This window comes from Myxococcus sp. AM010 (assembly GCF_013372585.1).
Taxonomy (GTDB): Bacteria; Myxococcota; Myxococcia; order Myxococcales; family Myxococcaceae; genus Myxococcus; species Myxococcus vastator.
The window spans coordinates 1-55,782 of sequence record NZ_JABXEO010000009.1; the positions used below are offsets into that span (position 1 = coordinate 1).

At 69.3% G+C, this 55,782-nt stretch carries 52 protein-coding genes (1 of these 52 only partly in view); 33 read left to right on the forward strand and 19 right to left on the reverse strand.

The window, feature by feature from the left end; genetic code table 11:
• Window positions 1-628 precede the first annotated feature (628 nt).
• From HV826_RS07140 to HV826_RS07160, 5 genes are all read left to right on the forward strand, one after another.
• Window positions 629-808 carry a Xan family putative trans-acting RiPP leader peptide gene (locus HV826_RS07140; protein ID WP_176416258.1) on the forward strand — a complete coding sequence of 60 codons (180 nt, stop codon included), beginning with the start codon at window positions 629-631 and terminating at the stop codon, window positions 806-808.
• Window positions 805-1,830, forward strand: a complete 1,026-nt coding sequence (locus HV826_RS38000) for a Rieske 2Fe-2S domain-containing protein (RefSeq protein WP_368670856.1) — start codon at window positions 805-807, stop codon at window positions 1,828-1,830. The genes HV826_RS07140 and HV826_RS38000 overlap by 4 nt, the downstream gene beginning before the upstream one ends.
• A 36-nt stretch (window positions 1,831-1,866) precedes the next feature.
• A complete protein-coding gene (locus HV826_RS07150; protein ID WP_176416259.1) occupies window positions 1,867-2,832 on the forward strand; it encodes a cytochrome c in 966 nt (321 codons plus the stop codon).
• Window positions 2,833-2,907: 75 nt separating this feature from the next.
• A complete protein-coding gene (locus HV826_RS07155; RefSeq protein WP_176416260.1) occupies window positions 2,908-4,806 on the forward strand; it encodes a hypothetical protein in 1,899 nt (632 codons plus the stop codon).
• 11 nt (window positions 4,807-4,817) lie between these two features.
• Window positions 4,818-5,906 (forward strand): hypothetical protein, encoded by a 1,089-nt coding sequence (locus tag HV826_RS07160; protein WP_176416261.1) that lies wholly within the window; start codon window positions 4,818-4,820, stop codon window positions 5,904-5,906.
• A gap of 4 nt (window positions 5,907-5,910) precedes the next feature.
• Here HV826_RS07160 and HV826_RS07165 read toward each other — a convergent pair whose 3' ends face one another.
• Window positions 5,911-7,188, reverse strand: a complete 1,278-nt coding sequence (locus tag HV826_RS07165) for a TldD/PmbA family protein (protein WP_176416262.1) — start codon at window positions 7,186-7,188, stop codon at window positions 5,911-5,913.
• A gap of 280 nt (window positions 7,189-7,468) precedes the next feature.
• Between HV826_RS07165 and HV826_RS07170 the strand changes: the two genes are divergently transcribed.
• From HV826_RS07170 to HV826_RS07185, 4 genes are all read left to right on the forward strand, one after another.
• Window positions 7,469-8,851 carry a metallopeptidase TldD-related protein gene (locus HV826_RS07170; RefSeq protein WP_217917017.1) on the forward strand — a complete coding sequence of 461 codons (1,383 nt, stop codon included), beginning with the start codon at window positions 7,469-7,471 and terminating at the stop codon, window positions 8,849-8,851.
• 168 nt (window positions 8,852-9,019) lie between these two features.
• Entirely contained in the window at window positions 9,020-9,664 is a 645-nt protein-coding gene (locus HV826_RS07175; RefSeq protein WP_176416264.1) for a hypothetical protein, read from the forward strand.
• Between the two features lie 351 nt (window positions 9,665-10,015).
• Window positions 10,016-10,222: a cold-shock protein gene (locus HV826_RS07180; protein WP_011551728.1), complete on the forward strand. Its 207-nt coding sequence runs from the start codon at window positions 10,016-10,018 to the stop codon at window positions 10,220-10,222.
• A gap of 75 nt (window positions 10,223-10,297) precedes the next feature.
• Complete coding sequence (locus HV826_RS07185; protein ID WP_140788765.1) at window positions 10,298-10,480, forward strand: hypothetical protein; 183 nt, start codon at window positions 10,298-10,300, stop codon at window positions 10,478-10,480.
• Between the two features lie 136 nt (window positions 10,481-10,616).
• Here the strand turns inward: HV826_RS07185 and HV826_RS07190 are convergent, their stop codons facing one another.
• Window positions 10,617-11,261, reverse strand: coding sequence for a YafY family protein (locus HV826_RS07190; RefSeq protein ID WP_176416265.1), 645 nt, complete (start codon window positions 11,259-11,261; stop codon window positions 10,617-10,619).
• 138 nt (window positions 11,262-11,399) lie between these two features.
• Here HV826_RS07190 and HV826_RS07195 point away from each other — a divergent pair, with 138 nt between their 5' ends.
• Window positions 11,400-13,811 carry a DNA polymerase domain-containing protein gene (locus HV826_RS07195; protein WP_176416266.1) on the forward strand — a complete coding sequence of 804 codons (2,412 nt, stop codon included), beginning with the start codon at window positions 11,400-11,402 and terminating at the stop codon, window positions 13,809-13,811.
• A gap of 18 nt (window positions 13,812-13,829) precedes the next feature.
• On the opposite strand, the gene HV826_RS07200 is transcribed toward HV826_RS07195, so the two are convergent.
• Both HV826_RS07200 and HV826_RS07205 read right to left on the reverse strand, forming a co-directional pair.
• A complete protein-coding gene (locus tag HV826_RS07200; RefSeq protein ID WP_176416267.1) occupies window positions 13,830-14,723 on the reverse strand; it encodes a hypothetical protein in 894 nt (297 codons plus the stop codon).
• Complete coding sequence (locus HV826_RS07205) at window positions 14,723-14,938, reverse strand: hypothetical protein (protein ID WP_163783191.1); 216 nt, start codon at window positions 14,936-14,938, stop codon at window positions 14,723-14,725. Before HV826_RS07205 ends, HV826_RS07200 begins: the two co-directional genes overlap by 1 nt.
• 288 nt (window positions 14,939-15,226) lie before the next feature.
• Between HV826_RS07205 and HV826_RS07210 the strand changes: the two genes are divergently transcribed.
• Both HV826_RS07210 and HV826_RS07215 read left to right on the forward strand, forming a co-directional pair.
• Window positions 15,227-16,663 carry a pitrilysin family protein gene (locus HV826_RS07210; protein ID WP_176416268.1) on the forward strand — a complete coding sequence of 479 codons (1,437 nt, stop codon included), beginning with the start codon at window positions 15,227-15,229 and terminating at the stop codon, window positions 16,661-16,663.
• A 12-nt stretch (window positions 16,664-16,675) separates the two neighbouring features.
• Window positions 16,676-18,097 (forward strand): pitrilysin family protein, encoded by a 1,422-nt coding sequence (locus HV826_RS07215; RefSeq protein WP_176416269.1) that lies wholly within the window; start codon window positions 16,676-16,678, stop codon window positions 18,095-18,097.
• Between the two features lie 55 nt (window positions 18,098-18,152).
• Here HV826_RS07215 and HV826_RS07220 read toward each other — a convergent pair whose 3' ends face one another.
• Window positions 18,153-18,806, reverse strand: a complete 654-nt coding sequence (locus tag HV826_RS07220) for a hypothetical protein (RefSeq protein WP_176416270.1) — start codon at window positions 18,804-18,806, stop codon at window positions 18,153-18,155.
• 98 nt (window positions 18,807-18,904) lie between these two features.
• On the opposite strand from HV826_RS07220, the gene HV826_RS07225 reads away from it, so the two are divergent.
• Entirely contained in the window at window positions 18,905-19,453 is a 549-nt protein-coding gene (locus HV826_RS07225) for an SMI1/KNR4 family protein (protein WP_176416271.1), read from the forward strand.
• Between the two features lie 59 nt (window positions 19,454-19,512).
• Here HV826_RS07225 and HV826_RS07230 read toward each other — a convergent pair whose 3' ends face one another.
• From HV826_RS07230 to HV826_RS07245, 4 genes are all read right to left on the reverse strand, one after another.
• Window positions 19,513-20,007 (reverse strand): hypothetical protein, encoded by a 495-nt coding sequence (locus HV826_RS07230; protein WP_176416272.1) that lies wholly within the window; start codon window positions 20,005-20,007, stop codon window positions 19,513-19,515.
• A 154-nt stretch (window positions 20,008-20,161) separates the two neighbouring features.
• Window positions 20,162-22,123: a hypothetical protein gene (locus HV826_RS37015; protein WP_176416255.1), complete on the reverse strand. Its 1,962-nt coding sequence runs from the start codon at window positions 22,121-22,123 to the stop codon at window positions 20,162-20,164.
• Between the two features lie 347 nt (window positions 22,124-22,470).
• On the reverse strand, window positions 22,471-24,390 hold the full coding sequence (locus tag HV826_RS07240) for a glycosyl hydrolase family 18 protein (RefSeq protein ID WP_407938386.1): 1,920 nt from the start codon (window positions 24,388-24,390) through the stop codon (window positions 22,471-22,473).
• A 384-nt stretch (window positions 24,391-24,774) separates the two neighbouring features.
• A complete protein-coding gene (locus HV826_RS07245) occupies window positions 24,775-26,142 on the reverse strand; it encodes a right-handed parallel beta-helix repeat-containing protein (protein ID WP_255217077.1) in 1,368 nt (455 codons plus the stop codon).
• Between the two features lie 524 nt (window positions 26,143-26,666).
• On the opposite strand from HV826_RS07245, the gene HV826_RS07250 reads away from it, so the two are divergent.
• From HV826_RS07250 to HV826_RS07290, 9 genes are all read left to right on the forward strand, one after another.
• Window positions 26,667-29,267 (forward strand): right-handed parallel beta-helix repeat-containing protein, encoded by a 2,601-nt coding sequence (locus HV826_RS07250; protein WP_255217078.1) that lies wholly within the window; start codon window positions 26,667-26,669, stop codon window positions 29,265-29,267.
• Between the two features lie 147 nt (window positions 29,268-29,414).
• Entirely contained in the window at window positions 29,415-30,044 is a 630-nt protein-coding gene (locus tag HV826_RS07255) for a GNAT family N-acetyltransferase (protein WP_176416274.1), read from the forward strand.
• Between the two features lie 220 nt (window positions 30,045-30,264).
• A complete protein-coding gene (locus HV826_RS07260; protein ID WP_176416275.1) occupies window positions 30,265-31,245 on the forward strand; it encodes a hypothetical protein in 981 nt (326 codons plus the stop codon).
• 151 nt (window positions 31,246-31,396) lie between these two features.
• The gene (locus tag HV826_RS07265; protein WP_368670857.1) at window positions 31,397-33,397 is read left to right on the forward strand and encodes an ArnT family glycosyltransferase; all 2,001 of its coding nucleotides are present in this window, start codon (window positions 31,397-31,399) and stop codon (window positions 33,395-33,397) included.
• 333 nt (window positions 33,398-33,730) lie between these two features.
• Window positions 33,731-34,684 carry a hypothetical protein gene (locus HV826_RS07270; protein ID WP_255207679.1) on the forward strand — a complete coding sequence of 318 codons (954 nt, stop codon included), beginning with the start codon at window positions 33,731-33,733 and terminating at the stop codon, window positions 34,682-34,684.
• 53 nt (window positions 34,685-34,737) lie between these two features.
• Window positions 34,738-35,283: a hypothetical protein gene (locus HV826_RS07275; RefSeq protein WP_176416277.1), complete on the forward strand. Its 546-nt coding sequence runs from the start codon at window positions 34,738-34,740 to the stop codon at window positions 35,281-35,283.
• A gap of 76 nt (window positions 35,284-35,359) precedes the next feature.
• The gene (locus HV826_RS07280) at window positions 35,360-35,815 is read left to right on the forward strand and encodes an Rrf2 family transcriptional regulator (RefSeq protein WP_176416278.1); all 456 of its coding nucleotides are present in this window, start codon (window positions 35,360-35,362) and stop codon (window positions 35,813-35,815) included.
• 54 nt (window positions 35,816-35,869) lie between these two features.
• The gene (locus HV826_RS07285) at window positions 35,870-36,826 is read left to right on the forward strand and encodes an alpha/beta fold hydrolase (protein ID WP_176416279.1); all 957 of its coding nucleotides are present in this window, start codon (window positions 35,870-35,872) and stop codon (window positions 36,824-36,826) included.
• A 95-nt stretch (window positions 36,827-36,921) separates the two neighbouring features.
• Window positions 36,922-37,389 (forward strand): GFA family protein, encoded by a 468-nt coding sequence (locus tag HV826_RS07290; RefSeq protein ID WP_368670859.1) that lies wholly within the window; start codon window positions 36,922-36,924, stop codon window positions 37,387-37,389.
• A gap of 15 nt (window positions 37,390-37,404) precedes the next feature.
• Here the strand turns inward: HV826_RS07290 and HV826_RS07295 are convergent, their stop codons facing one another.
• Window positions 37,405-38,130, reverse strand: coding sequence for a DUF2652 domain-containing protein (locus tag HV826_RS07295; RefSeq protein ID WP_176416280.1), 726 nt, complete (start codon window positions 38,128-38,130; stop codon window positions 37,405-37,407).
• A 264-nt stretch (window positions 38,131-38,394) separates the two neighbouring features.
• Between HV826_RS07295 and HV826_RS07300 the strand changes: the two genes are divergently transcribed.
• Both HV826_RS07300 and HV826_RS07305 read left to right on the forward strand, forming a co-directional pair.
• Window positions 38,395-39,975: a carboxylesterase/lipase family protein gene (locus tag HV826_RS07300; RefSeq protein ID WP_176416281.1), complete on the forward strand. Its 1,581-nt coding sequence runs from the start codon at window positions 38,395-38,397 to the stop codon at window positions 39,973-39,975.
• Window positions 39,976-40,262: 287 nt separating this feature from the next.
• Window positions 40,263-41,408 carry a trypsin-like serine protease gene (locus HV826_RS07305; RefSeq protein WP_176416282.1) on the forward strand — a complete coding sequence of 382 codons (1,146 nt, stop codon included), beginning with the start codon at window positions 40,263-40,265 and terminating at the stop codon, window positions 41,406-41,408.
• A 72-nt stretch (window positions 41,409-41,480) separates the two neighbouring features.
• Here the strand turns inward: HV826_RS07305 and HV826_RS07310 are convergent, their stop codons facing one another.
• A complete protein-coding gene (locus HV826_RS07310) occupies window positions 41,481-42,506 on the reverse strand; it encodes a hypothetical protein (RefSeq protein WP_255217079.1) in 1,026 nt (341 codons plus the stop codon).
• A 137-nt stretch (window positions 42,507-42,643) separates the two neighbouring features.
• Here HV826_RS07310 and HV826_RS07315 point away from each other — a divergent pair, with 137 nt between their 5' ends.
• Complete coding sequence (locus HV826_RS07315; protein ID WP_176416283.1) at window positions 42,644-43,033, forward strand: DUF1801 domain-containing protein; 390 nt, start codon at window positions 42,644-42,646, stop codon at window positions 43,031-43,033.
• A 75-nt stretch (window positions 43,034-43,108) separates the two neighbouring features.
• On the opposite strand, the gene HV826_RS07320 is transcribed toward HV826_RS07315, so the two are convergent.
• Window positions 43,109-44,017, reverse strand: a complete 909-nt coding sequence (locus tag HV826_RS07320; RefSeq protein WP_176416284.1) for an acyl-CoA desaturase — start codon at window positions 44,015-44,017, stop codon at window positions 43,109-43,111.
• A complete protein-coding gene (locus tag HV826_RS07325; protein WP_176416285.1) occupies window positions 44,014-44,763 on the reverse strand; it encodes a TetR/AcrR family transcriptional regulator in 750 nt (249 codons plus the stop codon). Before HV826_RS07325 ends, HV826_RS07320 begins: the two co-directional genes overlap by 4 nt.
• Window positions 44,764-44,999: 236 nt before the next feature.
• On the opposite strand from HV826_RS07325, the gene HV826_RS07330 reads away from it, so the two are divergent.
• Window positions 45,000-45,368: a type II toxin-antitoxin system PemK/MazF family toxin gene (locus tag HV826_RS07330; protein ID WP_176416286.1), complete on the forward strand. Its 369-nt coding sequence runs from the start codon at window positions 45,000-45,002 to the stop codon at window positions 45,366-45,368.
• Window positions 45,369-45,608: 240 nt separating this feature from the next.
• Window positions 45,609-45,815, forward strand: a complete 207-nt coding sequence (locus tag HV826_RS37020) for a carboxypeptidase regulatory-like domain-containing protein (protein WP_255207681.1) — start codon at window positions 45,609-45,611, stop codon at window positions 45,813-45,815.
• Window positions 45,816-45,851: 36 nt separating this feature from the next.
• Here HV826_RS37020 and HV826_RS07340 read toward each other — a convergent pair whose 3' ends face one another.
• The 3 genes from HV826_RS07340 to HV826_RS07350 are packed head-to-tail and all read right to left on the reverse strand — an operon-like array spanning window position 45,852 to window position 47,982.
• Window positions 45,852-46,502: a polysaccharide deacetylase family protein gene (locus HV826_RS07340; RefSeq protein ID WP_176416288.1), complete on the reverse strand. Its 651-nt coding sequence runs from the start codon at window positions 46,500-46,502 to the stop codon at window positions 45,852-45,854.
• Window positions 46,499-47,041: a VOC family protein gene (locus tag HV826_RS07345; protein ID WP_176416289.1), complete on the reverse strand. Its 543-nt coding sequence runs from the start codon at window positions 47,039-47,041 to the stop codon at window positions 46,499-46,501. Before HV826_RS07345 ends, HV826_RS07340 begins: the two co-directional genes overlap by 4 nt.
• 35 nt (window positions 47,042-47,076) lie before the next feature.
• Window positions 47,077-47,982, reverse strand: a complete 906-nt coding sequence (locus tag HV826_RS07350; protein WP_176416290.1) for a fumarylacetoacetate hydrolase family protein — start codon at window positions 47,980-47,982, stop codon at window positions 47,077-47,079.
• A 151-nt stretch (window positions 47,983-48,133) separates the two neighbouring features.
• On the opposite strand from HV826_RS07350, the gene HV826_RS07355 reads away from it, so the two are divergent.
• From HV826_RS07355 to HV826_RS07370, 4 genes are all read left to right on the forward strand, one after another.
• Window positions 48,134-48,886, forward strand: a complete 753-nt coding sequence (locus tag HV826_RS07355) for a GntR family transcriptional regulator (protein WP_176416291.1) — start codon at window positions 48,134-48,136, stop codon at window positions 48,884-48,886.
• Between the two features lie 119 nt (window positions 48,887-49,005).
• Complete coding sequence (locus HV826_RS07360) at window positions 49,006-49,758, forward strand: alpha/beta fold hydrolase (RefSeq protein WP_368670860.1); 753 nt, start codon at window positions 49,006-49,008, stop codon at window positions 49,756-49,758.
• A 235-nt stretch (window positions 49,759-49,993) separates the two neighbouring features.
• Window positions 49,994-50,827, forward strand: coding sequence for a hypothetical protein (locus HV826_RS07365; protein ID WP_176416293.1), 834 nt, complete (start codon window positions 49,994-49,996; stop codon window positions 50,825-50,827).
• Window positions 50,828-50,958: 131 nt separating this feature from the next.
• Complete coding sequence (locus HV826_RS07370) at window positions 50,959-51,366, forward strand: hypothetical protein (RefSeq protein ID WP_176416294.1); 408 nt, start codon at window positions 50,959-50,961, stop codon at window positions 51,364-51,366.
• 4 nt (window positions 51,367-51,370) lie between these two features.
• Here HV826_RS07370 and HV826_RS07375 read toward each other — a convergent pair whose 3' ends face one another.
• Entirely contained in the window at window positions 51,371-52,267 is an 897-nt protein-coding gene (locus HV826_RS07375) for a LysR family transcriptional regulator (RefSeq protein WP_176416295.1), read from the reverse strand.
• Window positions 52,268-52,482: 215 nt separating this feature from the next.
• On the opposite strand from HV826_RS07375, the gene HV826_RS07380 reads away from it, so the two are divergent.
• Window positions 52,483-53,724 carry an MFS transporter gene (locus tag HV826_RS07380; RefSeq protein ID WP_176416296.1) on the forward strand — a complete coding sequence of 414 codons (1,242 nt, stop codon included), beginning with the start codon at window positions 52,483-52,485 and terminating at the stop codon, window positions 53,722-53,724.
• Window positions 53,725-53,745: 21 nt separating this feature from the next.
• On the opposite strand, the gene HV826_RS07385 is transcribed toward HV826_RS07380, so the two are convergent.
• Window positions 53,746-54,591, reverse strand: a complete 846-nt coding sequence (locus tag HV826_RS07385; protein WP_176416297.1) for a dienelactone hydrolase family protein — start codon at window positions 54,589-54,591, stop codon at window positions 53,746-53,748.
• On the opposite strand from HV826_RS07385, the gene HV826_RS07390 reads away from it, so the two are divergent.
• Window positions 54,582-55,664, forward strand: a complete 1,083-nt coding sequence (locus tag HV826_RS07390) for a GlxA family transcriptional regulator (protein ID WP_217917019.1) — start codon at window positions 54,582-54,584, stop codon at window positions 55,662-55,664. The two genes, HV826_RS07385 and HV826_RS07390, sit on opposite strands and share 10 nt — an antisense overlap.
• Window positions 55,665-55,709: 45 nt before the next feature.
• Here the strand turns inward: HV826_RS07390 and HV826_RS07395 are convergent, their stop codons facing one another.
• On the reverse strand, window positions 55,710-55,782 hold the final stretch of the coding sequence (locus HV826_RS07395; RefSeq protein ID WP_176416298.1) for a hypothetical protein. 131 nt of this gene lie beyond the right edge of the window; the window shows 73 of its 204 coding nt (coding positions 132-204); its start codon lies beyond the right edge, outside the window; its stop codon occupies window positions 55,710-55,712.

Genomic DNA, 55,782 nt, shown 5'->3' on the forward strand with positions numbered 1-55,782 from the left:
GGCGGGGGCTCGGGGAAGGTGTCGTCCTCCGACGCCTCCACCGTCACCGGGCGCACCCTCAACGGATCCCCCGTGTCCGCGGTCTCCTCCACCACGACGGGCTGCACCATCAGCGGGTCGGGTGTGTCGTCCCACGCGGGGAGGTTTGGCTCGGCGGGAGGCGGGGGCGCCTGTGTCATGGGCGCCGCCGGTGCCGGTTCGGCTGTCTTGGCTGAGACGGAGCGCGATGTCTTTGTTTCACTCAGGGCCCGGGCTGGGGCGGCGCGCTTCTTTTTCGTGATGCGGCGTTTGGTGAGGCTGGATGCGCTCGGCTTCTGTGTGCGCCGGACCTTGGCGGGAGGCTCCACGGCGGTGTCCGTGGCTCCTGGCGGCGCCGCCGTGGCGAGTGCTGCCCCGAGGAGAAACAGTGCAGCGGACGGAATGGTGAAGGGCATCGTGAAGCCACGAGGGGGAGGCGGGGGCCTGCCAGGGGAGACCGCGCGACGGACAGTGCGGTGTGTTGCACAGTCGTGTCGCCCGGAGCCTAGCGCACCGTTTGGCCTGACGCACTCATGGGGCTGCCCGCGTTGACATCACATGAGTCATCACGGCAGCATTGCACCCCCCTCACCCCCTGGAGTCCACTTCGATGGCGTCGGAAGACACGTTCCAGCAGGTGCATCACCCCGTGGATGCTTCCTCCGTGAGTGCCGAGCCGTCGGCGCCCTCCGCGGAGCTCGCCGCTCCCGAGAAGCTCGACGAGATTGAGGAGATCGACTTCCTCCTCGAAGAAATCGAAAGCAAGATCGCCCCGCTCGCCCTCGCGTGAGCCGGACCGACGTCCTCGTGCGTCATTACAACGAAGCGTTCTCCGCGTACTGGCACCCGGTCGCGTTCTCGCAGGAGCTGGGCGAACGCCCACTCGCCGCGCGTCTGCTCGAAACAGACCTGGTGGTGTGGCGCACGGACCAGGGCGTCGCGGCGTCACAGCGTTATTGTGCGCACCGCGGCGCGGACCTCCGGGACGGCCAGCCCACGGCGGACGGCATTCGTTGTGCCTTTCACGGCTGGACCTACGGCGCGGACGGACGTTGTGTGCGAGTTCCGTCGCAACCTGACGTGGCGGTCCCGCCCCGCGCGGCGCTTGCGTCATTTCGTGCCACGGAGCGTTACGGTCTGGTGTGGGTATGTCTGGCCTCAGCGCCGGCCGCGCCGCTGCCCGAGTGGCCGGAGCTGGAGGACGGCAGCGCGGCCACGGTCGCGTTGCCCCTGCTCGACTGGGAGGTGTCCGCCGGGCGCATGGTGGAGGTCATCCTGGACGTGGCCCACTTGTCGTGGGTGCACGAGGGCACCTTCGGCAATCCGGCCCAGGAGGAGGTTCCTCCCTATGACGTGGAGGCGCGTCCCGGAGGCGTGCGCGCGCAGATTGTCTATCCCGCGCTGTCGCCGTCCATCGGAGGGGCGCCGCCCCGGGTGGACCGCACCACGCTCACGTATGAGGTGACGTGGCCCTTCGCCGTGAAGCTGGTCTTCAAGCCCACGCTCTTCTACGTCCACACCGTCTACGCCGTCGCCTCGCCCGTGTCTGAAGAGAAGATGCGGTGCTTCTACTTCTGCTCGTACCATCCTCGGCTGCGCGCTCACTTTCCGGACATGTTCCTGAAGAGCGAGCTGGCCATCCTCGAACAGGACCGGCGAGTCCTCGAGGGCGTGCGGCCCCGGGCCCACCCCACGAGCTTCGCGGGTGAAGTCTTCACCAGGGCGGACCGGCTCCCCGCCGAGTACCGCCGGGGCGTGATTGCCATCCGCCAGGGCCGCGCGCCCGCGGATGGCGGCCCTCTTCCGGAATGAACGTGCCGGGCTCCGTGCCCGGGGAGGCAAGACACCGTGAGACTCCTCGTCCTGGCCCTGGCGCTGGGGTTGTGTGCCTGCAAGCCGCGCGCGGAAGCCCCCCAGGAGGCCCAACCTCCCGCCGCGCCGCGGCAAGACGCCGTGCGCACGCAGGGCGCGGCGCCCAGGAGCCCGGAGGCCCAGCGGCTGGAGCGAGGCCGCTACCTGGTGGAGAACGTGCTGGCGTGTGGCGCGTGTCATACTGAGCGGGACTGGACGCGCTACGGGGGGCCCGTCAAGGGCGCCCCGCTGTCGGGCGCGTGCCAGGACGAGCAGTGGGGGCTGCCGGGGCGCGTCTGCTCGCCCAACATCACCTCCGACCCCGAGCACGGCGTTGGCAAGTGGACGGACGCGGAGCTGCTGCGGGCCCTGCGCGAAGGCTTTGGCCGTGACGGCCGCGTGCTGGTGCCGATGATGCCGTACCTCTTCTACCGCGAGCTGTCGGACGAGGACGCGAAGGCGGTCGTCGCGTGGCTCCGTCAGGTGCCCCCGTCGTCGAAGGTCGTGGCGCGCTCGAGCCTGCCCGAGGAGATGATGAGCTCGCTGGATGGGCTCGCCTCGGCCCTGCCGGGGCCCGTGCCGCCTCCCGCGGAGGACCCTGTCTCCCGGGGCCGCTATCTCACGCAGGTGGCGCAGTGCGCCGCCTGTCACGCGGGCATGGATGAGGCGGGCACGCCCTTCGCCGGAGGGCGTCCCATGCCCACGCCCTACGCGCCGGAAGTGGCGTCGAACCTCACACCCCACGCGCAGGGGCTGCACACCCTGAGCGAAGAGGCGTTCATCGCCCGCTTCACGGCCTTCCGCGACCTGGCCCCGACGCCCAGCGCCAAAGGGCAGGTCAACAAGCTCGTCATGCCCTGGGGCTTCTTCTCCGGGCTGTCCCAGGAGGACCTGCGGGCCATGTACCGCTACCTTCGGACGGTGCCGGCCGCGGCGCCTGCCCGTGCCGCCGAATCACCCTGACGCTTTTTGGTTCCAGCTCGGGATGCCCGCTAGACTGCAAGCCCCTGTTCCCCCGTGTCGTCGCTCCGGCCGCTCATGAAAAAGCCTCTCGCACTTCTCTTATGCCTGTCGTCCTGGGCGCTCGGTTCGGGCTGCAACCTGCTCGACATCTCTGACGCGGAGGGAACCCGTGGCCGTGGCGCGAGGGCCTTCGACCCGTACTCGAGCTCGGCCTCCGGTGCCATCTCCCTCAGCCTCCTGGCCTTCAATGGCTGCGCCATCCTCCCCAATGGCGAGCCGGTGGCGCGCGGAGACGTGAGCCTGCCGGAAGGCGCGTATCCGGACGTCTGCACGCGGCTGAATGACGGCGCCCCGCTGGGGCCGCCCATGCCGCCCTTCGCGCGCTTCAACGTCACGCCGGGCACCATCTACTTCCTGCGTGAAATCACGCTGGTGGACACCGTCTTCGGCCAGCACACCGAGTTCAACAACCGGCAGGCTCCCGCGACCTGGGCCCGCCGGCAGTCGCGGTTCAAGTCGCTCGACTGGAGCGGGCTGACCATTGGCCAGGAGACCTGGCGAGACCGGGGCAGCGGCAGCTTCCAGCGCGAGACGTACTTCGAGAACGCCGCGTGGATGATCTCCAACGACGACACCTTCCTGGTGGAGGTGCTGGACTCGGACGGCAACGCGCGCGCGTCGCAGACCTACCTGCGCCGGGACTTCCTCGCGGAGAACGCCACCACCGGCCGCACGCGCGTGAGCTGGACCGTGGATGGGCTGGCGCGGCCCCGCTTCCCGGATGATCCGGAGCCGCAGCCTCCCGGCGCCGACCCCATCTACCAGACGGTGGTGAAGGTCTCGGTGGCCAACGCCACCAACCCGTTCAAGTCCATCACCATGCCCGACCTCTCCGGGGACGGCGCCATTCGCGTCACCTGGAGCCTGATGCCCGAAGCGCCCTTCTACTTCCCGGTGACCTTCGTCCCGGAGCAGGAGCGGCCAGCCTCCTGCTTCCGGATGGGGCCGGACGGGCTCGCGACGGACGAGCAGGTGCCCTGCGGCTTCGGTCTGGAGCAGGCCGTGCGCATCCGCACGCCGCAGAACGGCCGCTACTACATGCCGGGTGAGACGGTGGACTTCATGGTGTCGCTGCGTGACGGCGACGGCAACGGCCTGCACTCGCGGGACCTGCTGCCCACCTACAACGAGTACGTGAATGGCGACTCCAACGGGCTCGCCTACTTCAACGACTTCATGATCTTCACCTACCGGGACACGAGCAGCTCGGAGTCCGGCTTCAAGGTGGTGGGGCCGCTGCAGGACCTCCGCGTGGCCAACGGCACCTACCAGCTGCCGTACTTCTCCTATCCCGGCACGAGCGAGCCGCGCTTCTTCGTGGAGCCCGGCCTGCCGTCCATCCTCCCCGGCTACGCGGACTCGCAGCCGCCCGCTCGCTACGCCGTCACCTTGCCGCAGGACGCGAAGCCCGGCACCTATGCCATCGTCCTCAAGGGCCACCGCAGCTACATGGGCGAGCGGCTCAACCGGCTGGACCCGTTCTTCTTCCAGGTGGGGCAGGAGCAGAAGACGACCTACCCGGAGCGCATCGGCAACTGCCAGGTGTGCCACAACGGGACGAACTCCCTGTCCAACGTCCACCACGGCATGGCCGTGGACCACGTGGAGCTCTGCAAGACGTGCCACTTCGAGCAGGCCGTGGGGCAGGTGTCGGACATCGTCCACCGCATCCATGCCTCCTCCCGCAAGTACTCGCAGAACCGCGCGGACTGCACCCTGTGCCACCTGACGCGTGAGAGCACGCTGCGGCCCAGCCTCATGTCCTGCAACGGCTGCCACGTGCAGTCGCACGGCACGGAGTACTACGACCTGTACTTCGCGGAGATGCACCAGACGCCGAATGCGTATGGCAACTGCGCCAACGCCTGCCACGCAGAGACGCCTCCCATGCAGCACATCCTTCCGCCTCAGTGAGAACGACCGCCATGAAGACCTCCCTGAGGGCTTTCGCAGTCACCTCCAGCCTTGCCTTGGCGTTCTCCGGTGGATGTTCGGGCAGCGACGGTCCGCCCCCGTCCACCACCGACGACGCCTACACGGACCTGCCGGAGGCGAAGACCACCGTGTCGGGCATCGCCTTTGACCCGGAGGCGTTCTTCTTCTCGTTGGCGACGTTCCCGGTGATGGACCCGGAGATGCCGCCTCCGCCGCCCTTCCTGTTCGAGAACATCCCCTACGTGTTCCGCTCCGCGCCGGTGGGCGCGCGGGTGAGCGTGGTGCGGAACGGGGAGTCGCTGGACTCCAGCGGACCGGTGGCGCCCAACGGCCTCTGGCAGGTGCGCGGCGTGCCGTCGGGCAACGAGACGGCGTACAAGCTGCGGGTGGAGCCGCCGCTGGAGGGGCTGGTGATGGGCGCCCCGGAGATGTTCCCCGCGCCCCCCTTCGAGCCCATCCCCGAGGCGACCTACTTTCCCACGTCGACGCTGCGCCCCTTCACGGCGGGACCTTCGTCCTGCCTCGTGCAGGTGGCTGGCGTGGTGGGTGACGCGGGCGCGCTGGCCGCGGTGGCGACGCTGCGCACGGACATGGGCATCCCCACCACGCCCGCGGACCTCGTGGACCCCACGCGGACGGGCGGTGTGGCGCTCATCTGGGTGTACGCGCCGAGCGAGGCGTTCGACCTGTTCAACATCCCCGCGGACAGCATCGCGGCGGAGACGTCGGCGGGCTCGCTCTACGCCATCGAGTGGGCGCCGCCGGGCTTCTTCCCGGGGCAGTCCCCCATGGGCTACTTCGCCACGCCCGCGCCCACGAGCTCGCTGGGCTACTTCGCCGTCGTCCTTCCGCCAGGCACCACCGAGCCGGTGACGGTGAGCTTCGTGGACGAAGGCACCAGCCCCCCGGAGGAGCAGAACCCCTTCCTCATCCGGCCCTGGAACATCTCGCCGCTCACGCTGACGCCCGAAGCCGGCGTGGGCTTCGCCCGGGTGCTCTCTGTTCCGTCCGTGACGCCGCCGTTCGACCCGGACGCGGAGCCGGTGCCCGAGCCGGACCTCGGCTGGATGTGCCGGTGATGGCCTAGCGCCAGGGCTCCACGGAGAGCTGCCGGAAGCGAATGGTGGGCTGCCCGAAGGACACGGGCAGCGGACCATGGTCCAGCTTCCGGCAGCCGCGCGTGGCGAAGAGGTTCTTCGTATCCGCGCCCACCGCGTCGATGGCCGCCAGGGCCGTAAGCCCGTTGCCCCGGAGGATGCCGGGGCCCACGCGGCGCCCGGGCCGTCCGTCCCGAATCTCCCGCGCCTCCACGATGTAGAAGCTGAAGTCGCCCGACAGCAGGTCCATCTGCCGCGGCGTGAGGTGCTGCACCAGCAGCCCGTGCGGGACGTCCGCCATCAGCGCTTCCAGGTGGCCCTGGTGCGCGTCCACGCGCGTGTGGGCCATGCGCGGCAGGGGCGGGTGCCGGTAGCTGACGCGCCGCCCGTGTCCGTTGGGCGCGCGGCCCAGCGCGGTGGCGCTGCGAGCGTCCAAAAGGGGCGCGTCCACCCGGCCCTCGCGGAGGAGCGTCACCGGGAGCGCGGCGTGGCCTTCATCGTCCCAGGCGAAGCCGAGCGCGCCGTGGCCGTCCGTCGGGTCGTCCGAGACGCTGAGGTGCGCGCCGGCCACCTGCTGCCCCAGCCGCCGCGCCAGGTAGGAGCCGCCGCGCGCGACGACGTCTCCCTCCAGGGGATGTCCGCACACCTCGTGGAAGAAGCAGCCGGAGGCGGCGCCCGGTGGAAAGACGATGGGCAGCACGTCGCGGGGGCAGGGCACCATGGGCGTCGTGTCCCGCAGCTCCCGCGCCATGCCCTCCACGAGCGCCTCCAGCGAGGGCAGGGCGGCACGCGCTCCGGTGACCTCCGGCCAGGCGGCGCAGCGCCACAGCTCGGCCAGGCCCGCGCCGGTGTCGTGGAAGGCCTTCACTTCGAGCAGGGCATGGCGCTGGCGGTCTTCTGTCAGGTGGGCGTCGCTGGCGGACAGCGTGCGCCGCTCCACTTCGCGCAGCAGCACGTCCAGGTGCTGGGCGCCCGCGGCCCGCGCGGTCGCCTCCAGTTGGCGGACGAGCGACGACATGGCCTCCGTGTCGCTCGCGAGCCGGGGCTCGGCGTCCAGCATGTCGCGGGCCTGTCGCTCCAGCGCCTCCGGCATGAGGCCGCGCTTCCATCCGCCTTCGGCCACCTGGGCCCATCGCCAAATCACGCTGTCCGCGGTGGCCTGTCCCATGGACCAGCCCCGGTCGAGCGCGGGGGGGACGACGCGGAGCCCGGAGCGCTGGTGGAGGACCTCGGTGACTTCGCGCCGCTCCACGAACCAATCCAAGCGTGTGTCCTCCGGCCGGGCACCACGCGGGATGGGCGTGGCTTGGGTGACGCCCGCCGTGAGGCGGCGGGCACAGGTCCTGGAGCATACGCCAGACGATGAGGCGGACCCATGCATGCGCCTGGATGGCGCGTTGAGACTCGCGGTGTCGCCGTACCCGCACGGACCGGCGGTTGAGCCACCGGCGCGGACTCCGCGCGACAACGCGGAGCGCCCCCACAGGAGGACGCAGACCGGTATCCTCGCCAACAGTCCCAGCGTGTGTCGGCGGAGGCAGTGGATGCGGGGCGGTTCCGGTTCCGAGGAGGACAGCGGGGTGGCGGCATGCGCGGGCCTTCAGCCTCGCGACTTGCTGACGTCCGCCAGCGAAGCGCTGGCGGCCTTCAAGCGGCACCATGCCCCCGCGCAGGCCGAGCTGTTCCTCGCCGCGGAGCGCAGGCTGTCGCTGGAAGACGGCGCGGGGACGGGGCGCTCCATCGTCAACCAGGGGGAGACCCTGGAGGCCATGGCGCGCGTGAGCTGGGACGCGCGACAGGGCCTGCTGACCGCGCCGGTGGGGGATGCGGGCGCGCTGTCGCTGCTCCTGGAGCGCGCCGCACGGCAAGCCACTCCAGGACGCGCGAGTCCTTTGCCGGCGCTGCCAGTCCAGTCCGAACCTCAGCGCGCCTCGGGCCCGCCCCTGCTCCAGCCGGAGCGCGCCGCGCGCCGGATGAAGCACTTCATCGACGCCGCCGTGCCCCAGGGCGGCGTGGTGCAGGCCGCGCTGCTCACCCAGGTTTCCACGTGGCGCGCCCTGGTGCGCGCAAGCGGCGAGCGGCGTGCTCGCACGGAGTGGCGCGAGGAGCTGTTCGTGCGGTGTGAGACGCCGCGAGGCGCCGTGGTGGACGCGGTGGCGTTCCCCGAAACCGCGGAGGACGACGCCGTCATCACGCCACTGCGCCGCCGACTCGCGGAGGCTGTTGAAGCCCTCACGGGCCCCGCGCAACCGCTGGATTGCGAGCTCCCCCTGGTGCTGCGGCCGGCGGTGGCCGCGCCGCTCGCGGCGGGGCTCATCTGGTTGCTACGGGGAGACGTGGCCGCCGCCACGCCCGCGCTGGCCCGGGCCGTGGGGCGCAAGTTGTTCCCCTCGGTCCTGAGCGTGGTGGATGACTCGAACCACCCCACCGCCACGCGGCGCGTCTCCATGGATGACGAAGGCCTCTCCACGGACGCGCTCCGCCTGGTCGAAGCGGGGGTGCTGCGGGGATTCCTTCACGCCTCGGACACCGCATCGCGGCTCGGCGCGCCGCCCAATGGGCGCGGCTTCCGCATCGCGCTGTCGCCTCCCTCGCCCGAGGCCGTGAATCCCTTCCTCGTGCCCGGTGCGTCCGCCGTGCTCCCCGCGCACTACACGGAGCTCGTCGCACGCGTGGAGACCTTCACCACCATGCCGCGCCCCGGCACCGTCACGCTGGTGGCGGGCGGCTGGGAGGTACGCGACGGCCGTCGTGTGCGCCGCGTTGCTCCGGTAGAGCTGGAGCTGCCCGTGCTGGAGACGTTCCGCGCGCTGCGCGGCGTGGGGACGGACCTGACCTTCTTCCCCACCGCCGAGGGCTGTGGCACGCCGACGCTCGTCTTCCCGCCCCTGCTGTCGGGTGCCCGGGGAGGGCAGGCGGCCAGGTGAGGTCCACGGCCCTGGGGGCGGCGTGGGGCCCGTCAGGAGACGCCAGGCCGCCTGCCCTGCGAGCAGGACGCGCGCTGGCCCCGAATCCAGTGCATGCTGCGCGCACGACGCTGGGCCGCCGGTACGAGGCCCCGGGGCCCAGGGAGGCGGCGTCACGGGAGGACGCGGATGTCGGGTCAGTCGCTGGCGGCGAAGATGCTGGAAGGGGCGCGGGAGTGGGCGAAGCGACTGCCGAACGCGCTCTCCAACGACATGGCGGTGGACGTGAGCCGCAGGCGGGTGCGCCTGTCGCATGCGCGCGTGGAGACCGTGGTGCGCCAGCTGCTGGCCCGGCTGAAGAACTTCGAGCTGCGGGAGTGGTCCGCGCGGGAGGACGTCTATGACGTCCGCTTCTCCGTGCACGGCTGGAAGCTGCGCGTGGAGACGGCGCTGGAGCGCGTGGAGCTGGCCTCCGGGCGCTACCGGCTGTGGTTGAAGACGCCGGGCGTGGTGGAGCTGGAGGAGTCCCGCACGGCTTCGTCGCTGATGATGGGCGTGCTTCGCGCGGGAGCGGGCCGGGCCGCGATGCGGGTGTTGGCGGAGCGGCTGCTGCCGCCCGGCATTCGCTGGGACGGCCAGGTGCTACAGGTGGAAGGGCCGTTGCCCGAAGAGGGCGTGCTGCCCGCCCGGCTGTTCGACGCCGCCTCCCTGGCCATGACCGCCGAGCATCAGTCCGAGGGCCTGTGGCTGGCCGCCGAGGCCTGGCCCGGGCTCATGGACCTGCTCCAGGTCGTGTTTGGCACGGAACTTCCGCGCGTCCCCCCTGGCGCCTAGCGGGCCAGGCTTGGAAGGCAGCCCCCGGTTGCTCCTCGTTCCGGGAGGGTGGGGGGCCAGTGGCGTCCAGGAATGTGCCCTCCAGGGCGCTCCCCAGGGGACGCGAGCGCCCCCACATTGAAGGGACGTCCGGCGGTGAAGGGGCGCCAGACGATTTTCGGGGCGTGGTACCACGAGTCAAGGGGCTGGAATTCTTCGGTTCTACGCCACGTTTCCTTCACGCGGCGAACAGCCGGTGGAGATTCGGGGCCTTCCACATTCGACATTGGCCCCTCGACAGGCTAGAGGCTGCCTGTCTCGCTCTAAGGGACTGGCTGCGGTCTCGCGCCGCACGCAGAAAGAAGAAGAAACATGGCAACTGGCACCGTGAAATGGTTCAACGACGCGAAGGGCTTTGGCTTTATCGCCCAGGACGACGGTGGGGCCGACGTGTTCTGCCACCACACCGCCATCCAGACGGATGGCTTCCGTACCCTGGCCGAAGGCCAGAAGGTGGAGTTCGAGACCCGGAAGGGCCCCAAGGGCCTCCAGGCCGAGAACGTCCGCGTAGTTGGCTGAGAGCTCAGGCTCAGCACCATCAGCCCGGTCTCCTCACTGCGAGGCCGGGCTTTTGTTTTCAGCGAGGGAGGCTCAATGCAAGGAAGATCCACGAAGCGCCAGAAAGAGCAGGCGCGCAAGCAGCACCAGCAGGAGAAGAACGCGAAGCGCGAGGAGCGCAAGAAGGAGAAGTCCGAGCGCGGGCCGCGCCAGCCGGGTGAGGTCGACCCCGATATCGCGGACATCATCCCCGGTCCCCAGCCGCCGCTGGAGATTTGAGCCAAGTGTCGTGCCGCCTGGGCTTGCCACGTGGTCGGTGGTGCCCAGGCCAACCTTCCGGGACGGCGCCCAGCCCCCGGGAGGACGCAGTATCCACCTCCCCCGCGTCAACGCAGCCAGCGCCCCTGAGCGGCCTTCACGGCCCGGCGGCGCGCAGCACCTCGGCGCGGGTGATGTGGTCCAGTCGGAAGTGTCGGCGCTCCTTCGTGGTGAGGTCCTCCCCGTCGATGCGCGTCTCGTGCCGGTTCATGATGACGGACATCACACGCACGTCGCGGACCGTCTCCAGGAAGTTGCTGTCGACATAGGTGATGCGCAACGGCTGCTGCTCGAACCACGCTCGCTCCAGTGCTTCGCGGACAGGCTTCTTGCTCGGCAGTGACGGCACGCCGATGAACGCCAGCTCCCTCAGCCGGGTGAGCAGCTCGCGCTGCGCGGAGGTGGAGAGCGCCGCGCGCACCTTGTCCAGCGCCGACTCCAACGTGCCCGCGAAGGGCATCAGCCGCATGTCGATGGCGAAGCGCCCCAGCGCGACGATGAGCGCCGCCTCACGCGCGGTGAAGTTCACCGGCGGCAGGCTGTAGCTGCGATCCAACGCGTAGCCACCGCCACGGCCGCGCTCGGCGGACACCGGCATCGACGAGGCGCGCAGCGAGTCCAGGTCCCGGTAGATGGTTCGCACCGTGACGCCGAACCGCTCGGCGAGGACCTCCGCGGTGACACCGGTACGGCGGCCCCGGAGGTATTCGGCGAGGGCGAAGAGACGCTCGGTGCGCTGCATGGGGAGGAAACCTGACATACCACTGTCACCCCCCTCCCTCAAGATGAGGGGATGTCCCTGGAGCAACGTGCCTTGCATCCCACGCCGCCAGCGGCTTGCATCGCGCGCGTTCGCGGCACATCCGCACGGAGGGACTCCATGGAGGACGAGTGGCTCTGGGGGTGGGACGCCACGCCGGGCATTGTCTCCGTGTGGGCGGAGCCCGACGGCCGCGCCTTCGTCTGGCGCCGCATCCCGAAGACGGGGGCGCTCCTTCGCGAGGACGTGCGCTTCCGCCCGTGGCTGCTGCTCGCGTCCCTGGAGGACCTGGCGCACCTGGGGCCTCGGCTGCGCCCGGAGTCGGACGGCCCCGCGCGCTACCGGGTGACGTGGCAGGAGTTCGAAGGGCCCGGGGCGCTGCGCTACCTGGTCCGGGGCGATGACAGCCGCGCGCTCACCAGCGCGGTGCTGGAAGGCGCGTCACGCCGGCTGGGCAAGCCGGTGAGTCACCTGAAGGAGCTGGGCGCGAACGCGGTGCTCGCGCTGCCGCCGGAGGAGCAGTACCTCACGATGTCGGGCCGCACGTACTTCCGCGACCTCGCCTTCGATGAGCTGCGCCGCATGCAGTTCGACCTGGAGACCACCGGGTTGGACCCGGCGCACCACCGCGTCTTCCTGGTGGCGCTGCGGGGCCCGGACGGGGCGACACAGACGCTCGAGGCCCAGGGGGATGACGACTCGGCGGAGGCGGACCTGCTCTACCACCTGGCGGAGCGCGTGCGCGCCTGGGACCCCGACGTCATCGAAAACCACAACCTGCACGGCTTCGACCTGCCGTTCCTCGCGCGGCGCGCCAGGCACCTGGGGGTGTCCCTGGCGCTGGGCCGCGCGGGGACACCGGGCCTGCGGCACCGCCCGTCCGCCAGGGGCGCCGCGCTGGGACGGCCCGTGCCCGGCGCGCCTCCGGATGCGATGCGCCGCGCGCGCTACACCGTGCCCGGCCGTGAGCTCATCGACACGCTGGACGCGGTGCTGCGGCATGACTTCTCCACGAGGGACTTGCCGGGCCATGGCCTCAAGGCCGTCGCGAAGCACCTGGGCCTGGCGGGGCCCGAGCGCGAGCACATCCCCGGCGCCCGCATATATGACGTCTTCCGCACGGACCCGGCGCGCGTGCGGCGCTATGCGCGTGATGACGTGACGGAGGCGGGCGGCCTCGCGAGGCTGCTCGGGGGCGCGGCCTTCGCGCTCGCGCGCATGGCGCCCCGTCGCTACGAGCGGCTGGCGGACGCGGGGCCTGCCACCGGCGTGTTGGATCCGCTGCTCGTCCGGGCCTACCTCCGGGAGGGCGCGGCGCTGCCCGCGCACGAAGAAGGGGATGGCACGTCGCACAGCGGCGCGGCGCTCCACCTGTTCGCCTCGGGCGTGGCCCGGCGCATCGTGAAGGCGGACGTCGCCAGCCTGTACCCCTCCCTGATGCGCCAGTACCGGATTGGCCCCAGGCGGGACAGGCTGGGCGTGCTGCTGGCGCTGGTGGACCGGCTGGTGGACCAGCGGCTGGGCGCGAAGGGCAGGGCGCGCGCGGCGCCGCCCGGCTCGCAGGAGCGCTTCACGAACGAGGCGCTGTCGGCGGCGATGAAAATCGTCGTCAACTCCGCCTACGGCTACCTGGGCGCGGTGGGACTCACGCGCTTCTCGGACGTGCACGCGGCGAACGAGGTGACGCGCCAGGGCCGCGAGGTGCTGGGGCTCCTCTGCCGGGAGCTGGCGCGCCGGGGCGTCACGCTGCTGGAGGCGGACACGGACGGCGTGTACTTCGCCGTCCCGGAGGACTGGCGGGAGGCCGACGAGCGCCGCGTCGTCTCGGAGGTCGCCGCGCTGCTGCCGCCCCGCGTGCAGTTGGAGTTCGACGGGCGCTATGCCGCCATGCTGTCGCACGAACCGAAGAACTACGCGCTCCAGCCGTATGACGGCCCGCTGGTGCTCCGCGGCGTGGCCTTCCGCTCCAGCCGCGCGGAGCCCTTCGGAGAGGCCTTCCTTCGCCGCGCCCTGCGCTGCCTCCTGGCGCAAGACATCCCGGGCGTCCGTGAGGTGTACGTCGCGACGGTGATGGCCCTGCGCCGCCGGGAGCTGCCCACGCCGGAGGTCTGCGCGCACGTCCGCCTGACGAAGTCGGGCGCCCAGTACCTCGCCATCCGGGCCCGCCGGCGCGAGCTCCCCTACGAGGCCATGCTGGCCAGCGGCCGGAAGGAATGGCCCCTGGGTGAGCAGGTCCGCGTCTACCGCGCCGTGGGAGGCCGGGCGGGCCTGCTCCCCATTCCAGAGGCGGAGGACCCCGGCACGCGGCCCCTGTCGCGCGAGGAGGACCCGCGCGACTATGACGTGGAGTACTACGTGCGCCTGCTGCGGGAGACGTTCGCCGCGCGGCTGGTGCGCGCGCTGACGCCGGAGGACTTCCGGACGGTGTTCGACGACCCCGGCCAGCCCTCGCTCTTCGCGCCCTCGCTCGAGGACGCGAAGCCCATCCTCACGGTGCTGAAGGCGCCGGCGGACGCGCTGGAGGAGGGTTAGCCGCGCGCGGGACGGCGCTCAGGACATGCCGGCGTGCGACTGCGCGGAGGGCTCGGCCGCGGGGAGCTGCTGCGGCGCCAGGGCGGTGCGCTGCAGCCAGCCCGCGAGCCCCAGGAGCACCAGGCCCGATGTGCGCAGCGTGCGGAGGAGCTCCGCGTTCTGCGCCGCGTCTCCGGGCAGTAGGGGCGCCAGCCACCCGCGGGCGTCGTAGAAGAGCCACATGGCGCCGGAGATGCCCATGGCCCACCACACCCAGGCCAGCCGCCCGCCGCGCAGCATGTACGCCACGCTCAGGATGGGGGCCACCAGCAGGATGGTCGTCATGTCGGCCAGCGTGGACGCCAGGCTGATGACGGCGGACATGGTGCTGATGGCGTCCGTGCCCAGGTGGCGGACCTCGGTGGCCAGCACGGGCACGCCCACGGCCAGCGCGGCCACGGCCGTCCCCACCCACAGCGCGTTGGAGCGGAGGCTGGGCGGCGGCTGGAGTCCGGACTGCCGGTACGTCATCGCCAGCAGGATGAGCGCGTACGTCGTGCTGACGTTCGCCAGCACGACGACGAGCATGCGCACGGGCAGCAGCGGTGACTGCGTGAAGGGCACGTCCGGCACCGCGTGGAGCCAGTAGCTGCGCAGCGCGGTGCTGACCAGCGACAGGAGGGCGCCCGCGGCCAGGCCGCCCCACACCTTGCGCAGGTAGTCGCCCTGGGCGAACGAGCGGGCCGCCGCCAGCGTCCCGAACACCGCCAGCACGCCGCTGCCCCAGCCGGCGACGTCATGCACCAGCGGGAGCGCGCGCGGCGCGTCCAGCGCGGAGGCCGCCGCGAAGGCGTGCGCCAACTGGAGCACGAGCACCGCGCCGAACCAGGGCACGATGCTCCCGGCCACGCGGCCCGTCGAATGAGCGCTCATCACAGCTTCTCCAAGGAGGCGGAAATCTCCGCCAGGATGACCTTCGCGTGCAGGGCGCCAATGAAGGTGTTCAGCATGGGCTTGAGGCCTTCGAGCAGCTGCGGAAGGTCTTCTCGCTTGAGCTGCTCGGGGGGCCGCTTGAGGGTCCGCAGGGCGGCGGTCTGGATGGCCATCTTCGCGGTGAACCCGCCGAGGAGCGGTTCCAGGTGTCGCACGAGCGTGTCGTGCCAGCCGGCGGGGGAGGTCTGGGAGGAAGAAGGAAGAATCGCGCCACCTCCTGGTGGAGACTTGAAGCGTAGGCAGATTCCAGCCCGCACACGAGGGGCACCCCCTGTCTGGCCATGTGGAATCCCTCTCGTTATGCGGGTTTTTCATTGAGAGCATGGAATTGAGCCAGGTGCGTCCGGGTTGCCGGGTCCCCGAATCTTTGGCAATCGGGGGACGCACAGCGCCGTAGGGGCTCCGTCATTCGACGAGATGCCAGGTCATTCAGGGGAGGTCCGATGAGGAAGGTATTCGGAGCGGTAGCACTGGCCGCGTTCACCGGCTGCGCGACCACGCAGGAAGCCCAGAAGCCGGAGGCACCGCCCGCCGTCGAAGCGGCGAAGACGCAAGCGCCCGCCGGGCCGCCGAAGCTCCAGGTCCCCGTGGACTACTACAAGCTGGACAACGGCTTGAAGGTGGTCCTCTCGCGCGACAGCTCGGCGCCCAAGGCCGTCGTCGCCGTCTATTACAACATCGGCTTCCGCATCGAGCCGAAGGACCGCACCGGGTTCGCGCACCTGTTCGAACACATGATGTTCCAGGGCTCGACGAACCTCGGGAAGATGGAGTTCATCCGCCTCATCCAGAAGAACGGCGGCGTGCTCAACGGCTCCACGCGCTTCGACTTCACCAACTACTTCGAGGTCATCCCCTCCAACACGCTGGAGCCCATCCTCTGGGCCGAGGCCGACCGCATGCGCGGGCTGGACGTGACGGAGGAGAACCTGAAGAACCAGCAGGGCGTGGTGATGAACGAGGTGAAGGTCAACGTCCTCAACCAGCCCTATGGCGGCTTCCCGTGGCTGGACATGCCGCAGGTGGCGAACAGCAACTGGTACAACGCCCACAACTTCTACGGCGACTTGAAGGACCTGGAGGCCGCCTCGCTGGAGGACGTGCGCGCCTTCTTCAAGACGTACTACGCCCCCAGCAACGCCGCGCTCGTCGTCGTCGGTGACTTCGAGCCGGAGCAGGTGAAGGGCTGGATTCAAAAGTACTTCGGGCCGCTTCCCACCGTGGCGCAGCCGTCCAAGCCGGACATCTCCGAGCCCCGCCAGACGAAGGAGAAGCGCCACGACAAGCAGGACAAGCTGGCCCAGCGCCCGGCGCTCGCGGTGGGCTATCACATGCCCGACGTGGGGACGCCCGAGTACTACGCCATGGCGCTGGTCGACGAGGTCCTCCTGCGCGGCAGCGACAGCGCGCTCTACCAGCAGCTCGTGCAGAAGAAGGGCCTGACGGGCGAGGTCTCCGGCGGGGTGAACCAGCTGGGCAACCACTGGAACTATAACGGCCCCATGCAGTGGACCGCGTACCTGTTCCATGACGCGGACACGACGACGGAGACCCTCCTCGCGGAGTTCGACGGCGTGGTGGCGCGGCTCCAGGAGCAGCCCATCGACGCGGCGACGCTGGAGCGGGCGCGGGTGAAGGCGCGCTCGCGGCTGTACGGCCAACTGGAGGGCTTCCTCGGCTTCGGCCGCGCGGACCTGCTGGCGTCCTTCGCGCTGTTTTTCGACGACCCGGTGCGCATCAACCAGCTGGAGTCGGAGCTGATGAAGGTGACGCCGGAGCTCATCCAGAAGACGGCGAAGGAGTATCTGCGCCGTGAGAACCGCACCGTGCTGACGGTGACGCCCGCCGCGGCGACCGCCACCCAGACGCAGGCCCCCTGAGGACACGCACCCATGACCACGCACTCAATTCGCACCCGCCTTGTCGCGCCCGCGCTGATGGTGCTCGGGATGCTGTCCGCGCCGGCCTTCGCGGCCGCTCCCGCTCCGGCTCCCACCAAGGAAGCGCCTCCCGCCGCCGCGCCGCCCAAGCCCTTCAAGGTCCCCGTCCGCACGGAGTTCAAGCTCGACAACGGGCTGGAAGTCTCCCTGCTGCCTTATGGCGACATGCCGAAGGTCGCCATCCAGCTGGTCATCGACACCGGCAACATCCATGAGAAGGCCACGGAGACGTGGCTGGCGGACCTGACCGGCAGGCTGCTGTCGGAGGGCACCACCACCCGCTCGGCGGAGCAGCTGGCCCAGTCGGCCGCGCAGTTGGGGGGGGAGCTCAACATCGGCACGACGCTGGACCAGACCTTGGTCGGCATGGAGGTCCTCTCCGAGTCGGCGCCAGACGCCGTGGCGCTCATCGCGGACGTCATCCAGAACCCGGCCTTCCCGCAGGCGGAGGTCGAGCGCGTCAAGGGCGACCTGGTGCGGGAGATGGCCATCTACAAGAGCCGGCCGGGCACGCTCGCCGACGAGCGGCTGCTCCAGTCGCTCTACGGTGACCACCCGTATGGCCGCTACTTCCCGCCGGAGGCGCAGCTCAAGGGCTACACGCCCCAGGCCGTCCGCGCGCACTACGACGCGAACATCGGCGCGGCCCGGGCGCGGCTCTACGTCGTCGGCCGGTTCGAGCCGGGTCCGGTGGAGAAGGCCATCCGGGCCGCGTTCACCGGCTGGAAGGCCGGCCCGGCGCGGCTCCAGAACCTGCCCAAGCAGCAGGTGGCGAAGGCGGTGCAGTTCATCGACCGCCCCGGCTCGGTGCAGTCCACGGTGCGCGTGGCGGTGAAGGCGCTGCCGCCCTCCAGCCCGGACTACGTCAAGCAGACGGTGCTGAACACGCTGCTCGGCGGCTACTTCAGCTCGCGCATCACCGCGAACATCCGCGAGGCGAAGGGCTACACGTATTCGCCCAACAGCGTTGTCTCCGCGCACCTGGAGGACGCCTACTGGGTGCAGAACGCGGACGTGACGACGGCCGTCACCGGCGAGTCGCTGAAGGAGATCCTCAAGGAGGTGGCCACCCTGCGCAAGACGCCGCCGCCCGTCGAGGAGCTGAGCGCCGTCCAGAGCTACCTGGCGGGCTCCTTCCTGCTCCAGAACTCGTCGCGCAGCGGCATCATCAGCCAGCTCCGCTTCGTGGACCTGCACGGCCTGCCGGACACGTACCTGCAGAACTACGTGCAGTCGGTGATGGCCGTCACGCCGGAGCAGGTGCAGCAACTGGCCGCGAAGATGCTCAAGCGTGAGGCGATGACCTTCATCGTCGTGGGCGACCAGAAGGTGGTGGCGCCGCAGCTGAAGGTCGTGTCCCCCGCGCTGAAGTGAGTCACCGGGAAGGCGGAGGCCACACCGGGGCCTCCGCCTTCCTCCTTTGGCGGCGCTACTCCGGACGGGCCGTGACGCCGTCTGGATAGAGGGCGTCGGGGGCGAGCTTGCACGTGTGCCGGACGTAGTGCTCGAACCAGTCCAGGAATGTCGTGAAGGTGGCGCTCTGCGCCGCCTGCTGCGCTTCCCAGACGAACTGCCCCGAGTCCTGGAGCCGTGCCCACGTCAGCTCGCCCATGTGGTTGAGGACGATGGCGGGCGACGTCAACGCGCTTCCGCTCGCCGCGACACACCACTGCGCGTCCCGAGGCAGCACGTCGCCCGCCGCGAGCGCGTAGAGGTGCGTGGTGGACAGGGGGCGGTTGTCCCGCGTCACGTCCGAGGGGATGCGGACCCAGCGCGTCTCTTCCAGCACGTCATCCGGTGAGTACACCCGGAAGTTGGCGGGCAGGGGCGTCCAGGCGCCGCCATCATCCCAGTCGCGGACCTCGACGCGCGCGAAGGCCCAGCGCCGCCAGAATTCGCGGAGTCCCGCGGGCAGCACGGGCCTTCCATTGGATGACGGGAGGCCGAGCAGCTCCGGCACCAGGTCGATGTCCTCATCCGGTACGGGCGGGCCCAGGACGAGCCTCCCGCCAAACCCCTTCGCCCAGGCCTCCACGCTCTCCAGCAACTCCCAATAACGCGACTGCAGCGCCTGCTCGTGCATGAGGCGCAGCCTATGCCTGGGGCCTTCTTCGCGGGCAAGGGCGCTGCTTCACTGAAGGGACTTGGCGGGGTCCACGAAATCGCTAGTGTGCGCGCATCATGGCAAAGACGTCGAATGGGGATGCGGTGGCTGAAGCGGTGGAGCGCCTCAAGTCCTTGGCGGAGGAGGTGGAGGACATGGACGTGGAGTTCTCCAAGCCGGTGACCGTCAAAGAGGTGGCGAAGCTGGAGGCGAAGTTCAAGCTGAAGCTGCCTCCCAGCTACGTGCACTTCATCAGCACCTACGGCACCTTCAAGGTGCTGCACGGCGGGCGGGAGCTCATCGGCATGGAGGAGCCGGGCTTCCTGCGCGCGGCGTCGCCGGATGCGTCGGACGCGGTGGATGGTGACGACCCGGAGGTCGAGGAGGCCATCAACGAGGCCCTGTTCTTCCAGCGCGCGGATGACGACGCGGTGGACAACTTCTGGTGCTTCAATCCGCGCGACGTCACCCCGGAGGGGGAGATGGGCGTCGTGGGCTACTACCACGACGAGCGCTTCGCGCTTCCCAAGCTCCTGGGGACGAAGCACGCCAAGCACTTCACGGACTTCTCGGCGCACATCGTCAGCGTCATCGACGAGCTCATCGAGAACTTCGCGGAAGCGTAAGGCATGGCGGAAGGCCCGTGTTTCGGCACGGGCTGCGTCGAACCGCCGAGCGGCCCGCTCTAGAGGCAGTCGCCCAGCCCCTCATAGATGGTGGTCTGGGTGCGCGGCAGCGTGGCGTAGAGCGGAGACGTGCCCGCGAGCGCCGCCAGGAGCTGCTGCATCGTGGTGCGCGGCGCGAGCGGCACCTGGCAGGCCCACGTCTGCGCATCCACCGTCACCGCGCCCGTCGCCGGGTCGACCTCCTCGTTGCTGGCGGCGAAGACCCAGACACACTGGCCCATTCGGCCCGTCAGGGCATTCACGGAGCAGCGGAAGCGCAGCGACTCGATGTTGCTGTACTCGCCCTCACAGAACGTGTCGCCACAGATGTCATCGAAGTTCCGCTTGAGGGAGGCGCTGAGCTGGTACCACGCCTCGATGTCCGCCTCCGACGTCAGGTAGGCGGAGACGTCCACATACGCGTTGGCGACCGTGTTCCCGGACGCCAGGGCGGACAGCGGTGCAAGGAAAGACAGACTCAGGGCGGCAATGGAAAACTGGGAGGAGAGGGTCATGCATCCTATTTAGCCCCTCCTCCAGGCTTGCGAATCCACCCCCCATGGGCTGACACGGAGTCTTGACTGCACTCTGATAGGAATTCTCCATTCATGGCACCCCGGTCGCGGCCCAGGCGTCGTGGGCCTGGGCCTCGACCGGGGTAAGGCCGCCTCAGTCCTTCTTCAGCTGGAGGAGCTCCCAGCCGCCGTCCGGATGGAGGTTCATCGGGTTCGCGGTGCCGACGTAGAGCGCCTTCTTGCCGCTCACCAGCGTGCGAACGCCGTAGTTCGTGTCGTTGCCCAGGCCCCTCAGCGACTCCGCCACCGCGCTCTTGTTGCGGTTCTCGAAGCGGAAGAGGTCCGCCCCTTGCTTCGGCAGCGCGATGTTGAGCAGCCGGAGGTAGTCATGGTGGGCGCGGCGCGCGTCCTCGACGGAGGTGACGCTGGCGGCGATGGCGGGCGGGGCCATGGGCGGCAGGGTTCCGCCTCCAAGGACCTCTTGCAGGCCCACGCGCGCCACCTGGCTCCAGTCGAAGGTGCCCAGGTACAAGTCATTGTCGTGGACCTTCAACGACCAGGTGTACGCGTTGAAGAAGTTCCCCAGGCCGGAGGAGCCCCAACGCGGGTCGGGATTCTCCAGGCGGTTGCGGTGGAAGGCGTTGAACGCGATGGTGTAGCCCTTGGCGGCGGGCGAGTACCTGGGCAGGTACTTCTCGCCGTAAATCACCCGAACCTGCTCATCCTGGTTGCCCAGCTCATCGCTCTGGAAGACGGACGTGGAGCGGTGGGTGCCCAGCGCGGTGTTCAGCAACTCCAGCCAGCCGAGGCTGCCGTTGCCGTCCGCGTCCAGGTCCAAAAGTCCCGAGGCGTGCGCCCCCAGGGCAATCGACGTGGCGAGGAAGGGGACGTGCATGGTGCCCCAGTACAGCCGCCCGTCGAACGACGCCACCGCGCCGCCGCCCGTGGTGGCCGCGGCCAGCAGGTCCGGCTCATAGTCGCGGATGTCCCAGACCTTCCTCCAGCCGTTGGCGTCCCCGGCATCCAGCCCGCTCTGCTCCAGGCGGGGGCTGCGCCACACGCCGGTGAAGCGCGCCGACAGCGGCGACGGCGAACCCCCCGTGGTGAAGGTGGGCCACGTCGTCACGTAGATGCGGCCGGCGTGCTCCACCAGATTGGCCACCTCCGCGTCCGTCTGCCCCACGACCTCGAAGTTGAAGAGGACCGCGGGGTTGGTGGACCTCGCGCCGCGCCACCGGAGCACGGCGCCGCCCGGCGCGTTGCCCAGCACCACGCTGTACGCCACGCCGGTGTAGAGCGCCCCGCGGACGTTCACCCACTCGCGGATGTTGTTGTACTGCAGGAAGTTCCTCGCGCCCAGGAAGGCCCCGGTGGCCGAGTCGAACGCGAACAGGTTGATGCCCGCGACGACGCTGGGGCCGGCCAGGAACACGACGCCGTCCTGCGCGCCGACGGAGCGCAGGCCCACGGTGGTGCGCCGCAGCACCTCCGCCCCCAAGGGCAGGCTTCCATTGAGTGAAGACAGCACGCCCGTGTCCAACTGGTAGCGCTGCAGGTTCGGCGGGCGGAAGTCGCCGGTGCCGGACTGGCTGGCGCCGAACTCACACACCCAGAAGGGGTTCTCCTGGGGCGTGGCGAAGCCGAGGAAGCCCTGCTGCACCAGGCACAGCGTGTTCGCCACCGTGCCGAACCACAGGGACTTGTCCGCCTTGGCCAGCCCCCAGACGTAGGCCTGGTTGCGCTTGGGCTTCGTGCCCGGCGCGCAGGGCGGCTGGCTGATGGGCCCGCCAATGGAAGAGAAGCACTCGTCCACCTCCGCCTTCGCCAGCAGCTCCCGCTCCAACTCGGGACGGGTCCAGATACCCTTGTCGCCGTTGATGATGAAGCGCTCGTAGGTCCAGAACTTCGCCAGGCTCAAGGGCGACAGGTCGCCCATGCCCGTCATCGGGTAGATGTCCAGCTCCCACGCGACGTCCTGCTCCGTGGGGACCCTGGGCAGGTCCGCCTCCCAAGTCGCCGCCTGCGCTTGCTCGCTCGTCGCCGCGGCCTCCGTGTCCTCAGGCTGGGGGGCCGCGCCACACCCCGTGACGACCCACAGACCCACTGCGCCAGCCATTGCCTTCCACCCGTAACGCATCACTGTCTGCCTCCGTGTGCTGCCCTGACCCGCCGTGGACCCCGCGATGCCCTGTGTGGGCAGTCACGCATCCACCGTGGGCGGCCTTGAGCAATCGGGGTGCCGCTCCAGAGGTGTCAGTGGGAAGATTCGCGGCCCCGTCGCGGGGGCAGGCGAGCCTGGCGCTCGTGCCCCCGGGAACAGGTGTCCTGGTGTCTCGTCAATGCCCGCGCGTGCCGGCAGTGGCCGTTGCTTCTCACCGGGGCGACTCGACACCCCAGGGAGGGCATTTCTCGTGGAGTCATGGGCCGCGCTGCGTGCACCGTGTGGTTCCTTCCCTCACAGGCTCATGGCAGGAAGGCGTCCTTCACAGCGTCGAGCAGCGGATTGGCGCCGGTCTGCGGGTCGGTGCATCCCTGGTTGATGGTCCAGATGATGGTGCCTCCGTAGCCGTTGTCATGGGTGAAGGCGCCCTTGGCGGCAATGGCTTGCGGTGAGTCATACGAAATCCACCGCACCGTGCCGTCCTCCACGGGGACCTCGAAGGTGACGTAGCTGGCCTGCGCCGCCTCGTCCCAGTGATAGACGCCCGTCGCCGACAGCTGGAGAATCTTGCTGTAGGTGAAGGAGTTGTCGCTGCCCACGTAGTCGGACCAGTCCGTGTACGGCTGATACGGGCCGGTGATGTTCCGCCACGCCATGCCATAGAACGGGATGCCCATGCCCAGCTTGCTCTTGGGGATGCCGGCGTTGGCCCAGGCGCTGAGGCTGGAGGCCACGGACGTGGGGTGGTAGCCCGACGCTCCCGTCAGCGCGGAGGTATACCAGGACAGCCAGCCGCCCCAGGGGCCCGTCATTTCGTAGGACATCACGTTCATCTGGTCCAGGTAGGGGACCAGGTTGTTGAACCACGGGTCCGCATCCTCGGGGAAGTTGCTGTTGACCCAGCCAATGGGCATGGTGAGCAGCATCTGCGGCCGGGCCGCGCGCAGCGCCTGAATCAGCGCGAGCAACGCCGGCTTGTCCGCCTGTTCCACCGGCTCCCAGTCGATATCCAGGCCGTCATAGCCAAAGGTATCCATCGCGTTGAGCAGGCTCTGGACGAACCGGGCGCGGTTCGCGTTGGACGCCGCGCCCACCCAGCCGTCGTGCTCACCCGCGCCGCCCACCATGATGATGGCCTTGCGTCCGGCCGCGTGTGCCCGCGTGGACAGCGTCCGCGCGATGGCCGGGCCGTTCGAGTTGTCGAACTGGGTGTTCACCGTCCCATCCGGATTGGGGGTGACGCGGCCCACGAGGATGTGCGTGAGCGCGGAGAAGTCCACCTTCTCCGGCGGGTACAGGTCCGAGTTCCAGCCGGTGTAGTAGCCCGACACCCACTTGCCGCTCGGCGGCGGCGGCGTGCTCTGGACGGTGACGGTGGCCACCGCCGACTTCGTGGGGGCGGCCTGGCTCGTCGCCACCACGTGGTAGGTGCCCCCGGTGACCGGGGCGGTGTACAGGCCCGCCTGGGTGATGGTTCCTCCCTCCGCGCCCTCCTGCACGGACCACGTCACCGCCGTGTTGGTGCTGCCCGTCACCGTGGCCGTGAAGGCCTGCGTCCCCCCGGCCGGAATCGTGGCGGAGGTGGGGCTGATGGCCACTTCCACTGGCGGCGGCGGCGCGGGGATGCCACGCACGCCCAACTCGTCGAAGTAGAGCGTGGGCAGGCTCAGGCCCCGGCCTTCCTGGAGCACCAGGCCCGTCACCTGTGCCCCCTGCGGCGCCAGGAGGGAGATGGGGACGGTGCACGTCGCCCAGGTGTTGGCGCGGATGCGGCCTCCGGTGCAGTACGGCCCCAGCTCGGTGCCAGGCGTGAAGACGCCGTTCACCACGGCCCGGGCCAGCAGCACCACGTTGTTGCCGGACGTCCCGCCATGCACGCGCAGCGTGAGCGTCATCCCCGCGTTCGAGGTGAGCGGCGATGTATTGAAGTACAGCGCTTCCCAGGCGCGCATCGTTACGGAGATGGAGTAGCGCCCCGCCGCGACGGGGGAGGTGTTGGTGAGCGAGCGGGGGGCCCAGGAGTAGTCCTGCCACGGTGCTTCCATGGCGTCGCGGTAGATCCAACTCGTCGTGACGGGGACCCACCCAGGCGGAACGCCTTCGTCCCTGTCAACCACTGCCGCGGGAGGCCTTGCTGCCGCCTGGGCGGCCCAGGCCGCGCTGCCGCCAGAAGCCAGGACCATGGCCATCCATGAAGCCAACCATACGACCAACCGGTTCATTCGCTTCTCCTGTCGAGGCCCGCTGGAGTTGCTCACTCATTCGCGGTGAGCCGTGCTACACGGTCTCGTTGCTTGACTGAAATTGACGGGCCTCCGGCAACCTGGGGAAGGAGCCCTTCAAGGCAAAGCCCTCCTCGAGGTCGCTTGAATGGGTTTCAATGTGACAGTTGAAATGTGTTTGTCTGGTGCTGTCTCGGACTCCGCATCCGAGCGCCCAAGAGGCGCCTTCCGGGGCCAGGGAGACGGGGACATTTCCTCAGTCGGCCCAGCGCGGCCGCCTCGTCTCGGGGCGTCTTGATGGTGAGTTGTATTTGTATGTCTATTGCTGACGGCGGCCCGGGTGGCCAGCGCGTGGGCGAGCCGCCTGGCCGCCCGGGCATCAGGTCAGTGTCGCGGCTCCATCCGTGGGGCGCTGGCGAGCGGTGTCGCCGGGTCCAGGGGGATGAAGACCAGCTGCGCCTGGGCCTGTGTCCAGTCCGAATTCCAGACGAAGACGGTGACGCTGCCCGGCGTGGTGGCTCGGAAGTAGAAGTGGCCCTGGGCCTGGGGGTTCGCCAGGTCGAGCGTCGTCACGGCGGGGCCCGCGCAGGCGGAGTCGGCGTAGAACTGGATGCCGGGGGAGGCCGGCCCCACCGCGGTGACATTGAAGGCCGTCGTGGTGGGAGTCGTCAGGTTTCCGCTCGAGTCCTGGGTCTGGACGATGAGCGGGCCGGAGCAGAATCCCACGGGGACCTGCCGCGGCGGAGTGAGGAAGGCAAGACTCGCGGCGGGACCCGCGAGCACATCCACGGCGAAGGTGGAGCCGGGGAGGGTGGCCGGGTCATACCCCGCGCCGGTGATGACGTTGGAGTGAATGACATTGGCCGTCCCCAGGTCAGAGATACCGGCCTGGTAGACGTAGCCATTCGTCACACTGTCGAAGTGGAGCAGGTTGTCCACGACCTGGATGTTCGTCTGCGTCGCCGGAGGGTCTTCATTCTCGTTGCCCTGGGACAGGTAGACTCCGATGTCGTTGTTGAACAGGTGGTTGTCCTGAATGAGGATGTTCGACGACAAGGGGCCTCCGTACAGCGCCCCCCCGTAGACGAGGATGCCGCTGGCCACGCCGTCGCCGGTGTAGGAGTGGCCGGAGATGGTGTTGTTGATGATTTGGCCGGTGGCGCCCAATCCGACCTGGACTCCTGACTGGGCGATATTGCCAATGGCCCCCGCGCCCATGAACCGGTTCGCGGTGATGTTCACCGAGACGTTGCCAGTCGCCACGACACCGGCTTTCTGGTAGCCCAGCAGGAGGCTGTTCTGCACGCCGACGAACTGAGTCGGACCCAGGGAGTCCTGGTTGCGAATCAAGACGCCAACGCCCTCCTGGCAGCTTCCGGTTCCGGCCCCCTGCCGGATGTTGAAGAACTGGGTGCTGATGACGGAGCCGGAAGCATTGTCGAACCGGATCCCAGCGAGTGTGTCATCGCCCGCGTCGCAGACGTTTGAAAGGCCCATCGCCATGAGCCCGAGATTGACGTAGAACGCGCTGCCGCCGCAGTTGCGCGCGATAGGACCGGTGAAGTGGCCTCCTGGCGGGTCCAGCGCGATAATGAAGTGCCCTGCTCCATTCAGGATGTACCCATCCGGTATGAGCAGGGTGGAGGAGGTGGCGCAGGTTCCTGCCAGCGTCAGGACGTTTCCGTTCACGAAGACAGGGCAGGGGACGTACCCGCAGGAGGCGTCCTGGAAGCCCTCTTGGAGGGACGCCATGCTCAGCTCCGCTGTGTGGAGGTCCTCACCCGGGCTGCTCTGGAGTGCCGCGTGGCTGGGTTCCTCGCCCGCGCACCCAACGACTGGCAGTGCAAGGGCTCCAACCAGGATGCTTCCGAAATACCGCCATCGACTTCGACTCATACAGTTCCCTCTCTCTGAGCGAGTGCTCGGTGAGAAGGCATCGATAGTGTGAAGTCGTGCGGCGTAATATGGACTCCACGGATGTCGGCGGCGCTGGATGTGGACACGTCCCCCCTGCTCGAGTCTTGGTGAGATGTCCAGGTGGGGGTGGATGTGATTGGGAGGCAATGGAGTTCGGAGAGGTGAAGGTAGGATGACGCCCCGTGCGCTGGGTCAGGGCGTGGCGCCAGCGTCCACGTCGCGCAGTCAACGGGAAGGTGGCCCTGGAGGGGGGCTCGCCGGAAGGTCCGCTGACGCGTTGCATGGAAGGCTGGTTCCTCGCGCCACCGGGAGGCTCCCGGTAAAGTTTCGAATTCCTGTCCCACCTGGAGGATGCCGTGATGAGTCCCTTGGACACGCAGAACCCCTGGCGCCTCGCGGGCCTGTTGTGGCTGGTGGCCACGGTGGGGTGTCACCTGGAGGACCCGCTGCCCATCCACCTGGAGCCCTCCGCGTCGGCGCGAGTGATGGTGGTGCTGCCGCGCGCGCTTGCGTCCGGGTCCGTCACGGAGGTCCGCGCCACGCTCAAGCCCGTGGAGGGAGAAGAAGCGGGCGCGGTGCTCTCTCGTGGCGACGGCCTGTGGCAGGGGCTGGTGCGGCGGGTTGCCTCCGGACGGGAGGCGGAGGCCAGTGCCACCGTCCGAGGCGATGGCGGTGAGGTCCTGGCCCACATCGACGTTCCGAACGTGGTGATAGGCGCGCACCGGACGGCGCTGGTCGTCCTGGTCCCGCGAGCCACCGCTTCTGGCGCGCCCGGCGCGCCCTTCATCGGAGCGGTGCTGGGGTCGTTGGCGGAGGTCCGGCCCGAAGGGGAGGTGGCGCTGCGCGCGGTGGCGGAGGCCGCGTCCGGGGATGGGTCGCTCACGTATGCCTGGCGGGCGTCGGCTGGAAGCTTCAGTGACGCCAGCGCCCCGGCGCCGGTCTGGACGGCGCCGGAGGCGTCCGGCGTCGTCACGTTGACGCTCCAGGTGACGAACGCGGTGGGCCTGGGGGCCACGCTGGACTTCCCGGTGCGGGTGGCTCGGGACCATGGCTTCGGCGCGGACGGCGCGGCCGCTTTCAACCGCTGGCCGCTGCTGGTGGAGCTGGGCTCCCTCCCTTCCGGCGAGGTCCAGTACGGCGACTCCCTTCAGCTCCAGGCGGAGGGCCGGGACGAGGATGGAGATGCGCTGACCTACGCGTGGACGGCGAGCTGCGACGGCGCGTTCGACGACGCGAACGCGCGGTCGCCTCGCTTCACGCCGTCCACGCCGCCCTCCGGGGCCTGTGGCGCGTGCCAGTTCCACGTCACGATGCGGGATGACCGCGGCGGTGAGCACGTCGGCTCGGTGGACGTGTGTGTGGTGCAGCGGCTGCCGCCCATCATCGTCTCCACGGCCCAGTCGCGGACGCAGGCCCTGGGCGCGGAGCCCGTCCTGCTCCAGGCGGTGGCGGAGGACCCGCGTGGTGAGGCCCTCACCTTCCAGTGGTCCGCGAACACCGGCCTCCTGGAAACCGCCACCCAGGACGGGACGCGGGGCGAGGTGCGCTGGTCCGCGCTGTCCTGCATCCCGGCGGACGTGGAGCCTTCGGTGCGGCTCACCGTCACGAATGTGTCGGGGATGAGCGCGACGCACCTGTTCCAGATTCGCTGGGACGACCGGCGCTGTGGAGCGTTTCCTCCCTGCTCCGCCCGGTGGGAGGACGGCCGCGTGACGCTGACGGCGGACTGCACGACGGAGGGCACGCTGTACATCCCGGAGGGAGTCACCTTTGACGGCGCCGGACACGTGGTGACGGCGGTGGACCCCGCAGGAGGCCGCTTCCAGGGGGCGGTGCTCCGCAACCGGGGAGACACGGCCCACGTCCACGACGTGGCGGTGGAGTCGCGCGGCCTGTCGGAGCTGGCCTGTGACGCGGGTGAGGCCGGCTTGAGTGGCATCCGCTTCATCGGGGCGAGCGGCTCCATCACCGACAGCGAGGTGCGCGCGCTGCATCAGGATGAGGGACGGGGCGCCTGCCAGGAGGGCGTGGCCATCGAGGTGCGAAACGCCCAGGACGCCTCCCGGGTGGTCCAGGTGGACGTCATGCGCAACCACGTCGTGGGCTACCAGAAGGCGGGCGTCGTGGCCTCGGGCCGGGTGGACGTGGCCGTGGAGGACAACGTGGTGGAGGGCGGCGGTCCATCGGCGGTCATCGCCAGGAATGGCATCCAGCTGAGCTTCGGCGCCACGGGACAGGTGCTGGGCAACCGCGTCACCGGCAACGTCTATTCGGGGACCGGCTATGTGGCGGCCGGCATCCTCGTCGCGGGTGGGGCCTACTACGGCGGCCCGGTGTGCGAGGACGTCCTCATCCAGGGCAACACGCTGGAGGCGAACGACGTTGGCATCGACCTGTCGCAAGCGGAGGCGGACGGCGGGCCGCTGGCGCAATCCTCACGGCTGCTCGTGGTGGAGAACACGTTGAGCCATGACGTGGTTGCGAACGGCGTGCCGTACCAGGCGGGCATCTCGGACCTGGGCGGGGCCAACGTCATCAGCCGCAACCGCGTCAGTGGCGCGGGCTATGCCAGGGATACGCTGCCGGGTGTCACCTTCGATGTGGACGTGGTGGCGGACGCGGCGGCGCAGGTGGCCTTCCTCACACCCCCGCAAGACGTGGCGGCGGGCGCGTGCTCAGCGGCGCTGGTGGTGCAGAGCCAGGACGCCCTGGGCAATCTGTCCGCCCTGGCTACGTCCACGCTGCTGGTGGAGGCGCAGGGCGACGTCGGAGAAGTGACCTTCTTCCGGGACGCGGCGTGTACGCAGGCCCTGGTGCCTTTGAATGGCAGCGGCGCCATGTCTCTGGAGGGGCCGCAGCAGGAAGCGGTGTTCTATTTCCGCGCGGCGCAGGCAGGGGCGTTGGAGGTGCAGGTGCGAGGTGATGGGGTGAGCGCATCCCAGCGGCACATGGTGCGTTAGACGAAACGGGGGGCGCCGAGGCATTGAACAAGCCAAGGCCGTGGCCGTCGCGTTGCTCGTGGCCCCGGGCCTGTCTGGCTTCCGACTCTGTCGTAGACTCCGTGGGATGGAAGGGGCCAAGGTCCCTTCCACTTCCACTGGTTCGTCATGACTCCGACTCCCTCCGGGCCCGCGTACACCCTCCAGACCGCGCGAACCCTGCTCCGCTGCTGGTCACCCGCTGACGCCGCGCGTGCGCTCCGCGCCATTGACGCCAGCCTTGAACATCTGCGCCCCTGGCTGCCCTGGGCGGGCGACTACCCGATGAGCGTGACGCAGCAGGCCGCCGTCCTGCGGCGCTTTCGCGGGAGCTTCGACCTGGGACAAGACTTCACCTATGCCGTGTTCGACCGGAGTGGGACGGAGGTCCTGGGCGGCTGCGGGCTGCATCCCCGTGGGGGCGAGGGGACTCGGGAGATAGGGTATTGGATCGCGGCCCAGCACACGGGCCAGGGGCTGGCGACCGAAGTGGCGGCGGCGCTCACCCGTGTCGCGTTCGAGCTGGAGGGCCTGCGCCGGGTGGAGATTCACTGCGAACCGCTCAATGTCCCGAGCATCGCGGTGGCCCGCAAGCTGGGCTTCACCCACGAAGGCACCTTGCGGCAGCGCCTCCGGGCCGCTGACGGAACGTGGCGCGACCTCATGCTCTGGACCCTCCTGTCGGAGGACTACCGGGCCAGCCCCGCGGCCGCGAGCAACCTGGAGGCGTTCGACGTGCTGGGGCAGAAGCTGCTGTAGGCCTTTGGCTCAGGGCGCCGGGCCGGGGTGGTGACAGCGAACACCAGGCAGGTGCGCGAGTCACCAGGACGCCGCCCTTCAGGCGTGACGCCGTGCGGCCGTCGTCAGCGCCCTCCCTGAGCGATTTCAGGAGGTTGTGCGGAGGTCGGTGGGGAGGTGGGACATGGCACGTCCCCTGCTCTACGTGGCGGCATCCACCCCAAGCCGAGGACCCCTCGCCATGGCGCTCTCCCCCGTCTCCCGTTCGTGCGTCTCCAGCCCCACCCTCCAGCGCGCCTCCGGAATGGAGCGCCCCGCGGCGCCGCGGCAGTCCCTGACGGGGGCGGGGCAGATGGACCCGCTGCGGCAGCTGTTCCAGCGCGACGGCTTTGATGGGCCGGGGGGGGCGGCGAAGGGGCAGGGCGTGGAGGCGCTGACGCAGAACCTCTCCCGGCTGGCCCAGCTGCTGACGGAGGCCACCCGCGTGCTGGGCGGCGAGGGTGCCTCGCGTCCGCAGGGCGGCGCTCACCCGGTCTCCGAAGCGAAGGGCGCGGGCAGCGCGCCAGCCAACCGCGAGGTGGACCGCTTCGAACCGGCGCGGCCCGCTCCGGCTGCCCCCGCCGCTGCGGCCGGTTCGCAGGCGAAGGCCGTCGCGGGCCCCACGGGCGCGCCGGGTGTGTCGAAGGATGGCAACACCATCACCTTCACCAACGACGGCAACACGCCGATGACCATCAAGTTCACTCCCAACGCAGGGGAGAAGGAGCTGGACTCCGTCACCCTGGCGCCGGGCAAGACGCAGACGCTCCAGTTCCCGGAGAACTGGTCCGGCAACTTCCGGAGCACGTCCGGTGACGGCAGCGCGGCCACGCTGGGCGAGGTCAAGTTCGACGGGGGCTTCGGCAAGACGTACTACGACGTGAGCTACATCGAGGGCCACAACGCCTCGATGACGATGCAGCCGGAGGAGGGCGGCCGGGTGTCGGGCACGCATGACGACCTGCTGTCAGCCGCGCCGGATTCCATCAAGGCGCGCAACGCGGACGGCTCCGCGTACGGCATCAAGAAGAGCACCACGTCCAACGTCCAGGACGCTGGCGTCGTGGACTTCTACCGGAAGCACGTGGGCGCCGATGAGGGCTACGTCATCCCCACGGACGATGCGAGCACGCTGGGGAGCGGCGACACGAACCTGGTCGTCCGCATGAAGAACCTCGTCTGAGCCGCCCCTCGAGCGTGCTCGACGCGCGGCTCCGGGTGACGCTGGCGGGTTCGGGGTGCTATCCCCACGCCTTGCCCCGATGAGCACCGACGCCCCGACTGCCGCCGCGCCCCCTGACGTCTTTCAAAAGCGTCTCGATGGACTGCTCATCGTGGCGCTCGTCGTCTGGGGATTGGCCCAACTGGCGCCCCACCTGGCGCACCCGGCCATCTACATCTGGGACGAGGCGATGCATCAGGCCGCCGCGCGCGGCACGTACGACACCTTCTTCACGCCGCACATCTACAAGGACCCGATTTTTTCCGCGGACCCTCGCCACTGGTGGGCCGCGCACGTGTGGATGCACAAGCCCACGGGGCCCTTCTGGTTCGGCGCGCTGATGATGCACGTGGTGGGCGTGACGCCGCTGGCGCTGCGGCTGGCCTCGCTCCTGGGGCACCTGGCCGCGGCGGTGTCCATCTTCCTCATCGCGCGCGGGCCCGCCGGGCGCTTCTGGGCCGTGCTGGGCGCGGCGGGCTTCCTCTCCATGCCCTTTGGCTGGCAGCTCGTCCAGGGACGCATCTTCGGCGACGTGACGGATTGCACCCTGACGGGCTGCAACGCCGTCGCGGTGGCGCTCCTGTTCCATGCCACGCGTCAGGATTCGTGGCGCTGGGGCCTGGCGGCGGGTGCGGCCGTGGGGCTGGGCTTCCTCTGCAAGACGGGGCTCGCGTTGACGCCCCTGGGCATCGCGGCGACGCTGTGGGCGCTGGGACGGCTGCGCTTCTGCCCGGGGCCGAGGTTCAGCACGGTGGTGGCCATGGTGGGCGCGGCCGTGCTCCTGGCGGCGCCGTGGAGCGTCTACTCCGCATGGCGCTGGCCGGAGCTGCATGACCTGGAGGCGCGGGTGACGCGCGCCCACCTCTTCGCCGACCCGACGGTGGACGTGGGGCCCTGGCACCGGCCGGTGGATGCCCTCCTGAACGAGGTCAACACCCAGAGCCTTGCGCCGCTGCCCGCGGTGTTGCCGCTGCTCGCCTTCGTGTGGCTGCTGGTGCGCGGAGTGCGCCGGCGGGAGCTGGAGGTGGTGGGGCTCGCGCTGTGGGTGGGGGCCACCTGGCTCGTGTTGTCGCTGAGCGTGGTGAAGGTCCCCGCCATCGCCTGGGGCGCGGTGCCCGCCGTCCTGGCCGCGTTGGCCATCGCGGGCTCGGATGCCAGACGCCACCCCTCGCTCGCGGCGGCGCTCCTGGCCGCGGTCGCCACGCCGTGGCTCGTCAAGCACCTGCCCATGCTCGGTGGTGTCCGCGCCGTGCTCCCCGCGGTGCTGGCGCAGACGCGCGAGCGACCCGGGCTCGCAGAGGGACTGGTCGTGGCCTCCGCCGCGGCGCTGCTCGTCGCGCTCGTGTGCTGGCGCCTGCCGCGAAAGCTGTCCTGGGCGCCCCTGGGCTTGGGGCTCCTGGCCTCGGGCGTGCTCGCGTGGCTGCTGGCCGTCACCTTCCCGGTGGCGAAGGCGCGCTACCAGTCCGAGCACCTGGACGACTTGTATGTCACCTACTCCCGGGAGGTGGGGCGCGCGCTCGAACAGCAGACGCCGGCGCGCAGTGTCCTCTTCCTCGCGCAGGACTCGGACGTGCCCCACTCCATGGAGTACCTGAGCCTCATGTTCTGGAGCAATCGTATGACGTACCGGCGGCCGCCAGACATCGTGAGTGCCCGCAGGCGCGGCTATCACCCCTACCTCGTCTCGCCGCTCGCGGAGCGCTACGCCCCCGTCCCCGGTGTGCCGCCGGATGCCGCGCTGCGAGCCTACGACCTGGAGGCCCCCCGGTCCGAACCCGCGCCGCTGCCCGACGGGGTCATTCCGCTGGCCTTCCGTGAGAAGGACATGGAGGTGCTGGGCGTCGCGGCGGGCCACGCAGGTGGAGGCCGTGACCGGTATGCCTTCTACGTCCGCGCCCGGGGGGCTCCGCGCGCGCTGCGCGTCGTCTTCCACGGACCCGGCGGAAGCGTGGAGCGCATGCTGGAGCCTGGCGCCGCGCTGCGAAGGGACGCCGCGCTGCGACGCGCCAGCTGGTTCATCGTGCCCGTGCTGGGGCCTCCTCGCGCGGACGTGACGCAGCTGGAGCTGGGCGCAAACGGCCAGCGGGTGACGTTCTCCCGCCCGGGCGCCTGAGGAAAAAGCGGCGCAACGCCCCGTGGGGCCAAGGCCTGTCGGGTGCAGGGAACTTCACTGCCGAGGCATCTCGCGGGACAGGGGAAGCGTTTGCCCAGGTCGGCAGGGCGTGCGGCCGGTCGCGGGTGGGGCAATTACCCTCCTCGACGCGACCTGATGTTGCTTCATGTCCACCGATGCGGTCCCCACTGTGGGAGGTGCTTTTCCATCATGCGAGAGGAAGGGCGTAACACCTACCTCCCATGGGGAATCCTTGTGTCAGGGGCTTGTCGCCCCGCGTCTTCCCAGACATGGCACAAACGGTGAAATCCGCCACGTCCGAGCCTGGTGCTCATGAACGAGGTCGGAACCATGCGGATGAAGCTGAAGCAGCAGTGGGTTGCCGCGGCATGTGCGGCGGTGGTGGGTGGGAGCGGAGTCGCGAATGCCCATGACCTGATTTGCAAGAAGAAGGTCAATGGCGCGTCGGTGGTGGTGGCGGACGAATACCCCTACACCGCGAACTACAGCTTCAAGGTCATCAACGTCCATCCGACGTTGCCGTCCGTGTTGCTGACGGCGACCGATGATGTGCTGTCGAGCGAGGGCTTCACGTTCTCCCCGCCGCCGCCGGTGAGCATTCCCGTCAACGGCTCGCTGACGTCGGAATTCGCGCTGCAAATCGGCAGCTACGAAGAGTGTGTGGCCATCGCCGCGGAGGACGGCCTCGCGGACAACCACATCGACAACACGTTCCGGGTGACGTTCGACCTGGGCTCGGCCATGTGTTCGGCGCGCCTGACGTGCGAGCGGGAAGAGCCGCCTCCGGTGGAGTGCACCAGCGCCACCCGGACGCTGGGCTTCTTCAGCACCCGCATCCTGTCGCTCACGCAGTGCCTCGCGCTGGGCCCCATCGACCTGGGCCCCATCGGCACCATCGTCACGCTGCCCGCCGCGGAGGGCATCCTGTGGGGCAGCCCGGCCATGTACCCGGCGGGAGGGGTGCGCAGCCAGCTGGACCGGCTCCGCTTCCTGCTCGCTCGCCAGACGCTGGTGGGCGTCTGCAATCAGCGCCTGTTCGGCTCCACGCCCACGCCGCCGTCGCTGCTCACGGACGCGGTCGCCGCGCTGAACACCACCGACTGCGGCCTCATCTCGTCGCTGATTGACCCCGTGGATAACTTCAACAATCAGTGCGACTCGTATCCGCTGCCCGGGAACTTCATCCCCGGCCCCGCCACGCCCCAGGCCGCGCAGGCGATCGCCGTCGACCCGACCTCCAACTCCGGCCAGAGCTGCTCGCCCTGAGCCGTCCCCACTTCATTTCCAGACACCTTTCAAAGCTCAAGGAAAGACACGCCATGAAGAAAATCATGTTGTCGACGTGCGTTTGCGCGGCCCTCGCCCTCACGGCCTGCGGTGGGGGCACTGAGCGGCTCGACTCCGTCCAGGACGAGCCACCCGCGCCCTCCGGTCCGGTCCAGACGGAGGACGGGCAGCGCTTCGAGCTGCGGCTCCGCGGCTCCGCGGCGGAAGGCTACGACAAGCTGGAGCTCCCCATCGGTGCCGTCCGCGTCACCGCGAATGGGGCTCCGCTCAAGGTGGAGCTGGCGAAAGACCGCGTGGATGTGGCCCAGGCCGACCACGCGCACCTGGTGGCCTACTTCTACGTGCCGGAAGGCGTGGAGCGCGTCCGCGTGACGTTCCAACTGGAAGGGCTGGGCGGCTATGCCCGGGCGGAGGGCTCTGGCTTCGTCGACGCCAGCGTCGCTCCGGTCACCTTCGAGGCGCCCGTGCACGAGCTGGCGCTGCGTGGCCGCGCGGTGGTGCAGCTCGACGTAGCGCGCTCCCTCGTGGACCTGGGGAGCCACCGCCTGCTGCTCCCCAACGGTGTGGTCAACTACTGAGCCCCGACACCCCACTCAGACACCCCACCTGCCGAACCGCTTGACTGGCCGCGTCTCATGCCACATATGAAGTGGCATGAGACGCGACAGTCGGCTCTCCGTCGCCTTGCATGTCCTCCTCCACATGGAGGGCATGGGCCCCGTGGTGACGTCAGAGGCGATGGGGCGGCTGCTGAAGGCCAATCCCGTGGTGGTCCGGCGGACCATGGCCGGACTTCGGGACGCAGGACTCCTCACCTCGGTGAAGGGGCACGGTGGAGGGTGGTCGCTGGCGCGCACGCTCGACACCGTGACGTTGGAGGACGTGTACGAAGCGCTCGGAGCGCCGACGCTCTTCAGTATCGGCCCCCATGATGAAAGTCCGGGCTGTCTCGTGGAGCAGGCCGTCAATGATGCGCTGGGAAAGGCGCTGGACCAGGCCGCGGCGCTGCTCATGCAACACCTCCGAAGCACGTCCGTGGCGGACCTGGGTCGCGGCGTTCGCCGCCGTCACGCTCGCGCCGCGAAGGAGCGCGTCAAGCCTCGTGTCTGACGCGCCTGATGCGATTGCTCACCCCCACCGTACCGTCACCTCCGGAGCGCCCTCATGGCCGACATCACGCATCGAACCGTCAAGACGAATGGCATCAACCTGCACGTCGCGGAGGCGGGTTCGGGGTCGCTCGTGTTGCTCCTGCATGGCTGGCCGGAGTCCTGGTACTCGTGGCGCCATCAGCTTCCGGCGCTGGCGGCGGCGGGGTACCACGTGGTGGCTCCGGACGTCCGCGGCTACGGCCAGAGCGACAAGCCGGAGGCCATCGAGGCGTACAGCATGAAGCAGCTGGTGGGGGACGCGGTCGGCCTGCTGGACGCGCTGGGGGAGAAGACGGCCATCGTCATCGGCCACGACTGGGGCTCGGCGCTCGCCTGGAGCTGCGCCGCCCTGCATCCCGACCGCTTCCGCGCGGTGGTGGGAATGAGCGTTCCCCATCTGGGGCGCGCGCCCATGCCGCCGATGCAGCTCTTCCGGCACATGTTCGGTGAGAAGTGGTTCTACATCCTCTACTTCCAGGAGCCCGGCGTGGCCGAGGCCGAGTTCGAGGCGGACGTCCCGAGGACGGTTCGGACGATTCTCACCGGCACCCCCGGCTTCGATGTGACGAATCCCGCCGTGCTGGCGAAGCAGAAGGGGGAGGGCTTCCTCGCGGGGCTCGACGTGCCGGAGACGTTGCCTGACTGGCTCACCGAGGCGGACGTCGCGTACTTCGCGAAGGAGCTCTCCGGCAGTGGATTCCGGGGCGGGCTCAACCGCTACCGCAACATGGACCGGGACTGGCACGAGCTGCCTGAGCTGGCGACGGCGGTCCTCCCGCAGCCGGCGCTCTACCTGGTTGGAGAGAAGGACCCGGTGCGTGCCTTCTCACCCATCGACGCCATGAAGGCCCTGGTGCCGAACCTGGCCGACATCCACGTCGTCCCTGGCGCGGGGCATTGGGTGCAGCAGGAGCGCGCCGCCGAGGTGAACGCCGCGCTGCTGGCCTTCCTGAAGGCGCTGCCGGCCTGAGCCGCGCGCCCTCCGGAGGTGTGCTGCCCGGAGGGCGGCGCGACTGTGCTGCAATCCCTTTCACTCCGTGGCGGCGTGAGCGGGATGAAGTATAGGTGAGCGTCGATGCAACGGAGGTCGCGCTCATGGTGATTCCAGGGAAGTGCCACTGCGGGAATCTGTCCTTCACGCTCGTCTGGGAGCCGAGCCCGGACGAGATTCCCGCACGGGCCTGTGGTTGTTCGTTCTGCGCCAGGCACGTGGGGGTCTGGACGTCTCATCCTGGGGGGACGCTCAAGGTCTTGGTCCAGGAGCCGTCACGGGTCTCCCGATATGTCTTCGGCACGCGGACCGCGGAGTTCCACACTTGTTGCCGGTGCGGCGTCGTCCCCGTGGTGACCAGCCTCATCGACGGCCAGCTCTACGCGGTCGTCAACGTCAACGCGTTCGAGGGCATCGACCCGGCGCGGATTCGCCGCGGCTCGGGCAGCTTCGACGACGAGGATGCCGCGACGCGGCTCGCGCGCCGGAAGCGCAACTGGATTTCCAACGTGGAGATTCTGGAGTCGCCGCGTCCCCCCTGAAGCGCGGGCGGCCCGCTACGGCTTCTGGGTGTCCACGACCTCGACGTTGCGGAAGTCCTCGCAGGGTTGCTTGAGGCCCAGCACGTACTTCATCGAGCTCAGCTCCAGCTTCAGCTTGGCCCAGAGCCTGCGCGGCAGGCTCGGGCGCACGGGCTCGGGCGGCGCGAGGACGAACGCGTTCAGGTCCAGGTAGTGCGTCGCCGTGCGCCCCATGCCCTCGAAGTCGTGCTCCAGCCCCTGGGTGAGCTGGCGGAGCTCCGGCGTGAGCCCCTGGTGCACGGCGTCGGTCATCAGGACGTACTCCGTGACGGGGACGTCGTTCTTCAGCATCCGGTGCACCAGGATGACGTCCACGCCCGCCAGCTCGGTGAGGTGCTTCACGCGCTGGAAGGCGACCTCACCGGCGTGGGCCACGAACTTGAGCGTCAGGGCGCCCACCTGCATGCAGCCGTCGCACCTGCACATGCGGTCAACGATGAACTGCTCTCGCCGTGAGACGAAGGCGCGGCGGATGTTCGCGACCTGCCGGTCGACGGCGGGAAAGTCGTCGCCCACGGCATAGAAGAACGCCGCGTCTCCTTCGAGCTTGGCGAGCTTGAGCGGCCCCGAGGCATCAATGACGGCCTCGAGCAGCTGCGCCACCGTCTCCTGCGCGTGCGCGAGGCTGAAGCGGTGGTGACTCATGAAGCGGGTGTACCCGCCGATATCCGCGATGAGCAGGAGCGCCTTGTCTATCGCCATGCGGCGGCCACCCTATCACGGCACCTGGAGGCTGGCGCGAACAAGGCCGGAACGTTCGCCGGCGGGACCGGGCCAGACCCCGACCGACTCCGGGACGGGGCGGGTGTCGTGTTCCCGTCTATCGCTTTCATGAACGCGGGTTTCTGGCGGGAGGGTGTTGCCAGGAGTTGCCGCTCAATTCAGTTTCGCGCCCCTCATCTGGGTGGATTGGTGCACGAGGTTTTTTTCGCACGGACAGTCTCACAACCTGAAGGGAGCCGGTCGATGAACGTCATCAAGACGCCTGAGGTACTCACGAAGGAAGGCAAGGTGCAGGGCCTGGTCGAAGGGAAGATTTCTGTCTTCAAGGGCATCCCCTACGCGAAGCCTCCCACGGGAGCGCTGCGCTGGAAGGCGCCCGAGCGCGCCAATCCGTGGCCCGGTGTCCACGAGGCCTTCGACTTCGGCGCCTCCGCGCACCAGTCCCGTCAGGCCTGCATCGAGGCCGGCGGCGGCGACCCCGGTGAGATGCACGAGGATTGTCTCTTCCTCAATGTGTGGACGCCCAAGCTGGATGCGGGCGCGAAGCTGCCGGTGGTGTTCTGGATTCACGGCGGCGCCTTCGTCATCGGCTCGGGCCGCGTGCCGCCCTATGAAGGGATTCATCTGGCGTCGCGCGACGTGGTGCTGGTGACCTTCAACTACCGCTTGGGGCACCTGGGCTTCTTCATGCATCCGGCGCTGGAGAAGGAGAACCCGGGTGGGCCGGCGAACTTCGGCCTGCTGGACCAGATGCTGGCGCTGGAGTGGGTGCGCGACAACATCGCGCGGTTCGGCGGCGACCCCGGCAACGTCACGGTGATGGGACAGTCAGCGGGTGCCAAGAGCGTCCTGTCGCTCTTCACGTCGCCGCAGGTCAAGGAGAAGAACCTCTTCCGCCGGGGCGTGGCCATGAGCGCGTACGTGCTCCAGGAGAAGCCCCTGGCGGACGCGCGGCTGGCCGGCATGGCCTTCGCGTGGAGGAACGGGCTGGACCGGCTGCTGGCCACCATGAAGGACCTGCGCGAGCTGAGCCCGGAGAAGTTCTGGATGCTCCCCGCGGACACCGCGAACGCGCCCAGTCCCATCTACGGAGACTCTGTCCTTCCCGAGCCCATTCGCGAAACCTTCGCGCGTGGAGAGCAGCTCTCCCTGCCGCTCATCATCGGCAGCACGAGTGACGACTCCAGCGTGGTGTCCTCGTTCGGAATCGACCCCGGCACCATCCTCGAACGCCTGGGCGCCTTCGCCGAGTCCATCCGCCAGCTCTACCCCGACGTGGACGATGACCGGGAGATTGGCCGGCGGATGTGCCGCGACTTCGTCTTCACGGTCATGCCGCGCTTGCTGGCCACCCGCCACGCGGAGCGAGGCGCCGCCGTGTGGCGCTACTACTTCGAATACCGCGCCAAGCTGCTCGCACCCCGGCAGCGGCTGGGCGTGCCTCATGGGGGCGAGGTGCCCTACTTCCTGGAGACGGCCGCGGACGTGCCGCCCGCCGGCGAGCTGTTCACGGAGGAGGACCGGACGTTCATGCGCCAACTGGTGGAGTCCCTGGTCCAGTTCGTGCGCACGGGCACGCCCGGGCCCGTGGCCCAGGTGACCTGGGAGGGGCACACGGAGACGCAAGACACGCTGCTGCGACTGGATGTTTCATCGCGGATGGTGACGGACTTCGAGCGCGACATCCTGCAAGCCGCCGAAAACCTCATGCCCTTCCTGGACAGCCTCGCCAAGCCGCCCCCGCCGAAGCTGCCGCGCTCCGCGACGTCGTCCAACCTCAGCGGCACCGCGCGGCCGGGAAATCGCCCAGAGTCAGGGGTATGACAGACCCGGTGGTGTGTCGGATTACACCACCGGGCTGCTTCATGGCGCCGTCGTCACCTCGACACGCGCCTCCAATGACATGTCAGTGACGCTTCGTTCCATGCCAAAGTATGGCAGGAATGTAATGAAACAGGCATGTCGCAAGGAGCGGCCGCCGCCGGGCGCGGTGGCGGTTCATCCGGCATGGGACTGGTAGATGGGGAAGATCGTGTGTTACGGTTTTTAAGTCGTGAAGCGGTTATTCGACTTTAGCCGTTTCACGTCTTCCCCAGATACCCGAGGTCTCCATGATGTCAGTGAAGGTCATGCGGCGGTGGTCGACGGTTGGCGCGATGTCGTTGCTGGTCGGTTGCGGTCCGGAGATGATCGAGGAGCAGGCGGAGTCGGTGACGCCGGCGACCATCGAGCAGGACATCGTCGGTGGCGTGGAAACGACCATTGGCGCGAATCCGTGGCAGGTGTCCCTGCAGAACGGCACCAGCCACTTCTGCGGTGGCTCCATCCTCAACGAGAGCTGGATTCTGACCGCGGCGCACTGCGTGTCGAGCAGCTCTCGCCCCTCCATCCTGGCGGGCTCCACCTCGCGCACCGGCACGGGTCAGCGGCGCGCCACGGCGGAGGTCATCCGGTATACCGGCTACGTCACGGCGACCCAGGGCAAGGACATTGCCCTGATTCGCCTGTCCACGCCGCTGGACCTCAATGGCACCACCGTCAAGGCCATTCCCCTCGTTTCGGCGGCGGATGCGTCGAACGGCGCCACCAACGCGGGCGTGGTCGCGACCGTGACGGGGTGGGGCTCGACCTCCTCCGGCTCCTCGTCGTTGCCGGTCAACCTGCGCACCGTGAATGTCAACCTGATTACCAACGCGCAGGCGCAGAGCCAGTACCCGAGCTATACCATTGGCGCGGACCAGCTTGGCGCCTCCGCGTCGGGCAAGGACTCGTGCCAGGGTGACAGTGGGGGGCCGCTCACCGTCAACCACAACGGCACTCGCAAGCTCGCGGGCGTCGTGAGCTGGGGCATCGGCTGCGCCGACTCGCGCTACCCGGGCATGTACGCGCGCGTGTCGCACTTCGAGAGCTGGATTGACTCCAAGATCAATGGGACGAACCCCCCGCCGACCGGCACCACGGTGCTCTCCCAGACGAACCTGTCGGGCTCCTCCAGCACCTGGAAGCACTACTCCATCAACGTCCCCAGCGGCACCACGTCGCTCACGGTGACGCAGGCGGGTGGCTCGGGTGACGCGGACCTCTATGTGCGCCGCGGCTCGCAGCCCACCACCAGCGCCTACGACTGCCGGCCCTACGCGTCCGGCAACGAAGAGACCTGCACCTTCTCCAGCCCCCAGTCGGGGACCTGGTACGTGTCCGTGCGCGGCTACTCGTCCTACTCGGGCGTGTCCGTGACGGCCACGGTGGTGCCGTAGTCACGCGCCAGCTCGCCGTTTGAAAAGCCCCCTGTCACCCGTGGGTGACAGGGGGCTTCGCGCGTCCAGGGGCTACTCCACCCAGTGCTGCTCCGTCAGCACGCGGTAGCCCGTCACCGTGTCGATGAAGAAGCTGACGGCGATGCCGGCCCAGGGGCCCTTGCCGTAGCTGATGTAGCAGCCCTTGAACGTGCCACCGGCGGTGCGCGCCTGGAGCTCCGCCAGGCCGTCGGTGATGAGCGCCTCCGGCAGCGGCTCGTTGCGGTCGGCGTAGTCGACCGTGCTGGCGACCTGGTTGACGACCTCGGCGCCCGTGGCCAGCTGCGGACGGACCTGCCAGCGCGCGTCAGGGAAGAGGCTGGGGTCGATGCCGAAGCACTGCGCGCTCTTGAGCTGGTCGTTGCCGTGGGCGCCGGCAATCACGTCCTCCACCTGGAAGCCCTGGCTCAGCCGGGAGGTCCACAGGCTCTCCTCCTGGGCGTTCACCGCGGCGATGAGCGCCGTCAGCGCGTAGCCCTGCGTGGCCGCGTTGCGGAGGTTGCGCAGGCTGACCGCGCCGATGCCAGTCACCTCGGAGATGGCCTGCGCGGACGTGAAGGGCCGCAGGTTGAGGAGGTTCGTCGCGCCGTTCCACGCGTACGGCAGGACGGCGTACAGCGCGTCGCTGTTGATGGTGTTGACCAGGGTGACCACCGCCGCGGCGTCATCGGCGGAGAGCGCGAGCTCGTCCAGGATGCCGGCGCAGGTGCTGGTGAGGTAGCCCAGCGCGCGGGCGCCACCCTCGATTTGCGCCAGCCGCACCGGGCCGACACCCTGGACCCCGGACACCTGCGCCAGCGTGGAGAAGGGCGCCGTCGCGCGGTAGCCGACGAGGTTCTGGGCGACGTCACTGGGAAGGTAGGCGTCCAGCGTGGACAGCGACGCCGTGTTGACGAAGGTGAGCACGCCCTGACACTCCGGGGCCACGTCCACGTCCGTGGTGGTGAGCGGCGCGTCCTGGTGCTCCGTGGACGGCGCAGACGGCGCGGAGTCTGCGCCGGTGGGACCACATCCGACCATCAGGCTCGCGGAGAGAAGGGCTGGAACGAGACGACGCATCGAAGATTCCTCCTTGGGGGGTACGGCGGGGGAGGAGGTTCCATACACCAGAGCCCTGACTCGCAGAGCATCCTTGAAATCGCGAGAACATCGTGTTCACAAGAAAGTCATGCTGGTGCTGGAGAGAGGTGACGCGCGTGTCGAACCGGTCCGAAGAAGTCGAGCGATTCATGCGGGGACTCGAACACGCGCGGAAGGACGAAGTCGAAAGCCTGCGCACCGCCATCCTGGCCGCCCATCCGGGCATCGTGGAGCGCATCAAGTGGAACGCGCCAAGCTTCTGCTTCAAGGGCGATGACCGGGTGACGTTCAAGCTGAAGCCCAAGGACTGTGTTCAGCTCATCTTCCACCGGGGCGCGAAGGTGAAGGCGACGCAGGGCTTCTCCTTCGAGGACGCCAGCGGCCTGCTGCAGTGGGCCGCCGCGGACCGCGCCGTCGTCACGCTCCGCGACCAGGCGGAGGTGAAGGCGAAGAAGAAGGCGCTGTGCCAGGTCGTGGTCCAGTGGATGGAAGCGACCTCGCGGTGAGCCCCCCGGTGTGAAGGGCCACCTGACGCGGGTGGCGTCCAGGCGGCGCCCGGACGCCCCGCCACGTTCCTCGGTTCAGTCCGCCGTACGGACATCGCGCACGAGCCCCAGCCGGCGAAGCCCCCTGATGACCCACCACCCCAGGTCCAGCTCGTGCGCCTCCTGGCCCATGCGCGCGGAGCCTGGGAAGGCGTGGTGGTTGTTGTGGAAGCCCTCGCCGAAAGACAGCACGCCGAGCACCCAGATGTTCGTCCCGCTCTCCGCCGTGCCCGGCAGGGCATGGCGCCGCTCTCCCCAGACATGGGCCGCGTAGCCCACGGCCCAGTGTCCGAGGATGCTGGTGGCCGTGCGGGCGCAGACGCAGAGGGCCACGGCCTGGGGGCCCAGCACCACGAGCACCATCCCCGCCAGCCCGAGCACGTGGAGCGGCCAGGTGCGCTCCAGGAAGCACAACCACGGGTCCGTCAGTACATCTCGCGGAAGCCGCGCCAGGGCCCGGTCATCCGCGGGCTCGAAGCGCAGGTGCAGGTTCCAGCCGAAGTCGCGGGCCATGGAATGCCCATAGGCGAAGTAGGGCGGGCAATCGGGGCGGTTCTGCCAGTAATCGCGCACCGCGTGCAGGCGTGCCCACGACAGGGGGCCGCCAAGCCCGCTCAGCACGAACAGGTACGCGAGCACGCCGCGTGTGAGCGGGCCCGCCTCGTAGGTGCGGTGGATGACGCCGCGATGCAAGCCCACTGAGTGCCCCAGGCAGAGCGTCACGAAGGTGAGCAGGAGCGACACCGCCACCGTGGTGGGCGTCGCCGCCGCGAGCCCCACGGTGACGCCGGGGATGAGCATGCCCCAGAGCCACAGGGCCCGCGCCGGGTCGAAGCGCAAGCGGCCCACGTCGGGAGGCACCGGGGCGGCGGTGTTCGCGAGCGGCTCGCCTGTGCTTCCCCCGTTCAGGGTGACCTCTGGATGACCCCGCGTCGCGGTATTCATCGCGTCACCTCTTCCGCCCGTGCACGCGCTGGCTCTCCAAAGAGCGCCTGCCGGCAGAGGGCATCCGCGCCCAGGACCCCGCTCCCGGCGCCGGGCAGCCGCAGCGCGAGCGACGCAGGGGGCAGCAGGCGCGCCAGCATCGACACCAGGCCCTGGGTGGCGCGCTGACGTGGGCTCTTGTCGAGCAGCCACCACAACACCACGGCCAGGTGCGCGACGTAGAGCAGCCTGCCCAGCGCCTGGCCCACCGTGGCGCTGCCCGGGGCGTCCGTGGCGCCCGCCACGGCGTCTCCAAAAACGGCCTGGACCCGCTGCCGGGAGAACGCCGTCTGCGGCGCGAACAGGCCGTCCTCCTCGCCGCCCACGAGCACGGGAATCAGCGCCTTGAGCACCTCGTGGTGCGGCCCGAGCACGCCAAGGCTTGCCCGGAGCGCGAACAGGAAGCGCTCCCGCCAGGGGCCCGCGGGCAACGCGGCGGCGCGCGCCGCATAGGCCGATGACAGCTCGTCGTACAGCGCCAGGACGATGGCGCGCTTGCTGGGAAAGTACCGGTACAGCAGCCCGACGCTCACCCCCGCCTTCTTGGCGATGTCCCGCAGATGGGTGGCGTCGTAGCCCCGCGCGGAGATGAACCCTAGCGCGGTCGTGTACAGCCGCTCGCGTGTCTCATGGCCCTGCTCCGTCCGGCCTCGCGGGCGTCCTCGCTTGGGTCCTTCCGTTGCTCCGGCCTTGCTCCGCGTCGCCATGGCCTCCCCCGTTGTTTTGATGAACCTGTTCATCGAAATGATGCCCGGGGCCTGGGACGGGTGCAAGTGAGGCGCGTCAGGTCCCGCGAAACGTCCCGGAAATCCATTCGTTGTGGAGACGTCCACCCAGGTGTCCGGTGGTTTCTGACGGAGGAGGCCTTGGAGGCCGCCTCCACGGTCGCTATGAAGGTGGCCAGACCGTCAGGAGCGCGGCGGGCACAGGAGACGTCGAGGCAATGCCCCCCGAGCAAATCAACCGCGGTGACGTGTTCTGGGTGGAGCCCGACGACTCACGAGGTCCGGTCCCCAGCTATTCGCACCCCCACGTGGTGGTCCAGGACGACGTCTTCAATCACTCACGAATCACGACGGTGGTCGTGTGTGCGCTGACGTCAAACCTGCACCGGGCCAGCGAGCCGGGGAACGTGCTGCTCGAAGTGGGAGAGGGGAGCCTTCCCAAGCAGAGCGTCGTCGTCGTGTCGCAGGTGTCCTCGGTCGACAAGGCGCGTCTGGGAGCGCGCATCGGGGCGCTGTCGGACGCGCGCGTGGAGCAGATTCTCGCCGGCCTGCGCTTCCTGCAGGTGTCGTTCTTCAGGAGGTCGTGAGGCGAGGGGCGGTCGCTGGCGCTGCCGGACTGGTGCGCCTTTGGTGCCGCGGCATATGCTGTCTTGATGAAAATGAGCTCCCGAGGATTCCTGGCGTCGCTCGCTGTCATGTCCTTGAGCAGCCTGGGATGTGGTGACTTCAATCCCGAAGAGGCCGTGACGATATCGCAAGGGGTCTTTGGGATGACCACCTATGTGGATGATGTATGTTCTTCCGGTTGTGAGCGCGAGCCGCGGTCAATGACGTTGCTGATAAAATCCCTACCCCAGGACACGGACGTGGCGTCCGTGACGTCGAACGAGGACGGCTTCTTTGAAGCCGAGCTGGCACTGGGGGACTATCGAATCTGCACGACGTTCGAGCGTTGCACGGACTTCTCGGTCGGCAGCAATGAAGTGGTACGCCTCGACTATGAGATGTCGTTGGGGCCGGGGTGGTCCAGGTAGCAGGTTGAACAGCGCGCAGCCGAGGGCGGGCGGCCCTCATGCACCAGGGGCCACCAGTCCCGTGAGGTCGCGCGTGATTCGCCCGTCCAGGATGGGCACGCAGTCGCTCGGGCACTCCGTCGTGAAGCGCAGGCCCTGGCCCTTCGCCCGGCGGATGAAGCCGTCGAGCGCCTCGAGCGAGGCGTTGGGGATGTCATGCAGGACCATCAGCGTGTGGGGCCGCGCCGCGCAGTCCGCCAGCGCCTTCTCCGGCCAGCCCGTGGGGTCGAGCCAGTCGCCGGGGACGCTGTTCCAGAGGACGCACGAGTAGCGGTGGCGGACCAGGTGGTCGACGGCGCGCTGGCTCAGGAGGTGCGGGCCCAGCTTGCCGCCACCCCCGAAAGGCCGGAACCACTTGGGGGCGGGGACGAGCGGCGCGAGCAGCGCGTCGGTGGCCGCGATCTCCACCTCCACCGCGTCCGGGCGCGGGTCCTCTCCCAGCGGGATGGCGTGGGTGAACGAGTGATTGCCAATGAGGTGCCCCGCGTCCCGAGCACGCGTGACAAGGCGCCGCCCTTCCTCCGTGACGAGGTGCTTTCCCAGCACGAAGAACCGCGCGGTGATGTCGTGCGACGCCAGGACGTCGAGCACCCGAGGCGTCACCTCGGGGTCGGGCCCGTTGTCGAACGAGAGCGTGAGGAGGTTCACCGGAACACGTTGTTGGAGGTGCGGTCCCCGGCGAGCCAACGCGCCAGCTCCTGGTGGGCCCTGGCGCGGCGGGCCTGTACGAGCTCGGGCTTCACGGCGTCCGGGCTGTCGTAGGTGAACTCGACAATCATCCCGTTGGGGTCCTTCACGTAGAGCGAGCGGCAGTAGCCGTGCTCGAGCACGTACATGGCAGGCTCCGTGTAGCCCGCGGCCCGCAGCCGCTCCTCGATGCCTCGCTGGGCTTCGAGCGTGACGTCCAGCGCGATGTGGTGGAAGGGCGAGTCCGGCATCTTCGGCCCGAACAGCTCCTGGTCCTCCTGCTTCTCGAACTGGAAGAACGCGAGCGCGCTGCCATCGGCGAGCTCGAAGAAGGTGTGACAGTAGGTGCGGACGGCGCCGAACAGCTCGTCCGACTCGCACCAGGTCGCGACGAGGGGCAGGCCAATCAGCTCCTCGTAGAACTTCCGCGTCGCCTCCAAGTCCCGAGTCACATACGCCGTGTGGTGAAGCCGGCCGGGCAGTTTCGCTTGCGTGGACATTCGTCCTCCCTGGGGGTGTGCTCAACGACGAGGGCTTACTTCGCCGCCTGTGCGGGCGGCGTACCCGCATGGACGGGGGCTGCGTCGGCGATGGGGTTGCGCAGGACGCCAATCCGCTCGACGGAGACCTCGCACACCTCACCGGCGCGGAGGAACCGCGGTGGCTTGCGGGCGGCGCCCACGCCGCTGGGCGTGCCCATGGCGATGACGTCTCCTGGCTGGAGCGTCATGGCCTCGGAGAGGTCCGCGATGACGGTGGCGACGTCGAAAATCATGTCCGACGTGGTCGCGTCCTGGAGGACCTCTCCGCCCACGCGCATCTGGATGCGGAGGCCGCGGGCGCCCTCGGGTAGCTCATCGGGCGTGACGAGCTCCGGGCCCAGCGGGCCCGTCCCATCGAAGTTCTTCCCGACGGTCCACTGGTGGGTGCGCTTCTGGTAGTCGCGAATCGAGCCGTCGTTGAAGAGCGTGTAGCCCGCCACCCACTCCAGCGCGCGCTCGCGAGGGATGTTGCGCCCCGGGCGTCCCACCACCACCGCCAGCTCTGCCTCGTAGTCGAGCTGGTTCGAGCAGGTAGGCACCACCATGGGCTCCTCATGGGCCAGGAGGCTCGACGGGAGGCGCGTGAAGACCACCGGGTGCCGAGGCGTCTCGTAGGTGGCCTCCGCCGCATGCGCGACGTAATTCAGCCCAAGGCAGAGGAACTTGCTCGGCTCCGGAACGAGCGGCCGGTAGCGGAACTCCGAATCGGACAGCGCCTGGAGGTCCGTCGCCTCCGACACGCGCTTCGCCAGGGCCGCGAGCACGTCCGGGCCTCGCTCCAGCAGCGCGCGCAGTGAAGTCCCGACGGAGGAGTCGAGCGCCGTCACGTTCACCATCCCCTTGGCCGCGCGCACGCCCAGCGCAGGCTCATCCCTCACCAGAATCGAAGCAATCCGCATGGTGGCTCATCTCCCTCGGCTACGCATCGCAGGCTAGCGGGGGCGGTGCTCGACCTCAATGAAATGTCGACAAAATGCAATTTGCATCCAGCGCGACGCCTTGTGTCAATTCCGTGCGGTGTCGTATAGGTGCGTGTTTGTGAGGAGAACCATGGCTGCTCCATCCCGCCTTCGCGGTCCGGTGTCCGAACCCACGCTCGCCTCGGCGGTCGTGGACCGGCTGCGGGGTGACATCCTCGATGGCGTGTTGCCACCGGGGGAGAAGCTGCGGCTCGAGCACCTGGCGCCGCGCTACGGCGTCGGGCGGACGCCGCTTCGCGAGGCGTGCTGTCGTCTGGCGTCCGAGGGGCTCGTCACCATCGTGGACCAGCGCGGCTTCCGGGTGGCGCCCATCTCCCGGGCTGACTTGCTGGACCTGACGCGGACGCGGCAGCAAATCGAGCCGCTCGCGCTTCGCGCCGCCATCACTCTCGGCGACATCGCCTGGGAGGGCGAGGTGACCGCGGCCCTCCATCGTCTCCAGCGGCGGGCCCCGGCCTCCGGGAGCGGGACGCTCGACGACACCTGGGAGCTGGAGCATGCGCGCTTCCACGCGACCTTGCTCAGTGCGTGTGGGTCGCCCTGGCTTCTCAAGTTCCATGCGACCTTGTTCGACCAGACGGAGCGCTACCGTCGGCTCGCGCAGGCGCACGGCAAGGCGCGGCGGAGCGTGGAGGATGAGCACGCCGCCCTGGTGAAGGCCACGTTGGCGCGGAACGCGGAGCGGGCCTGTGCGCTGCTGACGGAGCACATCGCGCGGACGACCGAGCTTGTCCTCGCGGGCCATCCGGGATTGCGCGCGGCGGGGGCCGCGCCTGCGCTTGCTTTGCCGACAAAAGGCCGGAGCCTTCGCGCGAAGGATTGACGCTCCGTCCGTGGGCGCGTACTGGCTTGGGCACCATGGTGCGCACTGGCTTCGTCGAGGGTTCTGGGGGCGTTCGGCTCGCGATGAGTGAGGCGGGCCCGTCGTCTGGTGCTCCGGCCGTGCTCTTTCTGCATGGCATTGCGCAGAGCCGCCAGAGCTGGCGCGGGGTGCTCGAAGGGCGGTTGGCGCAAGACCACCGTCTGGTCGCGCTCGACCTTCGAGGGCACGGTGATTCGGACAAGCCAGAGGGCGACGCTCCATACGTGGATGGCGCTCACTTCGCCGGAGACCTCTCGGCGGTCATCGGGCAGCTCGGCCTGCGGAAGCCCGTGGTGGTGGCCTGGTCGTATGGCGGCGTCGTTGCCGGCGACTATCTCCGGCACCGAGGCGACCGCGAGCTGGGTGGCCTCTTCTTCGTGGCCGCGGCGCTCAAGACGGGGAAGCCCGCGCGGGCCTTGTTCGGGCCGGGGATGATGTCCAACGCGCGCGGGCTCCTCTCGGAGGACCCGGCAGCCTATGACGCCACGGCGCGGGCGTTCATCGGGGCGTGCTCGGCGCAGCGACTCGACGCGTCTGTGGCCGAGGCGGCCCTTCACGCGATGCTCCGCGTCCCGCCGAATGTCCGTCGTGCGCTCCTCTCACGGGCGGAGGACTACTCGGTGGAGCTGGGGCGATGCCGTCGTCCGGTGGCGACGCTCCATGGCGAACTCGACCAGGTGGTCCTTCCGTCCATGAGCTCGGAGGTGGTGCTCGCGTGCGCACGTGAGGGCCGGGGCACGTGGCTGCCTGGCGCGGGGCACCTGCCGTTCCTGGAGGCGACGGCGGAGTTCGAGGCCGCGCTCGCGGCGTTCGTGAAGGCGGCGCGTGATTGAGGCGGCGCATCCCTGGTGACCCGAGACACCAGGTGGTGCGCGCTGTCATCCGTGCGCGTGGCCTCATGCGTATTTCAAGTGTCTGATTTTCTTGAGGCCGAAGCGCCCGGACGCGCGCGCAGGGTGTCCTGGGCAGTGGCATGGGTCCTGCTTTGCTGTGGGGCACGTCGCGCACAGCCGGAACGGTTGCCCCTCCAGGGGATGCCGTCCTCTCCCCGGTCTCAAGGAGTCCGCCATGGCCATCTCGCTCCCCAGCCGTTCATGCCTCTCGCTTCCCCAGGTGAGCACCGCCTGCGCATCGCCAGTCTCCGCGCAGGCGCCGAGCGTGAAGTCCTCGCAGGTGTCACAGCCGCGGAGCGACGCCTGGCAGAAGCTCATGGCCGACACTTTCGAGCCCGCCGCGCGCGGGCAGGGCGTGAACCTGGGCGGCGCGACTTCCGCGCCTCGGGCCGCCGCGACATCCCAGGTGAGTGACGCGGGCCCCGGCTTTGGCGCTCCGTCCAGCGGCGCCGTCTACAACGCGAGTGAGCCCTGGCTGAGCGTCAACAACGTGGGCGCGCCCTACAACAGCAACCTGCAGCTCATCTCCCCGGAGCAGAAGAGCCAGTTCAAGTTCACGAACACGTTCACCAACACCACGGGCCAGCCTCAGACCATCACCCTCTGGAACAAGGTGGGAGAGAAGGGCGGACCGAATGACGGACAGCACTTCGACAAGAGCACGCCGAAGACGTTCACGCTCCAGCCCGGGCAGTCACAGGCCGTGGCGTTCGACAACAACAGCAGTGTCGCGTGGTGCGTGTCGAAGGACGGCTCGGCGAAGCCAGGCGCGAACTCCGGGCAGACGTGGGGCGAGGCGACGTTCGGAAACGCCGCCACGGGGTGGAGCGGCTACAACACCAGCCAAATCAGCCCCGCGGGCCACAATGGCAACATGTCCATCTCCAACGAGGCCACGGGCAAGACGGTGACGCAGGCCAATGCCTGGCAGACGCCCTCCGACGACCCGGCGGGCCGCGACGTGGGCGTCCCCGCGGGGCCGATGAACCTGCGCACCGTCCTCAGCTGAGCGGACCGCGGCGCGGGGCCAAACGACCGGTGGGGCACTCGCGCCTCATTCCAGGTGGGAAGCCGCGAGGAGCCCCTCTTCGCAGGTCCCTCCTGGGCGAGATACGCTGGTGACATTGAGGGCCATTGAACATGAACGTGGTCGTACTGCGGGTCTTCGCTCCGGCGTTTGACGTGAAGGACTTCTTGACGCGCTTCCCTCGGCTGGAGGTCGATGCGGTCTGGACGCTCGGTGAGAAGGCGCTGCTCCAGAGAACGCATGAGGACTCAGGCTTCAATCTGACCCTTGCCGAGTCGGAGGTGAGCGCTCAGGCACTGGTCATGGCGCGTCAGCGGTTGGAGTTGCTGTCCGCCGAACTCGTGGAGGCCCGGCGGCGGTCCGCCACGTGTGTCGCGGACTTCGGGATGTTCATCGGAGGGGAGCGCCAGTTCACGGGCGCTATCGAATTCGCGCCCGAGGACCTACGGTGGTTCGCAGCGCAGGGGATTGGGATTGCCGTCTCCGCGTATCCGTCCTTCGATGATGAGACAGAGTCGTAGCGGCTCACCGCTCGTGCATGGCCACCGCCAGCGCTGATGGAATCGTCTCTTTCATCAGCGCGACGAACCGGCGCAGCCGCGCGGGATGAAACCTCGCATGCGGATAGAGCAGGTACATGGGCAAGGGCGCGGCTCGCCAGGAGGGCACCAGGTGCAGGAGGCGGCCCTGGGCGAGGTCATCGTAGAGCAGCCAGGCCGAGGCCACGCAGACGCCCAGGCCCTTCAGCGCCGCGCTCCGGATGGCGTAGATGCTGTCCGTGCTCAGGCGGGGGGCGAAGGTGATGGGCTGGACCTCGCCGGTGTCCACATGGGTCAGCGATAGCTCGTTCCGGTAGAAGGTGCGCAGTGACAGCCAGGGCAACCGGGCGAGCGCGTCCGGATGGACAGGGACGTCACCCTCCCCGAGGACCGAAGGCGCGGCCACGACGATGCGCGGCACCTCGGCCACGCGGATGGCCACCACGCTGGGGTCATGCACTTCTCCGACGTGAATCGCGCAGTCGATGCCGTCGGTGATGAAGTCCACTGCCCGGTCATGCAGCAGCCATTCAACCGACACCCGCGAATGGCGATTCAGGTACTCCGTCAGCGGCTCCACCAGCAACTGCTGTCCGAATGCATGGGGCACCACGACGCGCAGCGTTCCCTCGGGTTCGTTGCTCGCGCCACGGAGGTCGGCTTCGAGCAGCTCCCAACTGGCCAACAGCTCCTTCGCGCGCTCGTAACAGCGCGCGCCGTCCTCGGTGAGCTTCATCGCATGGGTGGAGCGCTGAAGCAGCCGCAGCCCCAGGGAGCGCTCCAGTGCCTGGAGCCGGCGGCTCACCGTCGACTGCGTGGTGCCCAACTGCGCCGCGGCCGAGGACAGGCTCCCAGCGTCGACGATGCGGAGGAACGTCTGCATCAACTCCAGCCGGTCCGCGGTGGCTGGCGCGGTGGGGTGAGGTGCACGCCTCCGGGGAGCCCGGGACCGAGGCGGCTTGGAGCGAGTGGGCATGCGAACTGGCCTCGTGCGGGGTTATACGCCGAACGTATATCCGCTGTGCGGAGCACGCTACTACCAGCCTCGGCCCCTCTAGAGCACCTTCACCTCGACTCGCAGCGACAGAGGTGAACGAGATGTCCTTCATTCGTGCCGTACATGGAAGCGCCGGGGCCGCCGCCACCCGTCATGGGGACGGTGCCTCCCTGTCAGGTGGCTTGCGTCTGCTGCTGGCGGCGAGCGCTGGCGTGCCGGTGGCCGCGCTCTACTACAGCCAGCCCATGCTGGGCGTCATCGGGGCCTCCACGGGGGCCGCTGACGCCGTGGTGGGCTTCCTCCCCACGCTCACGCAACTGGGATACGCGCTGGGCATCCTGCTGCTGACGCCCCTGGGGGACCGCTTCGACCGGCGCCGCATCATCCTGGTCAAGGCCGCCTTGCTGAGCGTGGCGCTGCTGCTCGGCGGGCTGGCTCCGGACATGAGCCTGCTGCTCGTCATGAGCTTCGCCGTCGGCCTGACGGCGACCGTGGCGCAGGACATCGTCCCGGCCGCCGCGACGCTGGCCCCGGCGCGAGAGCGGGGCAAGGTGGTGGGCACGGTGATGACGGGCCTGCTGCTGGGAATCCTCTTGTCCCGGGTCGTCGCCGGTGTCGTGGCCGAGCAGTTTGGCTGGCGTGCCATGTTCATCATCGCCGCTGCCAGCGTGGCCTTGATTGGCGTGGCGGCCTGGCGAGGGCTCCCTCGCTTCCAACCGACGAGCACGCTGTCGTACGGCGCCCTGCTGGCCTCGCTTGCCCGGCTGTGGCGCCAGCATGGTGCCCTGCGGCGCGCGGCGCTGGCGCAGGGGTTGCTCTCGGTGGGCTTCAGCGCGTTCTGGTCCACCCTCGCGGTGATGCTGCATGGGGCGCCGTTCCACCTGGGCAGCGCGGCGGCGGGCGCCTTCGGTCTGGCCGGGGCGGCCGGAGCCTTGGGCGCGCCGGTGGCGGGCCGCGTCGCCGACCGCTTCGGGCCGGAGGTCGTCACTCGGCTGGGGGCGGGGCTGACGGCGGTCTCCTTCGCCACCATGTTCGCGGCGCCATGGCTCGAGCCGAATGCCCGGCTGTGGCTGATTGGCGGCAGCGCGATTGGCTTCGACCTCGGGGTGCAGATGTCGCTCGTGGCGCATCAGACCATCGTCTTCGGCATCGACGCCGCGGCGCGCAGCCGGCTCAACGCGGTGCTGTTCGTCGGCATGTTCATCGGCATGTCCGCCGGCGCCGCCAGTGGCAGCCTCGTGCTGGCACGGTGGGGCTGGATGGCGGTGACGGTCCTGGCGACGGCCTCGGCGCTGGCGGCCTTGCTGGTCCGCCTGGCGCCGCGGGCCCGTGTGGCCCACTGACGCCAGGGGCGCGTGGGCACATCACGTCTTGCCTGGTGCTCCCGCGCGTCCCAGTCGCTGGGCGAAGAAGGCGAGGATTTCGTCTCGCGCCGCGCGAGTGGGCTCTCCCTCCGCGTCGATGAGATGGGCTGTCACGACGCTGTGGGGGCACCCGACGACCTCCGCGAAGAAGGGGGGAGGCGTCGGGTTCGCGGCGGACGCAGGCAGCACCCTGGTAACGAAGCGAGCTCCGAGCGCGGCCGCATGGGCCTGGAACCGCTGCGCCGTGCAGAAGCGGTCGCCCTCGAACCGATAGGCGAGCACCGTCAGGTCGTCACGTTCGAGGCGCTCCTTCACGGCGGCGAGCTCGTCAGGCGCCAGCTGAATCCCGCCGGTGTCGCTCAGGGGCAACGACGGCTGACACATGACGGGAGCGAGCACCGCGCGTTCGAGCATCATCGAGAGCGCGAAGTTCCCCGTGAAGCACATTCCAATCGCGCCGACCCCCGGACCGCCACACTCCTCATGTGCGAGGCGTGCCAGGGTACGTAGCCACTGCGTCACGGGGCTCGACTCATTCGCCGCGAACGCTCGGAACTCCGCGCTCACGCAGGCGCGTTGCAGGATGGCGCGCCCCTCCTCCGCGCGGGGGTAGGCACCGTCCCTGCCGAAGAGTGAAGGCATGTAGACAGTGAAGCCCGCGTCGCGCACCCAGCGCGCGAAGCGGGCGACGTGCGGGCTGATGCCTGGCATCTCTGCCATGACGATGACGGCGGGGCCGTGGCCGGCGACGTAGACTGTTCGCCTGGCGGCGTTGAGGGTGAGGGGGCGACGGCCGAAGTCATCGAGAGGGTCGTCGGCCGTGGAGTCGGGGGGGGATGGGCGCATGCCTGGAACATGCGGGAAGCCCATCCTCCGTGACCAGTGGCGAGATTGACAATGAACGGGCTATTCTCGCCATCGTGATTACGCATGTCGTGTTCGATGGCGTGGCAGAGGGCTCGCTGGGCGTGGGGCTCGACGTGGTCGACACGGCCGCAAGACTCGTCGAGGCAGGGCTCGCCTCGGTTCCACGGGGCGCCCAGGTCTTGCGTCAGCGGGTGGTCTCGCTCGACGGTCAGCCGGTCCGCTCGGGCACGGGGCGCTCCGTCGCCGTGGACGGCGCGCTGAGCCTCCGAGGTGTGAAGGCGGGAGACGTGTTGCTGGTGCCTGGGCTCTCCGCGGCGAGCGAGCGCGCCATCGAGCAGCTGCTCTCGCGGGCCGATGCCGCGCGTGGCATCACGTTGCTCGCGCGCGCGGCGGCGAAAGGCGCCATGGTCGCGGCCTCGTGTTCCGCGACTTTCATTCTCGCGGCGTCCGGCCTCCTCGCGGGGCGAAGCGCGACGACGACCTGGTGGCTCGTCCCTTCGTTCGCGCGCCGCTTCCCTGCGGTCTCCCTCCACCCGGACCGGATGGTCGTCGAGAGCGACGGCGTCCTCACCGCGGGCTCGGCCTTCGCCCACGCGGACCTGGTGCTGGCCATCGTCGCGCGGGTCGCGAGCCCATCGCTCACGCACCTGGTGGCCCGCTACCTCGTGCTCGACGAGCGCGTCTCACAGGCCCGGTACATGGTGATGGAGCACCTCCGCGTCTCGGACCCGGCGCTTCGTGCCGTGGAACGATTCGTCGGCGCGAATCTGGGCCGGCAGCTGACGCTCGCTGAGCTTGCCCGTGCCGCCGCTACGTCCTCGCGTACGCTCGCGCGGCGGGTGCAGGCCGGGCTTGGCATGACGCCGCTCGAGTTCGTGCAGCGGGTGCGCGTGGCGCACGCCTCCCACCTGCTCGAGACGACCCAGGCGTCGGTCGACGAAGTTGCTGCTCGGGTCGGGTATGCCGACGCCGCGGCGTTCCGCCGCGTATTCCGGCGGTATGTCGGAGAGCCCCCACGAGGAAGGCGCGGCACGGTTCACCACCGTCACTGACTTGCCGCCCTGCACCGCGCGCATCGTGGGCAACACGCTGGCGATTCAGGAGGGGGATGCCCCTTCCCGGGCTTGCATCAAGGCTTCCACCCGCTGCTGGATGCCCTGCAGTTGGTCG

Coding starts and splice junctions, on each gene's coding strand:
- HV826_RS07140 (WP_176416258.1), top strand. CDS start 629: ATGGCGTCGGAAGACACGTTCCAGCAGGTGCATCACCCCGTGGATGCT.
- HV826_RS07155 (WP_176416260.1), top strand. CDS start 2,908: ATGAAAAAGCCTCTCGCACTTCTCTTATGCCTGTCGTCCTGGGCGCTC.
- HV826_RS07160 (WP_176416261.1), top strand. CDS start 4,818: ATGAAGACCTCCCTGAGGGCTTTCGCAGTCACCTCCAGCCTTGCCTTG.
- HV826_RS07170 (WP_217917017.1), top strand. CDS start 7,469: ATGCGGGGCGGTTCCGGTTCCGAGGAGGACAGCGGGGTGGCGGCATGC.
- HV826_RS07175 (WP_176416264.1), top strand. CDS start 9,020: ATGTCGGGTCAGTCGCTGGCGGCGAAGATGCTGGAAGGGGCGCGGGAG.
- HV826_RS07180 (WP_011551728.1), top strand. CDS start 10,016: ATGGCAACTGGCACCGTGAAATGGTTCAACGACGCGAAGGGCTTTGGC.
- HV826_RS07185 (WP_140788765.1), top strand. CDS start 10,298: ATGCAAGGAAGATCCACGAAGCGCCAGAAAGAGCAGGCGCGCAAGCAG.
- HV826_RS07190 (WP_176416265.1), bottom strand. CDS start 11,261: ATGCAGCGCACCGAGCGTCTCTTCGCCCTCGCCGAATACCTCCGGGGC.
- HV826_RS07195 (WP_176416266.1), top strand. CDS start 11,400: ATGGAGGACGAGTGGCTCTGGGGGTGGGACGCCACGCCGGGCATTGTC.
- HV826_RS07200 (WP_176416267.1), bottom strand. CDS start 14,723: ATGAGCGCTCATTCGACGGGCCGCGTGGCCGGGAGCATCGTGCCCTGG.
- HV826_RS07210 (WP_176416268.1), top strand. CDS start 15,227: ATGAGGAAGGTATTCGGAGCGGTAGCACTGGCCGCGTTCACCGGCTGC.
- HV826_RS07215 (WP_176416269.1), top strand. CDS start 16,676: ATGACCACGCACTCAATTCGCACCCGCCTTGTCGCGCCCGCGCTGATG.
- HV826_RS07220 (WP_176416270.1), bottom strand. CDS start 18,806: ATGCACGAGCAGGCGCTGCAGTCGCGTTATTGGGAGTTGCTGGAGAGC.
- HV826_RS07225 (WP_176416271.1), top strand. CDS start 18,905: ATGGCAAAGACGTCGAATGGGGATGCGGTGGCTGAAGCGGTGGAGCGC.
- HV826_RS07230 (WP_176416272.1), bottom strand. CDS start 20,007: ATGACCCTCTCCTCCCAGTTTTCCATTGCCGCCCTGAGTCTGTCTTTC.
- HV826_RS37015 (WP_176416255.1), bottom strand. CDS start 22,123: ATGGCTGGCGCAGTGGGTCTGTGGGTCGTCACGGGGTGTGGCGCGGCC.
- HV826_RS07240 (WP_407938386.1), bottom strand. CDS start 24,390: ATGAACCGGTTGGTCGTATGGTTGGCTTCATGGATGGCCATGGTCCTG.
- HV826_RS07245 (WP_255217077.1), bottom strand. CDS start 26,142: ATGGCGTCCCTCCAAGAGGGCTTCCAGGACGCCTCCTGCGGGTACGTC.
- HV826_RS07250 (WP_255217078.1), top strand. CDS start 26,667: ATGAGTCCCTTGGACACGCAGAACCCCTGGCGCCTCGCGGGCCTGTTG.
- HV826_RS07255 (WP_176416274.1), top strand. CDS start 29,415: ATGACTCCGACTCCCTCCGGGCCCGCGTACACCCTCCAGACCGCGCGA.
- HV826_RS07260 (WP_176416275.1), top strand. CDS start 30,265: ATGGCGCTCTCCCCCGTCTCCCGTTCGTGCGTCTCCAGCCCCACCCTC.
- HV826_RS07270 (WP_255207679.1), top strand. CDS start 33,731: ATGAACGAGGTCGGAACCATGCGGATGAAGCTGAAGCAGCAGTGGGTT.
- HV826_RS07275 (WP_176416277.1), top strand. CDS start 34,738: ATGAAGAAAATCATGTTGTCGACGTGCGTTTGCGCGGCCCTCGCCCTC.
- HV826_RS07280 (WP_176416278.1), top strand. CDS start 35,360: ATGAGACGCGACAGTCGGCTCTCCGTCGCCTTGCATGTCCTCCTCCAC.
- HV826_RS07285 (WP_176416279.1), top strand. CDS start 35,870: ATGGCCGACATCACGCATCGAACCGTCAAGACGAATGGCATCAACCTG.
- HV826_RS07295 (WP_176416280.1), bottom strand. CDS start 38,130: ATGGCGATAGACAAGGCGCTCCTGCTCATCGCGGATATCGGCGGGTAC.
- HV826_RS07300 (WP_176416281.1), top strand. CDS start 38,395: ATGAACGTCATCAAGACGCCTGAGGTACTCACGAAGGAAGGCAAGGTG.
- HV826_RS07305 (WP_176416282.1), top strand. CDS start 40,263: ATGATGTCAGTGAAGGTCATGCGGCGGTGGTCGACGGTTGGCGCGATG.
- HV826_RS07310 (WP_255217079.1), bottom strand. CDS start 42,506: ATGCGTCGTCTCGTTCCAGCCCTTCTCTCCGCGAGCCTGATGGTCGGA.
- HV826_RS07320 (WP_176416284.1), bottom strand. CDS start 44,017: ATGAATACCGCGACGCGGGGTCATCCAGAGGTCACCCTGAACGGGGGA.
- HV826_RS07325 (WP_176416285.1), bottom strand. CDS start 44,763: ATGGCGACGCGGAGCAAGGCCGGAGCAACGGAAGGACCCAAGCGAGGA.
- HV826_RS07330 (WP_176416286.1), top strand. CDS start 45,000: ATGCCCCCCGAGCAAATCAACCGCGGTGACGTGTTCTGGGTGGAGCCC.
- HV826_RS37020 (WP_255207681.1), top strand. CDS start 45,609: ATGACGTTGCTGATAAAATCCCTACCCCAGGACACGGACGTGGCGTCC.
- HV826_RS07345 (WP_176416289.1), bottom strand. CDS start 47,041: ATGTCCACGCAAGCGAAACTGCCCGGCCGGCTTCACCACACGGCGTAT.
- HV826_RS07350 (WP_176416290.1), bottom strand. CDS start 47,982: ATGCGGATTGCTTCGATTCTGGTGAGGGATGAGCCTGCGCTGGGCGTG.
- HV826_RS07355 (WP_176416291.1), top strand. CDS start 48,134: ATGGCTGCTCCATCCCGCCTTCGCGGTCCGGTGTCCGAACCCACGCTC.
- HV826_RS07365 (WP_176416293.1), top strand. CDS start 49,994: ATGGCCATCTCGCTCCCCAGCCGTTCATGCCTCTCGCTTCCCCAGGTG.
- HV826_RS07370 (WP_176416294.1), top strand. CDS start 50,959: ATGAACGTGGTCGTACTGCGGGTCTTCGCTCCGGCGTTTGACGTGAAG.
- HV826_RS07375 (WP_176416295.1), bottom strand. CDS start 52,267: ATGCAGACGTTCCTCCGCATCGTCGACGCTGGGAGCCTGTCCTCGGCC.
- HV826_RS07380 (WP_176416296.1), top strand. CDS start 52,483: ATGTCCTTCATTCGTGCCGTACATGGAAGCGCCGGGGCCGCCGCCACC.
- HV826_RS07390 (WP_217917019.1), top strand. CDS start 54,582: ATGGGCGCATGCCTGGAACATGCGGGAAGCCCATCCTCCGTGACCAGT.
- HV826_RS07385 (WP_176416297.1), bottom strand. CDS start 54,591: ATGCGCCCATCCCCCCCCGACTCCACGGCCGACGACCCTCTCGATGAC.